The organism is Streptomyces sp. NPDC057010, assembly GCF_042673805.1.
Classification (GTDB): domain Bacteria; phylum Actinomycetota; class Actinomycetes; order Streptomycetales; family Streptomycetaceae; genus Streptomyces.
In genome coordinates this window covers 398,654-456,324 of sequence record NZ_JBHUSC010000001.1, presented here as the reverse complement: position 1 = coordinate 456,324, position 57,671 = coordinate 398,654, and the positions used below count along the sequence as shown (strand labels likewise).

Genomic DNA, 57,671 nt, shown 5'->3' with positions numbered 1-57,671 from the left:
CCGCGCGGAGGCGGATGCCGATGCCGACGCCGGCTCCGCCGCCGGCAAGGACCGGCCGGCTGCGGCAGCCGCCCCGGCCGCGAGCTGATCCCCGCCGGTAACCTGTCCCTCGGCAAGAGTCGGGTTCAGCGGCAGGGTCAGGAGACGGGGAGGCCTTCGGTGCACGCACTCCTCGTCGAGGACGACGACCGCATGGCCCAGGCGCTCGGCACGGCCCTCGCGCAGCGGGGGCACACCGTCCGCCGGGTCGCCCGGGCCCTGGACGCCCTGCGGCACGTCCGCGAGGCCGAGTTCGTCCTGCTCGACCTGGGGCTGCCGGACCTGGACGGCATCGAGCTGCTGCGGCGGCTGCGCACGGTCTGCGACGCGCCGCTGATCGTGGTGACCGCGCGCTGCGAGGAACGCGACATCGTGCAGGGCCTGCGGGCGGGCGCCGACGACTACGTCGTCAAGCCGTTCCGGATGGCCGAGTTGATGGCCCGCATCGACACCGTACGCCGCCGGACGCAGACCCCGTCCGGCCGCTCCGGCGGCGCCGTCCCGGAGCCCGGCCGGCGGGCGCCCGTACGCGCCGGGGACGTCGAGGTCGACCTCGCGGGCCGTACGGTCACCGTGGCGGGGGACGAGGTCCGGCTGACGCGGCGGGAGTTCGACGTGCTCGCCTTCCTGGCCGCCCGCCCGGACGAGGTGCACTCCCGCGAGGAGATCCTGGACCGGATCTGGGGTGACGCCTTCCTCGCCGCCTCCCGCTCGCTGGACGTCCACGTGGCGGGCATCCGCGCCAAGACCGGCCGTTCCGGGCTGGTGCGCACCGTCCGCGGGTTCGGCTACCAGCTCGGCCTCCCCGCCGCGCCCGGCGAACGGCACGGGACCCCGTGAGACGCAGGCTCCTCGCCGTGCTGATGGTGCTCATGGGGGCGGCGGCGCTGCTGCTCTGCCTCCCGCTCGCCGACGCGTACGCACGGGGGCGCACCGAGCACCTGCTCCTCCAGCGGCGTTCGGAGGCCGTACGGTTCGCCGATCTCGCCGACCGGATGCGCACCGACGCGGACCGGTCGGAGCTGTCCGCCGAGATCGGCCGCTACGCCCAGCTGTACGGGGCCGGGGTGGTCGTGGTCGACACGACGGGCGCGACGGTCGCACGGGCCGGCACGGGCCCCGACCCCCGCCCCGGGTCGAAGGCCGGCTCCGAAGCGGCGGACTCGCTGCGCCGGGCCCTCACCGGCCGCTCCACCGACCGGCTCCCCACCGTCCGCCCCTGGGGCCCGGCCACCGTCCTCCTCGCGGAGCCGGTGGGCCGCGACGAGCGGGTCAGCGGGGCGGTCCTGATGGCCGTCCCGACCGGCGCCGCCCGCCGGGACGTGACGGTCCGCTGGTCGCTGATCGCCGCCGGGGCGCTCGCCGCGTTCGCGGCGGCGGCCCTGGTCGCGGCGGGGATCTCGCGCTGGCTGATGCGCCCGCTCCTCGACCTGGACCGGGCGGTGGAGGGGCTGACCGCCGGCAGCCTCCAGGCGCGGGCCGTCTCCGCCACCGGGCCGCCGGAGCTGCGCCATCTGCGACAGCACTTCAACGCCATGGCGGAGGCCGTGTCCGACTCCATCGGCCGCCAGCGGGACTTCGTCGCCGACGCCTCCCACCAGCTGCGCAATCCGCTGGCCACCCTGGTGCTCCAGCTGGAGAACGTCGAACCGTACGTCACGCCGGGACCGGGCCGTGCCGAGCACGCCCGCGCCCTGGACGAGGCGGAGCGCCTGGAGGAGCTGCTCGACGGACTGCTGGCCCTGGCCCGGGTGGAGTCCGGCGCGGCAGAGCCTCGGGACCAGGACGTGTCGCGGGCGGTACGCGAACGGGTGAAGGCCTGGACCCCGGTCTTCCGCGACGCCGGACTGGAACTGACACCGGCGGCGACCGGCGGCGGCCCTGCGCAGGACATGCTGCCGGCCCGCGCGCTGCCCGACGCGGCGGGCCGGATCCTGGACGCGCTCCTCGACAACGCCGTCAAGTTCGTGCCGCGCGGCGGCCACGTCGAGGTCAGCGCCACCCGCAGCGCCGACGGGTGGGCGGTCATACGGGTCGCCGACGACGGGCCTGGCGTCCGCGAGGACCAACTGGGCCTGCTGCTACGGCGTTTCGCACGCTCCCCCGAACACCAGAACGTGCGCGGCAGCGGGCTGGGGCTGGCCATCGCCGACGAGATCGCCCGCATCAGCGGCGGCCTGCTCGACGTCGCCGCCAACACCCCGCACGGCCTGGTCGTCGAGCTGCGGCTGCCTCTCTCCCCCGGTCGGGCTCAGCCGTACACCGACCGGTAGTACGCGGCCGCGCCCGGGTGGAGCGGCACCTTCCCCGTCGAGATGGCGAAGCGCGGCTCCAGGCGCGCGCCGGCCGTCACCCCCCGCAGCAGGTCGCGCCAGCGGTCGAACACCACCTGGAGCAGCGTGCGTACGGCGGCGGACGGTACGTCGTCACGGGCCAGGAGGTAGTTGCCGACCCCGATGGTCCCCACCGGCTCGGTGAGCCCGTACACGCCGGCCGGGAGGGTGACCGTCGTGTAGACGGGGCCGTGGCGTTCCCGCAGCGGGCCGACGTAGCCGTCCAGCGGCAGGAACCGCAGCGGCAGCTCGTCCGCCAGCGCGGACAGCGCCGGTGTGGGCACGCCGCCCGACCAGAACAGTGCGTCGACGGCGCCCTCGCGCAGGGCCGCCACCGAGGCGGCGAGGCCCAGCTGGCGTTCGTCCGCCGGCGCGGGGCCGGTGCTGAGCCCGGCCGCCCGCAGCACCCGTCCCGCGACCACCTGGACACCGGAGCCGGCCGCGCCGGCCGCGACCGGACGGCCGGCGAGATCGCCCGTCGACCGGACCGGGCCGGCCGCCGGGACGAGGAGGTGCGTGTAGTTCACGTAGACCCGGGCCAGCGCCGTCACGGCGGCCGGCCGGGAGAACGACTCGCGGCCCAGCACCGCGTCCTCGGCGACGTCCGCCATGGCCAGTGCCAGCTCGACGGAGCCGTCGTCGAGCTTGCGCAGGTTGTTGACGCTGGCGGCGGTGGCCACCGGAACGATCTCCAGCCGGTGGCCGCTCGCGGCGGCGGCCCGCGCCAGGGCCTGCCCGAAGGCGTTGTACGGACCGCCCTCCGGCCCGGTCGCGAGCCGCAGGCGCCGTACCGGGCCGGAGTCGGCCGAGCATCCGGACAGCGCCGCGGCGGCCGCTCCGACCGCGCCGAGGCCGGTGGTGATCGCCCGTCGGCGGCTGATCCACGCGCCGGGCACGGTCACTCGTAGCGGTGGAGCAGCGACTCGCGTTCCTGCTCTTCGATCTGCTCCAGCGTCAGGCCGGGCAGGTTGAGGTGGGCGAGGGTGACCTCCGCGGAGCTCGGCACGGCGTCCTCGGCGAGCCACAGCTCCGGCTTCCAGGCGTTGCCGCGCAGGAAGGCCTTCGGGCAGTGCTGGTAGGCCTCCTCGACCTCCACGACGATGGCGCTGCGCGGCGGCTTGCCCACCGGCTGGAGCTGTTCCAGCAGGCGCGCGTCGCTGGAGATGCAGGCCTTGCCGTTCACACGCAGGGTGGTGGCCCGGCCGGGGATGACGAAGATCAGGCCGGCGCGGCCCGTCTCGACGATGTTGTGGGAGCTGTCCAGCCGCTTGTTGCCGGTGGCGTCGGGGATGGCGAGGGTGAACTCGTCCAGGACGGAGACGAATCCGGCGGGGCCGCCGCGGGGGGTCACGTCGCAGCTGCCGTCCGCCCCTGCGGTGGCGACGAAGACCAGCGAGGAGCGTGCGATGACGGCGCTGGCGACGTCGTGGATGCGGTCCACGGCCTTGCGGCGGACCAGCTCGCTGGGGTTCTCGTAGAGTGCGCGCAGCTCGGCCGTGGTCTGGACGGCGGTGGACCGCAGGGCTTCGAATATGCCGCCGTTCGGCAGCGGAGTGGCTGTCACGTGCATGCAATCTATACGACGACGAGCGGCTTTCGGCTTCGGCAAGGGGGGGTTACGGCCGGACGCGCGGGCGCTTCGCGGCGCCGGCGGGCCGTCGGGCCGCGGTCCCGGTCCCCTCGGTGGTGAGGAACCGGCGGAGATCGGTGATCTCGTAGCCGGCGGACCGGGCGGCGTCGATGATCCGGGGCAGGGCTTCGGCGTCGGTGACGACGCCGTCGCCGTCGCTGCCCACGTGCATCTGGATGATCGCGCCGGGGGCGAAGGCGTCGACGGCCCGCCGTACGGCGTCGTCCGCCGTCACGCCGCCGTCGGGGCCGAGGTAGCCGTTGGTGTCGGTGGTGAACTCGATGACCGCGTAGCCGAGTTCGTTGACGTCGGCGATGGAGTCCTCGCTGGTGGCGCTGTAGGGGAAGCGGAAGAACGGCAGGGGTTCGGCCCCGGAGGCCGTGCGGATCGCCGCGTCGGCGCGGCGTACCTCTTCCGCCCGTTCCCCGGTGTCGAGGTCGTCGAAGTACGGGTGGCTGTGGGAGTGGTTGCCGAGGCCGTGTTCGGCGGCGATGGTGCGCAGGGCCGCGGGGTGGGCCTCGGCGAACTCGCCGGTCGGGAAGAACGTGGCGGGCACCTTGCGGCGCCGCAGTTCGGCGAGGACCGTGTCGATCCCGCTCTCGTCCCATGCGGCGTTGAAGGTGAGCGCGATGACCTTGGCCGTCGTGGGCAGCCGGCGGATCTCGGTCCCGAGGAGCGATGCGGGCGGGCGCGGGCCGTCGTCCGGCCGGGATGCGGCGGGGCGGCCGGCGGGGCGCCGCGCCGCTGCCGCGGCGCCGGAGCAGGGGGTGAGTCCCAGGGCCACCAGCCCCGCCAGCAGTGTGCGCCGTCCGACATCCGCCACCGTCACTCCCTCCGCCACGGCGCCGCCGGTCACGGGCCCGACCCGAGTGTGCGCGTACGGGCGGGACGGCACCCCGCAGCCCGCGCCGTGCAGTCGGGTGACGCCCCGCGGCGCGCCCTCGCTCAGCGGTCCGCGAGCACCTCCCGGATCACGTGCCGGGCGTTGCGCGCCATCGCCGGGTTCGTCTTCCGGTAGTGGGGCAGGGCGATCAGCGCCTGCGACAGGGTGCGGCCGCGGCCGCGGGTCCAGGTCGCGTCGTCGACGTCGAGCGCCTCGCGGAAGACCTTGCGCGCATCCGCGGGCAGCAGGTTCCACGCGGGGAACAGGTCGCAGGCCGGATCGCCGACGCCCGTGCACCCGAAGTCGATGACCGAGGTCAGCCTGCCGCCCTGCACCAGCAGGTTGCCCGGCATCAGGTCGGCGTGCAGCCACACCGGCGGCCCGTCCCAGGCCGGGGCGCGCAGCGCGTCCTCCCATACGGCGGTGGCGGCGTCGCAGTCGACGCCTTCCTCCGGGATCCCGCGCAGGGCCTGGATCGCCGACCGGGTCGAGGCGTCGAGCGAGGCGGGCGGCCCGCCACGGTAGGCCGGCGGCGCCCCGGGCAGGGTGATGCCCCGCATGGCCGCCACGAACCGGGCCAGGTCCCCGGCCAGCAGTACGGGCTCGCTCAGCGCGCCCGCCTCGGGGTTCTCCCCCGGCAGCCACCGGTACACCGACCACGGCCAGGGGTACCCGCCGGCGGGCGCGCCCGCCCCGAGGACCTCGGGGACCGGCGTCGGCAGGCGGGCCGCGAGGCGGGGCAGCCACTCCTGCTCCAGCAGCACGTCGGTCGCCCCGCCCGCCACCAGCGGCAGCCGTACGACCATGCCGTCGCCCAGCCGGTAGATGTCGTTGACGGTGCCGCCGGAGGGGAACCGCTCCACGGCCAGCCCCGCCCACCGGGGGAACTGCGCGGCGACGAGCCGCCGTACGAGGCCCGCGTCCACGGGGTGCGCGCCGGGGTGCGTCCGTCCTGTGCTCATGGGCTGCCATCCGACCGCCGCACCCCGGCGGTCGTCAAACGCTTTTGCGGGCTCTGCGCCCTACGGCGTCCGGGCCGCGGGCGGGCGGGTGGTGCCGGGGAGGCACTTCACCGCGGGGTTGAAGGTCTCGAACTCGCCCCGCGGGTTCTTCTTCCAGAGCCACAGGTGCAGGGCGTAGTGGATCGGCTGGCCGCGGAAGTTGCCGGGGCGCGGGCCCGTGAAGGGCACGCCGAGCAGGGCGGGCCGGTCGTCGTCCGTCGCGAGGTTCTGGTCGCGGTCGTAGACCAGCCACTGGACCCCGACGAGGCGTTTGCCGCCGTGCCCGTCGTCCTCGTAGAACAGCGCGGCCGGCTTGGCCGGGTCGAGGGAGTTGTCGTACGCGTGGTTGAAGTGCGGGTAGCCGAGCGCGCCCGATCCGGCCCGGTCGGCGACGCAGTACTTGTCCGGTACGTAGCCGTCCCGCACGGCGTTGTCGTGCTGCTGGTACCGGGCGGTGGCCCGGTAGGTGAGGGCGCGGTCGGCGGCGGCCCGGCCGGGGTCGTCGTGGGAGGCGGGGGTGGCGGCGGGGGCCAGGGCGAGCGAGGCGGCTGTCGTGAGGACCAGGGCGAGACTACGGACCATGCGCTGACTCCTTGCGGCGTGGGCGGCGGCACCAGCAGCCTGTCCCGCCGCTCCACGGGCCCGCCACACGGCCGGACCGGACGGCGGACCGGGCTCACTCGATCGAGCCAGGGGTGGTTTCGCCGTCCGCTCCGCCAGGGAACCGGTGTGTCCGCAAGACCGCGAGTGTCACGGAGGGTGCGGAAGATGACGCAGGAGAAGGCGGCACCGAACGGCGGCCCGGCGCTGCACGAGATCGTGGCGGCGGTGGCGGCCGGCGCGCCGGAGTACCGGACGTGCCCGCACCCCGTCTACGCCGCACTGCGCGAGCAGGCCCCGGTGTGCCCGCTGACGCCCCGGCACGGGGTCGACACCTACCTCATCACCCGCTACGACGACGCCCGTGACGCCCTGTCGGACCCCCGCTTCAGCAAGAACATGCGCGGCGCCCTCGACACGTACCACGCGGTCTACGGCAGCTTCTTCGACGCGCTCGACGACAACGTGCTGTTCTCGGACCCGCCCCGGCACACGCGCCTGCGCCGCACCCTGCGCAGCGCCTTCACGCCCCGCCGGGTGGAGGCGATGCGGCCGCGCGTCACGGAGATCGCCGAGGGCCTGCTGCGGGAATGCGCGAAGAGCAACGCGGTGGACCTGATGTCCTCGTTCGCCTTCCCGCTGCCCATCGCGGTCCTGTGCGAACTCATGTCCATCCCGGAGGAGGACCGCCCCGAGATCCTTGGGCAGTTCTCGGTGGTGACGCGCGCCAGGTTCGATCCGCGGATGCGGGAGGAACTGCAGGCGGCGCAGGAATGGCTCCAGGGCCGGCTGGCGCGGCTCATCGCGCACACCCGCGAGCATCCGTCGGACTGCTTCCTCAGCGACCTCATCCGGGCGGACGAGGCCCTGGACGACGCGGACCTGGTCTCGTCGCTGTGGGTCCTGTTCTTCGCCGGGCACAAGACGACCGCGTACCAGATCGGCAATTCCGTCCTCGATCTGCTCCTGCACCCGCGGCAGTTGGACTTGGTCCGGCGGGACCCGCTGCTCATTCCGCGGGCCGTGGAGGAACTCGTCCGGTTCGAGGGCTCGGTGGAGACGTCGACCTTCCGGTACGCGGCCGAGGACGCCGAGATCCGCGGGACGCCGATCCCCAAGGGGTCCCTGGTGCAGATCGCCATCTCCTCGGCGAACCGGGACCCGGAGAGGTTCGACTCCCCCGACGTCCTGGACGTGACGCGCGAGGGCCTCCACGGGATGCACCTGGGCTTCGGACACGGGACGCACTACTGCCTGGGGGCGCCGCTCGCGCGGCTCGAACTCGAGATCGCGCTCTCCTGTCTCCTGAGGGAATTCCCCCAGATGGAGCTGGCGGACGCGGAGAAGAGCAAGGGCGCCTGGCTGAAGGGGCCGGTGGCCGCGTTCCGCGGGCTCGAAGAGCTCCGGCTCGTGCTGGACCCGTCGCGGCCGGACGGGGATCTCGCGCCGATGGCCTCCGTGGCAACCTGACAGCAAACCAGACCCGACGGGCGGTGGATTCGGCATGCCGGACGCTTCGCATACCTCCAGACTGAGCCTCCTCGGAACACCGGAGGACGAGCCTCGGCTCTCCTTGGCGCGGGAGGACTCCGCTCCACAACCGGTCGAACGGCACGCGGCACAGTCGAAGATCGACATGCACCACCACTTCTGTGCCCCGGAATGGCGCGAGTGGGCCGAACGGCACGAACTGATCACACCGCGGCAACTGCCGCCGTGGGCCCGGCTCGACGTCGAGACCTCGCTCCGCTTCATGGACCGGGCCGGCATCTCGACGGCGGTCCTCAAGCCCATGCTGCCGGCGCGCTACCGCTCCTCGGCGCAGCTGCGCGAAGCCATCAACATCACGCTGCAGTCGATGATCGAGGTGGCGACCTCGCACCCGGGGCGGTTCGCGTTCTACGTTCCGCTGTTCCTGGACGACCCGGACGCGTCGTCCTGGGCCGTGCGGCGCGGGCTCGGGCAGCTCGGCGCCGTCGGCGTGAACGTGACGGCCAACCACGGGGGCGTGTACCTCGGGGATCCCTCATACGACCGGGTGTTCCACGAGCTGGACGAGCTGTCCGCCGTGGTCGACACGCATCCGCACAACCTCCCCGGCGGACCTCCCGGGGCGGCGACGGTGCCGGGCATTCCGAACTTCCTGTGCGACTTCCTGCTGGACACCACGCGGGCCGCCGTGAACATGATCAGCAAGGGGACGCTGGACCGCTTCCCGAACATCTCGGTGATCCTGCCGCACGCGGGCGGGTTCCTGCCGTACATCGCTCCGCGCATCGAGGCCCTGGGGCGGTTCTGCGAACCGCCGATCGACCCGGCCGCGCTCCGCGACCACCTGCCCCGCTTCTACTACGACACGGCCGGCCCGATGGCGGCCGCGGCGACCCTCCTCACCCATGTGCCCGCCGACCACATCCTCTTCGGCACCGACTGGCCCGCGGCCCCCGCCGACACCGTCATGGAGCTGGCGCTCCCGGCCCTCGACCGGGACCCTGCCTTCACGGCGGAGCAGCTCCAGGGGATCTACCACGACAACGCCCTGCGCCTGATCCCGCAGTTGGCGACCGTCTGACGTCTGACCCGCGACCGCCCGCGCGGCCCCGTCCGACCCCCCCCCGCGGGGGGGGGGGGGGCGGGGGGTGGCGCCCGGGACCCCGGGAGGGGGGGGGGCGCCCGCCCGCCCGCGCGGCCCCGCCCCCCCCGCCCGGGGGGGGCGGGGCGGACGGGGGTGACGCTCCGGCTACCGCGTCAGGAGTGCGGCCGCGACCGCCTGCGGTACCGCCGCGAGGGGTGCCGGGCGGGTGGTGAAGGTGCCGCGGCCCTGGGTGCGGCCGCGCAACCGGGACGCGTAGCCGAAGAGTTCGGCCAGCGGCACGGACGCGGTGACCACCGTGGTTCCGGACTCGGTCGTGGAGCCCGAGACCCGGCCGCGGCGGGCCGCGAGGTCGCCGAGGACTCCCCCGACGCCGTCCTCGGGGACGGTCACCGTGACCTCCACCACCGGTTCCAGCAGCTCCACCGTGCTCGCACGCAGCGCCTCGCGCAGCGCGAACCGGCCCGCCGCGCGGAACGCCATCTCCGAGGAGTCCTTGGAGTGGGTCGCCCCGTCGGTGAGCGTGACCCGCAGCCCCGTCACCGGGAACCCGGCCAGCGGCCCCTCGGCGAGGGCGTCGCGGCAGCCCGCCTCGACGGCACGCGCGTACTCCTGGGGCACGCGGCCGCCGACGACCGTGGAGCGGAACTCGAAGCCCACCTCCTCCAGTGGCTCGACATCGATGACGACGTGCGCGAACTGCCCCGCGCCGCCGTCCTGTTTGACGTGCCGGTAGACCAGACCGGTCACGCCGCGCACGACGGTCTCCCGGTACGAGACCTGCGGCCGGCCGACGACGACCTCCACCCCGTGGCCCCGGCGGATCTTCTCCACCGCGACCTCCAGATGGAGTTCGCCCATCCCCGACAGCACGGTCTGCCCGGTCTCCGCGTCGGAGCGCACCGCCAGCGAGGGATCCTCCTCGGCGAGCCGCGCCAGCGCGGACGAGAGCCGGCCCGTGTCGGTGCTCCGGCGGGCCTCGACCGCCACCGACACGACCGGTTCGGCCACGGACGGCGGTTCGAGGACCAGCGGCGCACCCGGCGCGCACAGGGTCGTGCCCGCCCGGGCGGCCTTGAGGCCGATCACGGCGACGATGTCACCGGCGACCGCCTCCTCCCGTTCCTCGTGCCGGTCGGCCTGGACCCGCAGGATCCTGCCGACCCGCTCCGTGCGTCCCGTAACGGCGTCGACCACGGACGCGCCCTTGCGGAGGGTGCCCGCGTACACGCGCAGGTAGGTGAGCCGTCCGGTCGGCGTCGCCGTCACCTTGAAGGCCAGGCCGGTGAACGGCTGCGCCGGATCGGGGGCTCGTTCCTGCTCCGCGCCGTCGACGGTCCCCCGTACGGGAGGCATGTCGGCGGGCGACGGCAGGTAGGCGAGGACCGCGTCCAGCAGCGGCTCGATACCGCGGTTGCGGTAGGCGGAGCCGCACAGCACCACCACGCCGTGCCCGGCGAGGGTCAGCTCCCGCAGGGCCCGGGCCAGGGTCGGCCCGGTCAGTGCGGAGGTCGCGCAGAACTCCTCCAGTGCGTCGGCGTGCAGCTCTGCCACCGTCTCCTCCAGGAGCCGGCGCCGGCGGTCCGCCTCCTCCCGCAGTTCCTCGGGGACCGGCCCCGTCTCGTAGGTGTCGGAGCCGGGGTGCCAGAGCAGCGCGCGCATCCGCAGCAGGTCGACGACGCCGGTGAAGCCGTCCTCCCGTCCGATGGGCAGCTGGACCACCAGCGGGACGACACCGAGCCGCTCCCGGATGGAGGCGACCGCCGTGACCAGGTCGGCGCCGGCGCGGTCGAGCTTGTTGACGAACGCGATGCGCGGGACGCCGTGCCGGTCGGCCTGCCGCCACACCGATTCGCTCTGCGGTTCCACGCCGGCGACGGCGTCGAACACCGCGACCGCCCCGTCGAGCACCCGCAGGGACCGCTCGACCTCGTCGGAGAAGTCGACGTGCCCCGGGGTGTCGATGAGGTTGACGCGGTGTCCGCCCCAGGTGCAGCTGACGGCCGCGGCGAAGATGGTGATGCCGCGGTCGCGTTCCTGGGCGTCGAAGTCGGTGACGGTCGTGCCGTCGTGGACCTCGCCGCGTTTGTGGATGGCACCGGTGGCGAAGAGGACGCGTTCGGTGATGGTCGTCTTTCCGGCGTCCACGTGGGCGAGGATGCCCAGGTTGCGGACGGCGGTGAGGGAAGTGGTGGCGAGCGGTCGCTCGTTGGTGCGCATGGCCCGAGGCCTTTCGAATGCCGGGTGAAGGGGGCGGCGCGATTCCCTGACGGCAGGCCCGCCCGTCTCACCGGCCCGGCGACGCGGCGCGGCCCCGGCCCGGAGAAGTGCCCGGGCGGGCGGCGGCGTACGCGGGGATGCGGGAGGGACGGAAACGGGCCCCGGAGGTGCGTCAGGGGCAGATGCGGTGACGGCCGCGCAGCCGGCACCGCCCGCCGCGAGACACCGGGATCACGTCGTACCGGGACGGGGGAACCAGGGCGATGGTGCGGTCGGTGCGCATGGCCTGGTTCCCCTTCTCTCCGTCAACTCCGCATGAGGTACGCGGTGCCCGGTCGGCAGCGCGTGTGGCGAGTGTAGGGAGCGCGGGCGGCCGGCGGCACGGGATTTATTCCGGCGGGTCGCGTGTGACACGGGTGGCGCGGGTGGAGGGGGCGCACCGCGGGGTCCGATCCCGTAGGCTCGGCGGATGGCGAAGTACTTCGATGTGCATCCTGACAACCCCCAGCCCCGCACCATCGGCAACGTGACGGACAGCATCCGCTCCGGCGGGCTGATCGCGTACCCGACGGACTCCTGCTTCGCCCTGGGGTGCCAGGTGGGCAATCGCGAGGGGATGAGCCGGATCCGGGCGATCCGCGAGCTCGACGACCGGCACCACTTCACCCTCGTGTGCCAGAACTTCGCGCAGCTGGGCCAGTTCGTGCACGTCGACAACGACGTGTTCCGCGCGATCAAGGCGGCGACGCCGGGCCCCTACACCTTCATCCTGCGGGCCACGGCGGAGGTGCCGCGCCAGCTCCAGCACCCGAAGAAGAAGACGGTCGGCGTCCGGATCCCCGACCACGTCGTCACCCAGGCGCTGCTCGCCAAGCTCGGTGAGCCGCTGCTGTCCAGCACCCTGCTGCTGCCGGACGAGGAGGAGCCGATGACCCAGGGGTGGGAGATCAAGGAACGGCTCGAACACCTCGTGGACGTCGTGCTCGACTCGGGTGACTGCGGTACCCGGCCGACCACCGTCATCGACTTCTCCGGCGGCGAGGCCGAGATCGTCCGCCGGGGCGCCGGCGACACCGCCCGGTTCGAGTAGTCGCGTACCCCGGTCGGACCCCGGTGCCGCGTGGTGCGGCGCGGGATCGGCGCCCATGGGGCACGTTGGTACGACGTGACACGGGCGGCAGGAGGCATGTGGTGGGCGAAGACGACGAGGACCGCTACGAGCTGGTGTTCGAGGGCGGTGAACTCGGGGCGCAGACCGCGGACGTCGTGGTCGTCGCCCGCACCGACCGGTCGGGCCCGGGCGGCCATCCCGTCTACGCCGACGAGACCGGCATCATCCTGGCCGAGATCAGCGACCAGGGCGAGGTGCGGATACTGGCCTCGGGAGCCCATCAGGCCCTGCCCCGGCCCGTTCGGGCGCGCCGCCCCGCCGGCTGACTAGACGGGGTGGCCGGCGCCGTCGGTGTGGTCGGCCTGGCTGGAGAACTTGTTGAGGAAGACGTCGTACCAGCCGTCGGGGCGCCGGGTGAGCGTGGCACCGTCCTGCCAGACGCCGTTGTCGTCCCACCACTGGCTGCCGTACGGATCGCCCTGGTTCTGGTGGATGTTGTGCATGCCGAGGCCTTCGTCGAAGGGCTCGCCGAAGACCATGATCGGCCGGCCGGGCAGCAGGATGGTCTCCAGGGCCTGGGCGGCCTCGATGTTGGATCCGGAGACCCACGGCCGGGGCGGGTGCAGCCGGTTGAGGAGGTTCACCAGCCAGGCCGGCGGGCGGCGCACGGACAGGCAGCCGGGGCGGTCCACGAGGGCCGGGTGCCGAAGGTAGTCGATGGCGCCCGAACCCGAGGACATCGAGAGGTCGTGGTAGCCGGGCGGCAGCGTGGAGGCCGGTTCGAGCACGGAGGCGGCCAGCGTGAACACCTTCCACTGGACGCCGGTGGCGGACTGCTTGCTGTCCACGTCGACGGCGCACCGGTACCGTCCGGCGGGCGCGTCGACTTCGAGGTTGACGTGGAACCAGCGCCCCTGGGAGTCGGGCTGGTCGCGGAAGTGGCGGTGCAGCGTCCCTGACAGCACGCCGTAGGCTTCGAGCGGCATGCCGTCCAGTCAACCACCGGATGCGGGCGCAGGTCCGTGACTCGCCGGAAGCTCCGCCCCGGCCCGGTGGGCGAGGGGCGGATGGTCGGTGTGGACGGTGGCGGCGGTCAGCCGCGGGACGGCGTGGATCAGTGCGTGTTCGGCCGCCACGGCCAGCTCGTGCGCCTGTACGACCGTCAGGTGCGCGGCGACGACGATGTCCGCTTCGGCGCGCAGGGCGTGGCCGATCCACCGCATGCGCACCTGTCCGGTGCCCAGTACGCCGTCGACGGCGCGCAGCGCGGATTCCGCGGTGTCGACGAGGGCCGGGTCCACGGAGTCCATCAGACGGCGGCAGACCTCGCGGGCGGCGTCCTTGAGGACGAGCAGGATGGCGAGGGTGATCAGCAGGCCGACGACCGGGTCGGCGGCCCGCCAGCCGAGCGCCGCGCCACCGGCGCCCAGCAGGACGGCCAGGGAGGTGTAGCCGTCGGTGCGGGCGTGCAGTCCGTCGGCGACGAGCGCGGCGGAGCCGATGCGGCGGCCGGTGCGGATGCGGTAGCGCGCGACCCACTCGTTGCCGGCGAAACCGATCAGGGCCGCCGCGCAGACCGCCCACAGGTGGGTGACCTCGCGGGGGTGCAGCAGCCGGTCCACGGCCACGTAGGCGGCAGCTGCGGCCGAGGCCGCGATGGTCGCCACGATGACGATGCCGGCCAGGTCCTCGGAGCGGCCGTAGCCGTACGTGTAGCGGCGGTTGGCCGCGCGCCGGCCGAGGACGAACGCGATCCCGAGCGGGACGGCGGTCAGGGCGTCGGCCGCGTTGTGGACCGTGTCGCCGAGCAGCGCCACCGATCCCGACAGGCCGACGGTCACGGCCTGGAGGAGGGCGGTCACGGCCAGGACAGCCAGGGAGATCCAGAGCGTGCGCATGCCCTCGCGGGAGGTCTCCATGGCCGCGTCGACCTTGTCGGCGGCGACGTGGCTGTGGGGCACGGCCGCGTGGCGGTGGCCGTGCGTGTGGGCGTGGGCGTGGGCGTGGGTGTGGGCGTTCGCCTCCATGCGGTCCACCGTGGCATACGGATCCCCTTGCGGCTACGACCGTCGTACACGCTGTGGCCAGGTGCGATGCGCTCGCAAGTGCGCGGCGGCGCGATAGGCTTCGCGCCGCGCGGCACAGAGGCGAACAGGCAGGGAGAACAGTGTTTGAGTCGGTGCAGGACAATCCGTACCCCGACAGCCACGTCCTCGGCGAGGGACCGGAGCCGCATCCGCTGCTCGCGCCGGTGCTGCCGCTGCTGGGGCGCTGGCACGGCCGCGGGCAGGGCCAGTACCCGACCCTGGAGCGGGACTTCCGGTACGAGCAGGAGGTCACCTTCAGCCACGACGGCCGGCCCTTCCTGCGGTACGAGGCCCGCGCGTGGCTGATCGACGAGTCCGGGGCACCCGTGCGGCCGGCGGGGCGTGAGGCCGGGTGGTGGCGGGTGACGCCCGACGCGTCCCTGGAGGTGGTGCTGGCGCACCCGACCGGCATCGTGGAGACGTACGTGGGACGGGTGTCCGGCACGGAGTTCGAGATCGAGACCAAGGACGTGGCGCTGACGCCCCTGGCCAAGGAGGTCACCGCCACCCGGCGCCATTACGCCCTGCGCGACGGCGAGATGACGGTCACGCACGACATGGCCGCCGTCGGACAGCCCCTGCAGCACCACCTCACGACGCACCTGCGCCGGCGCACCGCGTGACGTGACATGCTGACGCCGTGCGCGTACTGATCGTGACGGCGGGTTCCTGGGGCGACGTCGCCCCGTACACCGGGCTGGGGGCGCGGCTGCGTTCCGCGGGCCACGAGGTGGCGATCGCCACGCACACCCGCTTCGAGGATGCGGTGAAGGCCCACGGGCTCGGTTTCCGCCCCCTGCCCGTCGACCCGCGTGAGCAGCTGGCTTCCGCGGCCGGGCAGGGGCTGGCCAGGGCGGTCAGCCCGCCCGTGGCCATGGCCCGGGTCATCCGCATGGCGCGGGAGTTCATGCCCCGGCTCACGCGGGGCGTCGTGGACGCCGTACGGCAGGGCGCGGACGTGCTGCTGAGCTCCACCCTCACCGACCCGATGTGCTCGGCGCTCGGCGAGGCGCTGGCACTGCCCGCCCTCGGCGTCTACCTCCAGCCGATCGAGCCGACGACCGCCTTCCCGCCGCTGGTCAGCGGGGTCCGGTCGTTCGGGCCGTACGGCAACCGGGTGGCGGCGCAAGCCCTGTGGGCCGTCACCGACCGGATCTTCGCGCCCGCGGTGGGCGCGCTGCGCAGCGAACTGGGGCTGGCGCCGCGCCGGTTCGGCGGTCCGCTCGGCCTGCCGCGCGGGCGCGTCGTCCTCCACGGGTTCAGCCCGCGGGTCGTCAGCCGCCCGGCGGACTGGCCGGCGGGCCACGAGGTCTGCGGGTACTGGTGGCCGCAGACCGCCCCCGGCTGGCGGCCCGATCCACGGCTGCTGGACTTCCTCGGCGCAGGGCCGCCGCCGGTGTTCGTCGGCTTCGGCAGCTTCGTCGCCGCCGACGCGGAGCGGCTGAGCGCCCTGGTCGCCGCGGCCCTGCGCCGGGCGGGGGTCCGCGGCATCGTCCAGTCGGGCTGGTCCGGCCTGCACGCCGAGGGCGACGACCTGCTGACCGTACGGGAGGTCCCGCACGACTGGCTGTTCCCGCGCACGGCCGCCGTGGTCCACCACGCGGGCGCCGGCACCACCGCGGCCGGTCTGCGCGCCGGGGTCCCGGCCGTCCCCGTCCCGGTCCAGCTCGACCAGCACTTCTGGGCCGCCCGGCTCACCGCCCTGGGCGTGGCCGGCCCCCCGCTGCGCTACCAGCGCCTGACGGCACCCCGCCTGGCAGCCGCGATCACCACGGCCACCGCCACCCCCGCCCGCACCACCCGCGCCCGCGCCCTGGCGGCCGCCCTCGCCGGGGAGGACGGCGCGGGCCGCGTCCTGACGGCCCTGGAACGGCTCGGCCAGGGGTAGGCCCCGGTGGCCGAAATCGGGGGCTCGTGGGGTGGGGCGCGGCGGGTCATGATGGCTTGATGGACCGAGGGGTGGACTTGCGAACGGCACCGTACACAGCGCCGACAGGGGCCCGTTCGGGCGGTGGAGTGCGGCGGGAGCGGGGTGAGGCGTATGGCGTGTCGGCCGAGTTCTACGACCTGTTGCACGCCCGGGCGTACCACCGGCACGCGCTCGCCCTGGCCGGGGCGGCGGGAGCGGCGCGGGTCGGGATCGTCGAGGTGGGGGCGGGGACGGGGCTGGTCACCGGTGTGCTGATCGGCGCTTCCTGTGTGCCGGTGCATGCCGTGGAGCCCGCGGCGGCGATGCGGGCCGTGCTGCTGTCCCGGCTGCACCCGCCGGTCGGGGGTTCCGCCGGGGACCGGGTGACCGTACACGCCTGTTCCGCGCTCGAACTGTCGCTCGACGGCCAGGCCGATCTGGCGGTGTGCCTGCGCATGGCAGCCGGCCTGCCTCCCGAGGAGCGGCGGGCGCTGTGGCGGGCGCTGGCCGATGTGCTGGTGCCCGGCGGGCTGCTCTTCCTGGACCGCCCGCCGGCGCGGCTTCCGGCCCGGCCCGTCCGGCGGTCGCTGGGCGAGGTGCACCTGGGCCTGGACACCTACGGCGGGCACGTCGTCGCCTCCGCCGAGGACGGCCGGATCCGCTGCGACTACACCTACCTGGTGTACCGGCAGGGCCGGGTGCTGCGCCGGGCGCAGGAGTCCTTCCTGCTCTGGCCGCTGACCCGGGAGGCGCTGGGCGAGGAGCTCGCGGAGGCGGGCCTCGCCCTCGACGGCGACCTGCCGCCGGACCTGCTGCGCGTATGGCGGCCCCTGCCATAGGACGGCCCCGGACTGTGGTGTCCGTACACGTGGGCCGGCGGGCCGGACGTCTCTTACGTTCCGGCCATGACGAGTGAACTTCACACGGATCCCGCCGCGCCGGTCGACCTGTCCGGACGCACCGCGCTGGTGACGGGGGGCGGCAGCGGCATCGGGCGGGCCTGCGCGCGGGCGCTGGCGGGGGCCGGGGCCCTCGTGCACGTGGCCGACATCGACGGCGCCGCGGCCGAGGAGGTCGCGAAGGCCGTCGGCGGACGCGCGCACGTCGTGGACCTGGCCGATGCCGAGGCCGTCCGTGCGCTGCCCGTCGACGTGGACGTCCTGGTCAACAGTGCCGGGCTGCAGCACGTGGCGGCGATCGAGGACTTCCCGCCGGCCCGGTTCGAGCTGATCCAGCGGGTGATGGTCACCGCGCCGTTCCTGCTGCTCCGGCAGTGCCTGCCGCACATGTACGCGGGCGGCTGGGGACGGGTGGTGAACATCTCCAGCGTGCACGGACTGCGGGCCAGCGCCTTCAAGTCGGCGTACGTGGCGGCCAAGCACGGGCTGGAGGGCCTGAGCAAGGTCGCGGCCGTCGAGGGCGCCGCGCACGGGGTGACCAGCAACTGCGTCAACCCGGGCTACGTGCGCACGCCGCTGGTCGAGCGCCAGATCGGCTCGCAGGCCGAGGCCCACGGGCTCGCTCCCGAGGACGTCGTGAACGAGGTGCTGCTCAAGCGCTCCGCGATCAAGCGGCTGATCGAGCCGGAGGAGGTGGCGGCGGTCGCGGTGTGGCTCTGCGGCCCGCACACCACCTACCTCACCGGCGCGTCCATTCCCCTCGACGGCGGGTGGGGCGCCCACTGAAGGCCACCGGTCAGGTGATCTGCCACAGCTGGTACGCCGAACCGGCGGCCGGCTGCTGCGTGACCGGGGCTCCGTCGGCGGCGGAGACGGTGGTCAGCAGGAGGGCGCTCCTCTTGTTGGCCACCTGGTAGCCGCCGGAGCCGGCTGCGGTCAGCTTCCAGCGCTGGCTGTCGCCGCCGGTGCACGTCGCCTGGACCACCGCCGCGCCCGCGGCGGTCGAGCCGCCGGCGACGTCCGCGCACAGCCCGGAGGAGCCGTTGGCCAGGGTGTGGGTGCCGTCGGTGTTGAGGGTCAGCCGCCACTGCTGGTTGGGCCCGCCGTGCGGGGTCCAGGTGATCAGCTGGGTGCCGGAGGTGCTGGAGCTCGCCGGGTCGTCGAGGGCCTTGCCTGCCGCGGTCAGGGTGCGGGTGCCGCTCAACTGGCCTCCGTACACCTCGAATTCGTACAGCGAGTACCCGTACAGGGTGCCCCGCTGGGTGCCGAGGACGCGGATGTGGCGGCCCTGCCCGCTCAGCCCGGTGAGGTCCTGGACCCCGCCCGTGCCGGTGGTGGTGGAGTAGACGGTGCGCCAGGTGGCCGCGTCGTCGGAGAGCTGGATCTGGAAGGACTTTCCGTACGCCGCCTCCCAGCGCAGCACCACGCGGTTGACGCTCTGGGTGGAGCCGAGGTCGACCTGGAGCCACTGCGGGTCGGTGTAGGCGCTGGACCAGCGGGTCGCCGGGTCGCCGTCGGTGGCCGCGGCCGGCGGGAAGTTCGCGGTCTCGGTGCTGGAGGCGGTGGTCGGGCGGCCCTTGGCCAGGTTGCCCGGCTGGGCGAGGCCGGGCCAGGCGGGGTTGTGCCCGATGGCCGCGGCGATCGGGGTGAAGCCCGCGTACGTCGGGGTCAACTTGGGCGATCCCCAGGTCTGTTGGGCCAGCGCGCGCAGCGGGTACATGATGCCGGCCGCGATCTGGCCCTCGGTCTCTGCGGTGGGGTTGTCGCACCAGACGTGGATCACCGAGCCGGGGTTCTTCGCGGGGTCGGAGAGGGTGTTGCCGCCCTCGAAGCGGTCCGGGGTCCAGGTCTCGTACATCCACTTCGTGTCGGGCTTGGCGCCGCCGAGCACGTAATAGGTGGGCGTCCAGGACTCGTTGGCGACGACGTGACCGGCGTCGGCCAGCTGCTGGGGCGTGAGGCCGTAGGTGTACCAGTACTCGACGATGATCCCGGGGTGGGGGCGCAGGGTCCCGTCGCCGGCCTTGATGCCGTCGTTCCACATCCGGGTGGTCTTGCCGCCCGCCCGCACCAGGTCGTCCGCCCAGTTGACGAAGCCGTAGTAGGTGTCCTTGGCGGTGGCGCCCGCGCCGTAGTGGGCGCGGGCGTAGCTGAGCAGCTGCGGGTACTTGGCGTAGTCGGTGACGTATTCGTCGGCGCCGATGTGCCAGTACGGGGCCGGGAACAGCGGCAGGTACTCGTTGACCAGGTCCTTGATCAGCGCGTAGGAGGCGGGCAGCGAGAGGTCGATGAAGTCGGGGCTGACCGCGCCCGAGCTGCTCCTGAGCTTGAGTTCGGGGTGGGCGGCCAGGACGGCGTTCATGTGCCCGGGGGTGTCGATCTCCGGGACGATGGTGACGTGGTACTTGCGGCCGAGCTCGACCAGGTCGGCGATGTCCTGCTTGGAGTAGTGGTCGGCGGAGACGATCTCCGGGTGGGTGGAGCTCTCCAGGCGGAAGCCGAAGGTGTCCGACAGGTGGAAGTGGAAGTAGTTGAGCTTGAGGTAGGCGAGCTCCTTGATGTGCTGCTTGAGCCAGTCCACGGTGAAGAACTTGCGGCCCTGGTCCACCATGAGTCCGCGCTCGGCCTTGGCGGGCCAGTCCACCGCCGTCCCGGCCGGCACCGAGGCGGACTGGTGCAGGAGCTGGAGGACGGTGCGGGTGCCGTGGAAGGCGCCGGTGTCGGTCCCGGCCCGGAGGGTGAGGGATCCGGCGACGGTCATCCGGTAGCCCTCGGCGGGCAGCGTGGTGTCGCCGAGGGTGAGGCCGATGTCGCCGGCGGCGGGGGTCCCGGTGACGACGGCCACGGTGCGCCCGGCCAGATCACCCACGTCCTGGGCGAACGTGGCGGCCTCGTCGGCGAGCTGGGCGCCGTAGGCGGGGTCGACGACGACGCGGGTGGCCGCGGTGAAGGTGTACGTGCCGGTGCCGGCCGTCCATTGGCGCAGTGCCGGGACGGTCTGGGGCGGGCCTGCTGCCGCCTGGGCGGGGCCGGCGGTGACGCCGGGCCATGCCAGTGCGAACACCGCGCATGCGGTGGCGATCAGCGTTCTGAGCAGACGCATGGCTGCCTCCAGCCGGGTGTGGCCGAGCGGGCGTGTGGGGGGCACCAGTGCAGCGCAGCGCCGACTTCATGTCAATAGATGCTCGGAACAGGCGCCTCGCATGCAGGAACGCGCATGATTCGGGGGCCGATCGGCGGGCGGGTACGGCCTGGCACCGGCCCACCTGCGGCGGGTCCCGGCGCATGGGGCAGGATGGCAGCCCGATTCGGAGGCGTACGTACGTTCGCCCGAACGGGGCTCCGCACAGCACGATCTGACAGGTGACAAGGTGACGACACAGCACATACGGCGGCCGGCGAGGCCCCTCGCCGGATTCCCGGCCCTCCACGGCGCGGAGGGGATCCTGTGAGCCGGGACCTCGTCCTGCACGACTGGGTGGTGGCGGCCATCGCGCTCGCCGCGGGCCTGGTGGCCGGGCTGCTGCTGCGGGCGCTCCTGCGCTGGCTGGGCAAGCACGCGAGCCGCACCGCGTGGACCGGGGACGACGCCATCGTCGACGCGCTGCGCACCCTCGCACCCTGGGGAGCCGTCATCGGGGGCGCCGCCGCGGCGGCCTCGGCGCTGCCGCTCACCGAGCGGGTGACCGCGGTCGTGAACCACTCCCTGACCGCGCTGCTCGTCCTCATCGCCACGTTCACCGCGGCCCGGGTCATCGCCGGGCTCGTGCAGTCCCTGGCGCAGGCCCGTACGGGTGTGGCCGGATCGGCCACCATCTTCGTCAACATCACGCGGATCGTCGTGCTCACCATGGGCGTGCTCGTCGCGCTCGAGACCGTGGGCGTGTCCATCGCCCCGCTGCTCACCGCCCTCGGGGTGGGCGGTCTCGCGGTGGCCCTGGCACTCCAGGACACCCTGGCGAACCTCTTCGCGGGCGTGCACATCCTCGCCTCGAAGACGGTGCAGCCCGGGGACTACATCCGGCTCAGCGGCGGCGAGGAGGGGTACGTCGTCGACATCAACTGGCGCAATACCGTCGTACGCAACCTGTCGAACAACCTGGTGATCATCCCCAACGGGCGGCTCGCGCGGACGAACATGACCAACTTCACCCAGCCGGAGCAGCAGCTGTCGATCCTGGTCCAGGTGGGCGTCGGCTACGAGAGCGACCTGGAACACGTCGAGCGGGTGACCCTCGACGTCGTCGACAGCGTGATGGCCGACGTCACGGGCGGGGTCGCCGACCATCAGGCCGCCGTCCGCTTCCACACGTTCGCGGACTCCAGGATCAACTTCACCGTGATCCTGGGCGTGGGCGAGTTCAGCGACCAGTACCGGATCAAGCACGAGTTCATCAAGCGTCTGCACCAGCGCTACCGGGACGAGGGCATCTCCATCCCGGCCCCCACCCGGACGGTCTCGGTCCAGCCGTCGGCCGGCGCACCGGTCCCGCACCAGCGCGACGGGGCGCACGGGGGGATCCTGGAAGCAGCCGGCAACAGAGGTACCGGGGCGTGAGGAGGCGCGCGATGACACACGCCGAGGAGTGGACGGTGGGCGTCCACCTGACCGAGGAGGACGGCACGACCAGGGCCCGAGCGGTGCTCGACACCGGAAAGACCACGCTGGTCGGCCAGGGCAAGGCGCGCTGCAACCCCCAGGACGTGGAGATACCCGCGATCGGTGACGAGCTGGCGGCGAGCCGGGCGATGCGGGACCTGGCGGGGCAGCTGATGCGGGCCGCCGACCGGGACCTGGCGGCGGTGGGCGCCGTACCGGAGCCGCCGCGCACCGGTTACGGCTGGCCGGAGGACCTGGGGCCGGTGAAGTAGGCCGCAAGAGGGAACGGTCACGGAGGGCGCCCGGCCGAGCACACAGTGCGGCCGCCGGCGCCTTCCGGCATGCGGGAGGGGCGCGTGCCCGCGGGGCGGGATTTCGCCATGCCGACAGGATTGGTCCAGACCTATTGACGGCGGGTGATCCGGAGCAATAGGTTCCCGGCCAAAGAGCGGTCACGGCATCAACTTCCCCTCACCCTCGCGGAATTCGGGATACGGCGGAGCCGCCGGGCGGCGTCGTCCACGCACGCCCGCCCAGGCGCATCCCGTCGCCCGCGAGGTCACCGAGCCGCGGTCCGCGCTGCCTTCCTCTCCCCACGGAGGTACTCCCTTGCGTACCCGCACCCCTGCCCGTACCCGCCTGGCCTGCGGACTCGGCGCCGCCGTCCTCGGCGCGGCGGCCGTGCTGACCTCTCCCGGCGCGGCGTTCGGCGCCAACCTCCTCGCCAACGGCGACTTCGAGACGGGCACGCTGTCCGGCTGGTCCTGTACGGGAGGCCTGGGCTCGGTCGTGAGCTCGCCCGTGCACGGCGGCGGCAAGGCGCTGGCCGGCGCGGCGAGTTCCGGCGACAACGCCAAGTGCACCCAGACGGTCGCGGTGCAGCCGAACACCACCTACACGCTGTCGAGCTGGGTCCGCGGCACCTACGTGTACCTCGGCGTCACGGGCGGCGCCTCCACCTGGACCCCGTCCGCTGCCGGCTATTCCAAGCTCACGGTGTCCTTCACCACCGGCGCCTCCCAGACCAGTGCCGAGATCTACCTCAACGGCTGGTACGGGCAGGGCACCTACTACGCCGACGACGTCAGCCTGGACGGCCCCGGCGGGGGCACCGACACCACCGCCCCGACCGCGCCCGGCAGCCTCACCTCCACCGGCAGGACCTCCTCCAGCGTCTCGCTCTCCTGGGCGGCCTCCACCGACAACGTCGGCGTCAGCGGCTACGACGTCTACCAGGGCGGCAGCAAGGTGGCCACGTCCACCACCACCGGAGCAACGGTCACCGGCCTCACCGCCAACACCCCGTACACCTTCACCGTCCGCGCCCGCGACCTGGCGGGCAACTCCTCCGCCGCCTCCAACTCCGTCACGGTCACCACGGACACCACGACCACGCCCCCGGGCGGCTTCAAGCAGGCCGCGCCCTACCTCTACCTCGGCTGGGGCAACCCGCCGAGCGCGACGACGGTGATGAACGCGACCGGCGCGAAGTGGTTCACCATGGCGTTCATCCTCTCCTCCGGCGGCTGCAACCCGGCCTGGGACGGCCAGCGCGCGCTGACCGGCGGCATCGACCAGAGCACCGTCAACTCGATCCGGGCGGCGGGCGGCGACATCGTCCCGTCCATCGGCGGCTGGCAGGGCAACAAGCTGGGCCCGAACTGCACCAGCCCCGAGGCCCTCGCAGGCGCCTACCAGAAGGTGATCGACGCCTACGGGCTCAAGGCCATCGACGTGGACATCGAGAACACGGACGAGTTCGAGAACGCCGTCGTCCAGGACCGGATCCTCGGCGCCCTCAAGATCGTCAAGCAGAACAACCCCGGCCTGCGGACGATCCTCACCTTCGGCACCGCCACCACGGGGCCGACCTCGTGGGGCAACCGGCTCATCGAGCAGGCGAGGGCGCTGAACGCCGACATCGACGTCTTCACCATCATGCCGTTCGACTTCGGCAACGCGTCCACCGACATGTACGCGAGCACCGTCAGTGCCACCGAGGGCCTCAAGTCCAAGCTCAAGTCCACCTTCGGCTGGGACGACGCCACCGCATACGCCCACATCGGCATCTCCGGGATGAACGGCATCAGCGACACCCAGGAGACCACCACCGTCCAGAACTGGACCGACATCCGCAACTGGGCCAACTCCCACCACATCGCGCGCCTCGCGTTCTGGTCCGTCAACCGCGACCGCGGCTGCCCGGGCGGCGGCCTCCAGGAATCCTGCTCCGGCATCGCCCAGAGCGACTGGCAGTTCACCTCCATCACGGCCGGTTTCACCGGCTGAACCGGGCCGGGCGGTTCCTCCGTGATCAAGCCTCTACTCTTGAGCCCTCCACGTGGTGGGTCGACGAGTGGTTCTGGAACGGAGCGTGCGGTGCCAGCGGGTGAAGCGAACGACGGCGAGCTGACCGGCAAGACACTCGGGGGGCGTTACCGGGTGACCACGGTGGTCGGCCGCGGCGGCATGGGCGTCGTCGCCCGGGCCGTGGACGAACTCCTGGGCCGCGAGGTCGCCGTCAAGATCCTGCGCGCCTACACCGACGCCTCCGCGCCCGAACTGGCCGACCTGCGGACCCGGATGCAGCGTGAGGCGCAGGCCGCCGCCCGCATCCGGCACGGCGGCGTGGTCACCGTCCACGACGTGACCGAGGAGGAGGGGCTGCCGGTCATCGTCATGGAACTCGTCGACGGGCCCTCCCTCGACGACGTACTGGCGCAGCGCGGCCCCCTGGAGCCGCGCGAGGCCGCGGCGATCGGCGCCAGGCTGATGGACGCGCTCGACGCCGCGCACCGGGCGGGTGTCCTGCACCGGGACGTGAAGCCGGGCAACGTGCTGCTGGAGCGGGGCGGCCGGGTCGTGCTCACCGACTTCGGTATCGCCACCATGGACGCCTCCGGCGACGAGGCCATGGCCAAGCTGACCCGCAGCGGCGAAATCATAGGCTCGATGGACTACTTGCCGCCGGAGCGGGCGCAGGGGCAGGAGCCCGGTCCCGCCTCCGACATCTGGTCGCTCGGCATGACGCTGTACGCCGCGGTGGAGGGCACTTCACCGTTCCGCCGCACCTCCGTGTGGTCCACGCTGTCCGCGATCGTCACCGAGCCGCTGCCCGAACCGCGGCGGGCGGGGCCGCTCGCCCCCGTGCTGTTGGCGCTGATGGCGAAGGATCCGCAGCTGCGGCCCACCGCCGAGCAGGCACGGGCGATGCTGGAGCAGGTGGCCGCGGGCAGCACCCCTCACCCCGCGCCGCAGACCGCGGTCCCCGGGCCGGCGCCCGCGCCCGCGCCCGCCGTGCCGACCCCCACGGCGCCGTCCGTCGTCCCGCCGGCGCCCGCCGCCGCTTCCTTCACACCGCCGGCGCCCGGCGGCCCGGGGTTCGGGCCGCCGACTGCGGCCGGTTCGGGTGCGGGTGCGGTGCCGTACCAGCAGCCGTACGCCCCGCCTCCGCACGTCGGATACCCGCCTGCGGGCCCGCCGACCCGTGCGGAGCACCACGCGCCCGGCCCGTCCGCGGCGCGGCGGCGGAGCCGTGCCCTCATCGCCGGGGCCGCCGCGGGGGTCGTGCTCGCCGTGGGCGGCGTCGCGTACGCCCTGTCCGGCGAGGACGGCGGGAGCCGCAACGACGGGGCTCGGGCCTCGACGCCCGCGCCGGGCTCCCCGGCGGCCGGCGGTGATCCCGCCGGTCCCCCGAACACCTCCCCTTCCTCCTCCCCGTCCGCGACGGCCCAGGGGAAGCCGTCCGCCACCCCCTCCCGGAAGCCGGGCGCCACGGCGTCGCCGAGCGTCTCCGCCTCGGCGGCCAAGCCCAGCCCGGTGTCCACGAGTTGCACCGGCTGGTCCCACCGCGATCCGGCCCCGGGCAGCTACGGCTACATGTCCGGGGACTACCACCTGGAGACCGGGCCGTACCAGACGTGCCCCGCCGTGTCCCTGGCCAAGGCCGGCACGAAGCTCTGGTACCACTGCTACGTCGTCAACGCGTACGGGAACAAGTGGACTTACGTGCGCGTGGAAGGCACGAGCACCGCCGGGTGGATGTCCAACGACAACCTCACGCGCGAGAAGGGCCCGGCAACCCCCTGCGCCGCTCCCTGAGCGCGGGGGCTGCGGGGCCGGCCACGGCGGCGCGTCAGAGGACCTTCGACAGGAAGGCGCGGGTCCGGGCGTGCTGCGGCGCGTCCAGGACGGCCGCGGGCGGGCCCTGCTCCACCACGACCCCGCCGTCCATGAACACGACGGTGTCCGCGACCTCGCGGGCGAAGCCGATCTCGTGCGTCACCACGATCATGGTGGTGCCGGCGCGGGCCAGGTCCTTGATGACGTCCAGGACCTCACCGACCAGCTCCGGGTCGAGCGCCGAGGTGGGCTCGTCGAAGAGCAGCACCTTCGGTTCCAGGGCGAGCGCACGGGCGATCGCCACGCGCTGCTGTTGTCCGCCCGACAGCTGCCGCGGGTAGGCGTCGGCCTTGTCGGAGAGCCCGACACGGTCCAGGAGCCGGCGCGCCGTCGCCTCCGCCTCCGCGCGCGGGCGGCGCAGCGCCGAGACCGGGGCTTCGACGAGGTTGTCCAGCACGGTGAGGTGGGGGAAGAGGTTGAAGTTCTGGAAGACGAACCCGATGCGGGTGCGCTGCTTCAGCACCTCCCTGTCCTTGAGCTCGTACAGCCTGCCGCGGGACCGGCGGTAGCCGATGATCTCGCCGTCGATGCCGACCCAGCCCCGGTTGACCTTCTCCAGGTGGTTGATGGTGCGCAGGAGCGTGGACTTCCCCGAGCCGGAGGGGCCGAGGATCACGGTGACCTCGCCGGCGCGGACCTTCAGGTCCACGCCGCGCAGCACTTCCAGCGGTCCGAAGCTCTTGTGGACGCCGCGGACGTCGACCATGACGTCGGCCGTGATCTCTTTCACGGTGTCCCCGCTCACGTGTGCTCGGCCGGGTTGATCTGCGACGCGTCGATCGCGGAGGCGGTGGTGCCCCACTTCTTGAGGATCCGCGCGTAAGTGCCGTTCTTGATCAGTTCGTTGACGGCGGCCTGGAAGGCGGGGGTGAGGGGGGAGCCCTTCTTGAAGGCGAAGCCGACGTCGAGGCGGTGGTATTCGCCGAGGAACGTGGTGTGCGCGGCGGGCTGGGCGGCCTGGTGGCGCAGGCCGTTGATCGTCGACATGACGACGTCGATCCGGCCCTGCTGCAGGGCGGTGGTGACGGCGCCGGGCTCGGCGAAGACCTTGACCTCGTACGGCTTCCTGCCGGCCGCCGCGCACACGTCCTTCTTAGCGGTCAGGGTCTTCTCGAAGGTGGTGCCGGCCCCGGTGCCGATGGTCAGTCCGCACAGCTGGGTGAGGTCGGAGACCTGTGTGGTCAGGGTGGTGCTGCCCGTCTTGACGGCGAATCCCTGGCCGTCGTTGATGTAGGTGACGAAGTCGATGGTCTTCAGGCGTTCGGTGGTGACGCCGAAGTTTCCGGTGCCGAGGTCGTACTTGCCGCTGCCGAGGGCGGGCAGGATCGTCTCGAAGGAGGCGTCCTGGCGCTCCAGCTTCACGCCGAGGACCTTGGCCACCGCTTCGGCGATGTCGATGTCCTGGCCGGCGGGCGGCTTGTCCTGGCCGTTCGGGTAGTACGCGGAAGGCGGGGACCCTACGGAACTGCCGACCCGTACGGTGCCCGACTGGCGGACGTCGGCGGGGAGCAGGGCGGCGATCGAGTCGACGGTCCGTACGCCGGAGACCGGGTCGTCGGCGGGTGCGGATGCGGCCTGGGCGCCCGCCGACGCCGGGGCTCCGTCCGCGGAGCCGCAGCCCGTCAGGGCGAGGAGGGGCAGGAGGGCGAGGGCGGCGACGGTGCGCAGGCGGGTGCGTATCCCGTTTCCGGGGAGGTTCACGGCGGGCGGGCCTTTCGGTGGCGGGGCAGGGCGAAGCGGCGTGACGACGCGGGATGTTGGGGGAAGCAGGTGGCGGCAGCGCACGTCCGGGCTCGCGGCACCGTGTCCTCGCGCGGGCGGGTGCCCGTACGGAGGAAGGGTGGTGCGAAGGGAGCTCTCGGCCCGCGACGGGGTCACCGAGGGAGGGAAGGGCCGGTCAGACAGCCCGCTGCCGGGTCAGGCGCAACACGCCGCGGACCACACGCGACCGAAGTCGATGTAGTCGCGCGAGACCAAGCGCTGCCGGGCATTCATGCGACTACTTGAGCAGTACATGCTGCTCTGCGTCAAGCAACGGCCCGGATGGCGGACCGGACCGGGGCGCGAACCGGCGCCGGACCGGGCACGGTTGACACGACCGTGCCGGGGGCGCATACGATCGGGAACGGATCGGCTCCGCCCCGCGCGGAGGCCGCTCCGGCCGCGTTGAGGGACGCGGCGAGCGTGACGACACGGTGACCCGGTCCCGGCAGCACCACATCCATGGCGATGTGCTCGTGCCGCCGGGCGGTCATCCACGCCCGCGATCCCTTCCCTTGGAGAGCCTCCTCATGGCCACCCCTTCCGACGTCGCCGATGCCCTCGCTCCTGCGGCCGTGCCGGCCGCCGCCGCCGTGACGCAGCATGCGGGGCAGTCGCCCGGCGGCTCCGACCCCGATGCGCCGCGGATCGTGCCGCGCCGGCGGATCGGGCGCCTGCTGTCCGCCGTCGCCGCGCTGCTGGTGTTCGCGATGGTGCTCGGTTCCGTCGTGCGCAACGACGCCTTCCAATGGGACGTGGTGGGCCGGTACTTCACCACCACCGCCGTGCTCGACGGGCTGCTGCTGACCCTGTGGCTCACGGGCGCCGTGATGGTGCTCGGCTTCCTCTTCGGCACCGTGCTGGCGGTGATGCGTCTTTCGGCCAATCCGGTTCTGCGGACGCTGAGTTGGGGCTACGTGTGGATCTTCCGGTCCACTCCCCTGCTGGTGCAGCTGCTGTTCTGGTTCAACATCGGCGCCCTGTACCCCACGCTCGGCCTGGGCATCCCGTACGGCCCCGAGTTCTTCAGCATCAAGACGGTGAACCTGCTCGGCCCCACCCTCACCGCCGTCATCGGCCTGACGCTGCACGAGACCGCGTACGCCGCCGAGGTGGTGCGCGGCGGCATCCTCTCCGTGGACCCCGGCCAGACCGAGGCCGCGCAGGCGCTCGGTCTGAGCCGGCGCCGCACGCTGCGCCGGATCGTCGTTCCGCAGGCGATGCGCTCGATCGTGCCGACCGCCGGGAACATGCTGATCGGCACGCTCAAGGGAACGAGCATCGTCAGCGTGCTGGCCGTGCACGACCTCCTCTACTCGGTGCAGCTGGTCTACAACCAGAACTACCAGGTCATTCCCCTGCTGATGGTCGCCACCCTCTGGTACATCGCCGTCACCACCGTGCTGGGCGCGGGCCAGTACCACGTCGAGCGGTACTACGCGCGCGGCACCTCGCGCGGCCTGCCGCCCACACCGCTCCAGCGGCTGCGGGTCCGGCTGGCCGCGCTGCGCGCCCGGCTGCACACGGTGACCGGCTCCGGCGGCCGGTAGCTACTTCAGGTACGGTCCGGCGACCCCGATCTGCCCAGGCCCGTCCAGGACGTACACGCGCAGGTTGCCCTTGCCGGGCGCGGGGACGCTCAGGGTGCCGTTGGCCACGGTCTTCACGTCACCGGTGACGGCGTCGCGGTAGGTCCCGTTGGGGATGCCGGTGTACGTCGCCCCGTTGGTCACCGCGACCAGCGCGAAGCTGTCGGTGCCGCTCGCGGTGTCGGTGTAGCGGCGTTTGAAGGCCATGTCCCCGGAGATGCCCTCGGTGGAGTACTGGCCCATCTGGAGTGCGGGGACGGCGCGGCGGATCTGGTTGAGCCGCTGGACGTGCCGGGCCAGGGGCTGGGCCAGGGTGGTGGCGACCGCTCCGGTCGCGCTGGAGACCGTGCCGAAGCCGGAGGCGGTGACGGTGCCTTCGAGCGCGGCTCCGTAGTAGGCGCGGCCGGTGGTGGCGAGCGGGCAGGTCGGGCCGCAGTCGATCGGCCTGCCGGCCTGGAACTCGGTCTCGGAGCCGTAGTACAGCGTCGGGATCCCGCGGAAGGTCCACATCAGCGACATGTTCTCGGCCCAGGCGTCGGTGCCGCCCGCGTAGCGGGTGCTCGACTTGTTCGGGCCGTAGTCGTGGCTGTCGACGTAGACGACGTTGTACGTGGCGTCGTTGGTGGAGTCGTCGGAGTCGCGGCCGTTGTTGTAGGCGTTGGAGGCGTCACCGAAGTTCATGTGCATGCGCATGTCGATGATGTTCATGCCCGAGAACCGGCTGTGGTCGGGGGTGTGGTAGCTGTTGCCGCGCAGGAAGGCGTTGTCCGAGGTCGGCTGGGCGCCGGTGCCGAGCTGCTCTTCGTAGGTGTACTGCTCCAGGGCGGCCGCGGCGTCGTCCGCGCTGTACTCCTTGCGTTCCTTCCAGGTGTAGAACTGTGCGGAGTGGTTGACCGAGCCGCGGTTCCACTTGTCGTTGACGAAGGCCGCGACCTCGCCGAAGACGAAGAAGTCCCGGGCCTTGTCCGCGCCGAACCGCGCCGTCACCTCTTGTTGGATCGCGGGCAGGAAGCGGCGGTTCCACGTGCTGCGCGGAATGTGCACGGCGGTGTCGACGCGGAAGCCGTCGACGCCCATGTCGATGTACTTGTCGTAGGCGCCGATGAGGTAGCTCTGCACGGGCGCCGACTCGGTGTTGAAGTCGGCCAGGTCCTCGTGCAGCCAGCAGGAGCGGGAGTCCTCGCCCTCCCAGTTGCCGATCCAGCACTGGTGGTAGTAGGTCTTCGGGAACATGCCGGACGTGGGGCTCGGCCACTGGCAGTTGTAGACGGTGTAGCCCTCGGCGCTCTTCCCGCCGGTCGGTACGCCCCAGTTGACGCAGGTGTTGCCGCTCGGGGCGGCCGTGGACCACAGGTCGCCGTTGTAGTACGACTTGCCGGAGACCGGGTCGACGGTCAGGCCGTCGTACTCGAAGCCCTCCTGCCGCTGGTCGTAGTACCAGCTCCACTGGGAGTCGCGGACCCCGTAGGCGGTGGGTGTGAACAGGCCCTTGGCGCCCCAGCGGGAGCTGTGGTTGTAGACGACGTCCTGGTAGATCTTCATGCCCTTGGCGTGGGCCGCGTTGATCAGGTCCTGGTAGGAGGCTCCGGCGGACTCCAGGCGCGGGTCGACCCTGTAGAAGTCGTAGCCGTGGTAGCCGTGGTAGTCGTAGTCGGAGCGGTTCAGGACCACCGGGGTGATCCACAGGGCGGAGAAGCCGAGGCCCTTGACGTAGTCGAGCTTCTCGACGAGGCCCTTGAAGTCGCCGCGGAACATGGGGTCGTGGTTGGCGGCGTTGCCGGACTTCACGTCCTGGCTGCCGCCCCGGTTGTTGCTGCTGTCGCCGTCGTAGAAGCGGGCGGTGAGGACGAAGTAGACGGGGTCCTTGCGGGGGTCTCCGCCCAGCGGCCGGCCGTTCTCGACGGCGGGTTTGTCACCGGTGGTGGCGGTGACCGCGGCGCTCGCCCCGGAGACGTTCCCGGCCGCGTCGCGGGCGCGGACGACGTAGGTGTAGGCCGTACGGGCGTCGAGGCCGGTGTCGGTGCGGACCGTGGAGGCGGTGTCGGTGACGACGGTGCCCTGGGTGCCGCCGGTGCGGGTGACCTGGTAGCCGGTGACGGCGGTGTTGTCGGTGGCTGCGTTCCAGGACAGCACGACGGAGGTGTCGGTGACGCTCGCCGTGACTCCGGCGGGCGTGGCCGGCGCCTCGGTGTCGGGGACGGCGGTGGCGCACGGATCGGCGGCCGCCGCGGTGACCGCCTTGTCGCGGACCGTGGAAAGACCGGTCTTCAACTGGTAGTTGGCGCCGTTGTTGTTGTCCCAGATGCCGTTGCCGTTGTTGAAGGTGGCCTGCCAGGTGGTGGCCGTCCCCAGGTCGACGGTCTTCTTCACCCAGTCCGTACAGGCCGGTTCCGTCCCGACGCCCGGCACGGTCGTCCACGAGCCGCCGGCGGGGGCGTAGTGCAGGTTGTACGTGGACCAGCCCATGCTCCGGGTGTAGTAGTACACGGTCGCCGAGTTGCCGTTGCCGCCGGTGTTCGCACACGGGTCGCTGTGGGTGACCGTCCCGTCCTTGACGGCGATGTTCCCGCTCCCCAGGGCGTAGTTGGCGCCGCCGTTGTTGTCCCAGGTCCCCGTGCCGTTGTTGAAGGTGGCCTGGAGCCCGGCCGCGGAACCCAGGTCGACGGTCTTCTTCACCCAGTCGGTACAGGCCCGTTCCATCGCCACACCGGGCACGGCCGTCCACGAGCCGCCGGTGGGGGCGTAGTGCAGGTTGTACGTGGACCAGGCCTTGGTCTTCGTGTAGTAGAAGACCGTCGCGGTGTTGGAGACCGCGGCCGCCGGCGCCGTGCGGCCGGCGCCGGGCTTCGGCAGCGCCGCGACCAGGGCGAGAAGCACGAGTGCCGCCGCGAGGCGCCGGTAAGGGAGTGGTCTCCGTCTGCGTGGGGGTATGCGTCTCATGTGCGGCTCCAGGTGTGGGGGAAGTGCCGCCACACGAGGGGGGGACGGGCGGCACGTTCTGCAAGAACTGCCGGGAAATTCCTGCAAGTTCTTGCATCGCGCAAGCTACCGGCGCGTGTCAGCGGCGTAAAGACCTGTGACACCGACGGCGAATGAGCCAACCGGTCGGCGCGCGTTCGACGGCGGCCGCGGACGGGCAACCTCAGAACAGGGCCGCGCGAGGCGGTTCCGGCGCGCGCCACGCAAGGCATCACCCACATGGAGTAAGGGTCAACTCCCGTACAGGAAGCCGCAGTCCGGCTTTCTCTACGGCACCCGGGACCCCTACGATTCTCCTGCCCCATGGAGCGGAAGGCCCCGGGGCGGTAGACGCGCGCCAGGAGGGGGGAAGCCAGTGGCGACATCCAATCGCGTACTGCCGTGGCGACTGCCGGAATCCGTTCCCGGCATCGTGGCCGGCGCAGTGGGCACGCTGATCCTCGGCGTGGCCGCCGGCCTGGCAGTCGATCCCTCGGAACTGGTCGGCACCGGCGGCTACGTCTTCGGCGCGGGCCTGCTGCTCGCGATCGGGCTGTTCGGAAGCACGTACGCAATCGACCTCGAAGCGCTGCGAGAGGACCTGTCCGGCGTGTTGGCGGCCGTGACCCTCGGCGTCGTCCTCAAGGCCTCGCTGATCGCGGGCGTGATGGTGGTGGCGTTCGGGCGGCCCGAGTACGTGGTGCTCGGTATCGCGGTGGCCCAGATCGATCCGCTGTCCGTCGCCGCGCTCGGCAGGGACGGACGGATGTCCCCGCGCGCCAGGTCCCTGCTGTCCGCCTGGGCGTCGTTCGACGACCCGATGACGGTACTGCTGACGCTGTACGTGGCCGGCTACGCCTATACGGCGGCGGGTTACGAGGGCGCGCCGGCGGTCGCGGGGGGCGGCGCAGGCGGCTACGGAACCGGTCTCGGCCTGAACGCGGCGCTGGCGGCAGGTGTGTTGCTGCTGTGGTGGGCCGGTCGGAAGGCCGCGATCCGGCTGCCGTCCTCGCCGTCGGCACGGCGCACCGGGGCGATACTGGCGGGTCTGCTGGTCGTGGCGATGCTGGTGGTCGCCGCGGCGAACATGCTCATGCTCGCGGTCGCGGTCGCGGGCCTCTTCCTTCGTACGGCGGCGTTCGACAAGGCACTCGACCGTGCCGTCGGCGGCGCCTTCCTGGCCGCGTTCCTCGCGCTCGGCCTGTTCCTGGCGCAGGGCGTGGACCTGTTGCCGGGGTTCGTCCTGGGCGTGGCGGCGTTCGGCGCTCAGGCCGTGGTGGCCCTGGGGGTCATGCCGCTGTTCGTGCGCGGCCTGGACCGGCGGGACCGGATCGCCCTCGGACTCGGCCAGCAGAACGGCATCACGGCCGTCCTCATCGCCCTCAGCCTGGAACGCGACTTCCCCGGCACCGTCGCCACGGTCGGGCCCGCCGTGATCACGGTCAACCTGCTGCACGGCACCGCGCAGGTGCTGCAGGCACATCCGCCGCGCCCCTGGCGGGGGCGGCGCGGCGAGGAGGAGCCCGATACCGGCGAGGAACCCGACCCCGGCCAGGAGCGTCCTCTCCCTGGCGAAGAACCGCGGGCGCAGAAGCCCTTGAGAGCGGGGGTGTTGGCGGGGGACGGGGCGGCGTCGGAACCGTTGCCGCACGGCCGCTCCCCGGCGTGACACTCGGATCGGGCTTGTGCCGAAGAGGAACCGCACGGGGCGGTGGGCAGGACGGGGAGGGTGCGCATGAGGCAGGGGTGGGGGCTCGGTCCACTGGGGTCGCCGCGCAGCGGGCACCCGCGGCGCGGTGCGCCCTGCGGCCCGGCGGGCCGCGGGGGGCGCGGGGGGCGCGCTGTCGGCGCGGGGCACCGTCCCGGCAGGGCCGCCGCCGCGGTGCTCGTCCTGCTGACGGCCGCGGCCGCCGCCACCGGTACCCCCGCCCACGCCGGGACGGCGCCCGGCGGGTCGAAGGAGCGTGACGCCCAGCTCGTGTACTGCCTCGACTCCGAACGCCGCGGAGACCTCGTCACCGCCGCGACACGCCTCGGCCTCCTCCGGCCGGGCCCGACCTTCGACGGCACCGTCCGGCCCGTCGTGGCCGACATCGGCAGCCTGACACCGGAGCTGTGGGCCGAGCGCCGCAAGAGGGATTTCGGGCGGGCCTGTTCCGCACTCATGGCCGCCGCGTCCGACTCCCCGGGCGCCGCGTCCGCCGAGGCGAAGCCGGAGGAGGGCTGGTTCCAGACGTTCGTCAAGTCCCTGCCCCTGCTGGCGGCCGGCGCGCTGTTGACCCTCGGCGGGCAGTTCTCCGAGCGCGTGTCGTCCGAGCGGCGCCGGCTCAGCCGGCAGTTGGTGAGCTGCGAGGCGATCTACCGGTCCGCGGTGCGCGAGTACCTGGCGGCCTACGAGAGCGACCCCCGGGCGGACCACGCCGCGGTGGCCACGGCCCGCGAGGCGCTGCGGGGCGTCCTCACCCAGGTGTCCGGGCCCGCGTCCCGGCGCGCGGCGGCCCGGCGGCTCGCCGAAGGACTTCCCCTGATCCGTCCACTGCCGGCCGCCCGGGGCGGCGGAGTCCTCGGCACGGAGGATCGCACCCGGCTCGGCCAGGAGGTGTGGCAGTCGGTGGAGACACAACCGCGCGCCGTGATGCAGATCAACCGGCGTGCGCCGTACTGGAGATGGCGTGCGCTGCGCGAGCGCTCGGCCGCCACCCCACCGGAGGTGACCGCGTGACCCTGCCGATCCACCGCAACCCGTACGCCGTGCACGTACCGGTCACCAAGCGAGGCCTCCCGAAGCCCCCGCCGCGGGACGACCACCCCCTGATCCCGTGGGAGGACGAGGACCACGCGCACCAGTGGGTCGACGTCGACCACGCGGAGGAGCAGCTACGGCGGTTCGACGAGGTCCTGAGCAGGCTCACCGACGTCATCAACCCCGGTGTGGACCAGGGCAGTCTGGTGGTCGTGACCGGCCCCCGGGGCATGGGCAAGACCACCCTCATACACCACTGCATCTACCTGGCGAAGCAACACATCGCACGGATGTGCCGTGACGCCGAGGAGGCCGGGAACCCGCTCCCGATCGCGCAGCACATCGTGGCGATGACCGCCGGGTACCGCAACAACGGCCGCCCCATCAGCAGGGACGAGAACGGCGAGATCGCGTCCGCAGCGGTGATCAACTCCAACATCCGGGAGAAGGTCTTCGCCACGCTGCGCACCCATTTCCCGGCCTTCGGGCTCGACCCCTCGATCTCCGAGGAGCGGCCGTTCAAGGCGTTCAGCAGGATCAGCACCGTGCTGGCCGAGCACGACTCGCTGCTGTTCGTGGTCGTTCCGCACATCGACTGGACCGACCAGGGCGGCCTGCGGACCCAGTTCCTCGACACCTGTCTGAGCGCCGCGCAGAGCCGGATCGTCCTCTTCGTCGAGATCTCCCACGAGACGACCGCGACGGCGGGCGAGGTGATCGAGGCGCTGATGCCCAACGAGGCCGTCACCCACCTCATGCTCGGCGGGCTCGAGGCGGGGGACACCGCGAAGTTCAGCCAGGATGCCCGCGCGGCTCATCCCGACCCGGACGACCCGCCCCTGCCCGTCTGGCAGCCCGCCGACGTACGGGAGTTGCGGCAGGCCTGCCACGCGGTGGCCGACGGCCAGCTACGCGACGGCAGACCCGTCCGCGTCACCACCCACGAACTGGACCGGCACGCGGCCGGCCGCAGCCCGCTGGACCTCCCGGGCCTGCGGCGCGAGGCCCTGCGCGCGCACCCCGACCCCGGTCCCGCCCCGGGCGCTCCACCCCGTCCACCCCGTCAGGCCGGCCCCGCTCCCGACTCCTGATCCCCTTCCTGTACTGAGCCCCGTCCCCCGCCCCGTCCCCGCCCGGATCGACCGCAATCGGAAAACACGAGGAGTGCCGCCGTGGCCCCAGACAGTGGAGACATCTGGCACAACAATCCCTTTCCCCTGATCCCCGTCGCGCGCCTCGGCCCCGCCGCCGACCTCGGGGACGCACCGGTCGAAGCGGCGGACTCGGGCAACGCGACCATCGGGACGCCGATCCTCGACGAGCTCTCGCACCTGGTCGTCGACTATCTCGCCGAACGGCCGGCCGGCGGCCGCAGGGGACGGGCGATCGCCCTGGTGGGCCGGTTCGGTCTGGGCAAGAGCCATGCCCTGCGCGAGGTGTACGCCACGCTCACCGGGCAGCCGGACGCCCCCGCGATGTGGATCGCCGACGAGCCGGCCCAGGACATGGGGCGGATGTACCGGGACCGGCTGCGCGGCCCCGGCGACACGCCGGAGGGGCGGCGCGCGTTCGAGGAACTGGTCCGGGACTACTACGCGTACGTGACCGCGAACCGCGTCGACGCGCAGGGCAGCGATCCCCGTCTCGGGCCGCTCGACGAGGTCTCGGCAGGACTGCGGGACCGCACCCTCGACCCGGGCAAGGTGGTCTCGGCACTGCGCTACGACCCCACCCTCATCCACACCCATCTGCTCGGCACGCTCGGCGAGGTCACCGAGCACCGCCGGTTCGCGATCGCCCTCGCCCTCCTCCAGGAGCCGCCTTTCACCCGGATGGTCTGGGAATGGCTGAGGGGCGGCGAGCCGGCCGAGCCGCTGCGCGAGCGGGGCATCACCGAGGCCATCGGCCCTTCGGCAGGACCCGGCGGACCGGAACAGGCGGCGGCCGGCATCCACCGGGTCTTCGACGCGCTGGCCGTGCAGGGCTTCCTCCACGGCCGGGTGGGCCGCCCGTACGCGCTCCTCATGGACTCCCTGGAGAAGGTGCTCGACTGGCCGGACGAGATCCGGCGCGCCTTCGTGGACGCCTTCGAACGGCTCGTCGACATCTACACGAGCCGGGGCGGTCTGCTGGTGTTCTGCGTCTCGCCGCGGGGACTGCGTGAGCTGCGGCCGAGCGTGCACGAGCGCGTGGTCCAGCTGTGGCCGTCCGGCCTCGACGAACAGGACACCGGACGGCTGGTCGCGGCCTACGTCGCGGCGGGCGGCGGCTCCGGCACGACGGCCGACCGGCCCGCGGGACCGTTCGGCCCGGAGGCGCTGCGCCTGCTGTACGAGCTGACCGAGGGGGTGCCCCGCGAGGTCCTCAAGACGTGCCGCCAGGCCTGGCAGCTCAGCGAGGAGGGCGAGGACCGGGCGGTGCGGGAGGTGACCGCCGCGAAGGTGCTGTCGGCGGTGCGCGAACTGCACGAGAGGGTCTCCCGCCTTCAGGTCGCGCGGGACGTGCACGCCGCCCTGGACCTCGGGCAGTGGCGCATCGCGACGCACGACCCGGTCCCCGCGCACCGCTCGTCCCCTCCGGCCACCCCGGAGGAGGTGCTGTACTGGCTCTCCCCCGCTCCGGACGCCTACCTCTCGGTGATCCTCACCGACTCCGTCCTCGTCGCCGGCGACGTGGAGCGGGTGGTCGCCCACGTGCACGGTCTGCGCAACGCGGTGCGCCCGGCACGGTTCGAGGCCCTCCTCGTGGTCAGGGGCTACGTCACGAGCCCCATGCAGGACCGGCTCGGGCGCGCGATCGGCTCCCGGCCCCTGGTCTACCGGCAGGACGACTTCCCGCAGAGCGTGGACACGGCGCTGCAGCAACTCGACAGGCGGCTGACGGACGTACGGCAGGAACAGGGCCTGGTCCGGCTGGGCGAGCGCGTGAGGCGCGGCCTGGAGGAGCAGTCCGCCCAACTGGCCGAACTGCGCCGCGAGGTGGCCTCGATGGGCGTGCGGCCCCGCTCGGGGGCCGTGGCGCCGTACGAGGAGACGGTGGCACAGCCGGTGGGCGCACGGCCTCCCGCTCCGCCCGCGCCGGATCCGGCGGCCGCCGACCTGCCGGCACCCGTACGGAGCCACTTCCAGGAGGCCCTCACGGTCCTGGACGTCATCACCCGGAACACGATCGAACGCCGCGTGGCCAAGGGGGCCTCGGAGCAGCCGGCCGCCGGAACACCCAAGGAGCTCGGCGCCCTCGGCTGCGCCACCCTCGTACGGGCGCTGACGGAGAAGTTCCGGGGATCCGTCTCCGTCTGGCTCCGCACCGCCGTGTCGGGGGCGACGGTCGAGGACCGGCTGGGTGAACTGCGGCGGATCTGCCGGGAGTACGAGTACGCGGTCGAGGTGTTACCCGTGCACCTGCTGGGCAGCGCGGGGCCCCCGCACCCCCGTACGGCGGCCCGGACGGTCGAGGCCCTCGCGGAGGAGGTGTGGGGCACGCTCAGCGCGACGGCTGCCGCGTCGTGATCTCGCCCAGTGCGCGGGCCAGTCGGTTCAGGTTGATGTCGGCGTTGCCGACCTGCGGCTGGTCCAGGGTGACGCCGACGACGAACTCACTGGGCGAGGTCCAGGTGACGTACACCGCCCCCTCCTGGACGTCGAGCACCAGCCGGTCGACGGGCGGGCCGCCTGGCTCCGGCGGGGCGACCAGGTGCAGGGCGTCGGTGAGGCGGCTCAGGTGCCCGCTCAGGCGCTGGGAGAGGTCCCGGTAGGCACTGCGCCGGCTGCGCACACTGACGTTCAGGAAACGCGGGCCGAGTTCCGGGGCGTCGAAGACGTCGCCGACGCACACGAGGGTCCAGTCCCGGTAGTAGGCGGCGTACTGGAGGTCGGTCGTGTTCAGGTGGCCCTGCAGGAGGTGGCGGAGCCGCTCCTCGTCGCCGGACCCCGGCCGGGTGGCCGTTCCGAAGTCGACGCGCGGGCTCACCTGTTCGGTGGAGTGCCCGGGCGCGGCCGTCAGGCTCCCTCCGGGCAGCTCGTCGGGCAGCCGGTGCACCTCCGTACGGAGCCGGGTGACGAGCGTGTTCATCGTGGCGTCCATGGCCTCGACGCTCGCGGCTTCCTCGGTGAGCCCCGCGAGGAACTCACCGGGCTTGACCCGTCCGCCCCAGAGCCCGCCGCCCGCGTTGGCGACGACGGTGCGCATCAGGTCTCCGGTGCCCAGCGGGCGCAGGATCCCGCCCAGGTCCTGGGTGCACAGCAGCAGCCGGCTGCCGGGCAGCGACTCGTCCTGCAGGTCGTCACCGGCATCGGCGACCATGCTGCTGAGGGGGCCGCGGTCGGTGTGGCAGACCACGAAGTCGAGGATGCCGTTGCTGTAGTGCGACAGCGAGCGGATCCCGGAGCCCGCCGAGGCGACCGCCTCTTGACACAACTCCGTTATCCGGCCGTGCCGTTGCGGGGTCCAGTGGGATTCCTTCAGGATCTCGGTGCGCTGCTGTGCGGGGGCTGCCACGTGCGCTCGCCTTTCGCTCGACGACTGCCTGACCAATGCCTGACGACTGACGGGACGGCTGACGGGACGACGGCCTGAGAAGCGACCTCGCAGCCCTCCGTACGTCTTCTTACAGCTCCGGCAGCTCCAGGTCGATGTCGAAGCCCGAAGCCGGAACCGGGCGGGCGCTCTCGGATCCGGTGAGCCACGCGTGGTGCGCCCGCACCCGCCGGCCGTCCGGCCGGTGGGCGACCCCCAGGTCGCGCAGCCGGGCCAGGGCGCCGTCGGCGAGGGCGACCGCTTCCTCGCCGCGGCCGGCCGCGGCGAGGGTGGCGGCGAGGGAGTTCTCCGCCGCGGCGATCCACGGATGGGCCAGACCGAGCTTGTGGGTGAGCCGGTCGAGAGCGGCACGGCCCGTCGACTCGGCCTGCTCCAGGTCGCCCGTTGCCCGCAGGTAGACACCGTGCCGGACGTCGCTCAGCGCCGTACACGGGTGGCCCACGCCGAACCGGTCCGCGAGCGCCTCCCCGCACGCGCGCGCCTGCAGTTCGGCGTCCTCCGCCTTGCCGAGGGCGTGCAGGTCGGCGGCCAGGCTGAACCGGCAGCGCAGGGTGTCGTAGCGGTCGGCCCCGAAGCGGCGGACGTACTTCTCCAGAGCCCGCTGGTCCCGCTCGTAGGCCATCTCGAAGCCGTAGCGGGGGTCCTTGGCGGCGGGGAACCCGTCGGCGAGCCGGCGCTCGCTGACCGCGAGGCCCACCTCCGTCACCAGGCGTGCCTGGTCCCAGGTGTCGCCGTGCCGGCGCAGGCGCTGTCGCAGCAGGTCCTGGGACTCTCCGTCACGCCCCGTCGCCCGGTACAGGTAGGCGAGGAGGTCGGCCGAGAGCCAGGCGTCCGGGTCGTCCTTGCCGCCGACGGCCTGCCGGTAGCGGAAGTGCTCCAGCATCCGTCCGAGGGCCGCGGCGATCCGCCCGGTGAGCGCCTCGGTGAGGGCGAGGTTGTGCTCGACCTGGACCGTGGCGGGGTGCTGCGGGCCGAGCAGCAGGGTGAGGCCCTCCACGGTCGGCCTGGACTGCATCAGGGCGTCGTCGAAGCGGCCGAGCGTCCGCAGCGTCGCGGCGTACGAGTCGGCCGAGAGGAGCGTGCGCGGGTGCATGAGACCCAGGAGCCTGCGGTGCCCGCGCAGGGCTTCCTGCGACATCTCGCGGGACTTCCCGTACGAGCCGCGCAGGCGGTGGGCGCGGGCGATGAAGTTGAGCAGGCGCAGGTACTCGGGGGTGTGCTCGTCGCCCTCCTGCTGCCAGCAGGCGCGGGCCCGGTCGGCGATGTCGAGCAGACGGGCGAGGTCGGCGGCCTCGCCGCGCGAGGCGAGCGCCTGGAGGTGGCGCAGCAGTGAGCGGCGCACCCGGGGCCGGGTGTCCTCCCACAGGCGCAGTGAGTACACCTCGCGCGCCCAGTCGGGGGGCAGGTTCTCGTCCTGGCGTCCGTGCTCGGCGAGCACGCCGCGCAGCACCGACTCGACGTGCGCCCGCTCGGCGGGGTCCATGGCGTCCCGGATCACGTCGCGCAGCGCGTGGTGCTGTGCGAGGGGCTGTTCCCTGTTGTCGAAGTCGACGTCGAGCAGGCCGACCTGGGCCAGTGCCCACAGGGCGACGCTCACCATGTGCTCGTCGGGCAGCTGCACTTCGTCGGGGTGCGGGGGGCGCGGGGCGCCGGCCGGTGGCCGGTCCGGTCCGGCCAGGTCGTCGCGGGCCAGCTCGGACAGGATGCGGCGGGAGCGGAGCAGATCGAGTCCCATGCCGCGGCCGGTGAGCAGGGAGGCGGCGCTCAGGAGCCAGCCCAGGGCGTCCCGTTCGGCGCTCTCGCCCCGCCAGGCCGCGGCGCCCGGGGTGCCTTCCGCGATCCTGCGGGCGACGCGCACCACGACGGCCACGGGGGATACGGCATCGGTGTCGGCGAGGAGTTCGGTCTTGGCGGTGCGGTAGGCGGCGCAGAAGTCCGCGACGGCCGCGCGGACCGACGCTTCCTGGCTCATGTGGTCGTCGAGGCGGTGGGCGACGGCCCTCTCGGCGAGGCAGCGGGCGGCCACCCGCAGGGCGAGCGGGACGAAGTCCACGACGCTGCCGACCTGTTGGACCTGCTCGGCGGTGAGGTCCGCGACGCGTTCGCTCAGCAGGGCGTGGGCCTCGGCGGCCGTCAGGGGGCTCATCGGGAAGGCCGTCAGGTGGGGCGGGCGGTCGTCCCGCCGGCGCTCGGCCGGGCGGCTCCTGCTGGTGATCAGCAGGTGACCCCGCTCGTGCGGTACGGGGAACAGGCCCTGCAGTTCGGCGGGGTCCGCCACGCCGTCGAAGACGATCAGCCAGCTGAGCGAGTCCGGGCCGGGGCGCGAGAGGCGGGTCAGGAGGCGGGAGACGCCGTCGTCCTCGGACACCGTGCCGTGCCGGTCCCCCTGCGCACCGAGGAGGGCGGACAGCCGGGTGAGTCCCCGGTGGGCGCGCTCCGGGTCCCAGGAACGGACCCACCACACCACGTCGTAGCCGGGGCCGTAGCGGTGACACAGCTCGCGGGCGGCCTCGCTCTTGCCCCAGCCGCTGGGTCCGTGCAGCACCAGTCCGGCGCCCTCGTGGCCGGCCTGCCGCAGCTCCTCCTCCAGCGTGGTGAGCAGGTCGTCGCGGTCCGCGAAACTCCCGTTCCGGGGAGCGACGTTGGTGGCCGCGGGCAGACGCGGGAAGCGCGCACCCGCGGCGCCCTCGCCGGGCCGGGCGGGGCCGAGGCCGAGGCCCGCGTAGAGGACCCGCAGCGCCTCGCTCTCGGAGGCCTCGCGCAGGTCGATCCGCTCGTGGTGCGCCGCCTCGGCGTTCGGGAACGGTTCGTCGACGAGCACGATCCGTACGTCGGTGTGGTTGAGCGCACCGATCTGGGCGAGCAGGGTGTCGTCCGCGTCGCCCGGGGCGAGGAAGAGCAGGGCCCGGCCGGGCTCGGGGCTCTCGCCGGTGTAGACGTCTCCTCTGCGCAGCTCGGTCCGGACGCCCTGCTGGCCGAGACGCTCCCGCAGCCAGGCCGCCCAGGGGGCGTGCCGCGGGAAGTGGACGATGGTGGCGTCGGTGAGCCGTGCCGTGCGGCGCGCCAGCAGCCAGTCGGCGAGCTGCTCGTAGGACGGGCGCAGTCCGGTGACGGTGCCGGCGTCCTCGGTCTGGACGGCGAGGCTGCGGCTGTCCCGGTACAGGGGGTTGTACGGAATCTCCAGGAAGGGGAACCCGCTCTCACCGCGGGCCCGGGCGAGGGGCGAGAACTTGCGCCGCACCCGTTCGCGTCCCTCGCGCAGCCGGTCGCGGACCGCGGGGTCGCTTTTGAGACCGAGGGTGAGCAGCCGTACGGGCCTGCCGGCGCGGCGGCGGCCGGAGAGGTCCTCGGCGAGGGCGGCGGCGCCGTCGATGGACCAGGCGGTCAGCGCGAAGCAGACCACGACCGCGTCGGCGAAGTCCACCAGCGGGCCCGGCTCCACCGCGCCGCGGGCGTCCGGCACGGGCGCCTCGATCAGGATGTGGTCGTAGCGGGCGGCGACGGGGTCTTCGCCGAGCGCGGTGAACTCCTGCGGACCGGTGCGCGCGACGACGGCGACCTGCCCGGGCGCCGGCTCCGGCACGGGCTGGGCGGCGCCGCCCAGGGCGCGGGGGCGGCCGTCCACCAGCAGCACGCTGCGGTTGCCCTCGGCGAGGATGTCCGCCGTGTTGCGCAGGGTGGTGCTCAGCCCGAGGTTCTCCGAGGTTGCGAGGAAGACGGTGCACGAACCCTGGCGGTCCTGGAGGTGGGAGTCTGGCATGACCTCTCCGCTCGGCGGGGTGGCAGCAACTGAAGGGGGACATAGCAGACATGCAGGGGCGTCAGTATAGGGCTCGGTGCCTGATCTCCGGGGCAGGTGCGCGCCGCGTCCGCAGTGTCCGGCGGGCGCCGCCGACCGGACGGGGCGCGCCCTCTCACTGGCTCTCCCGGTGCCCGGTGACGAACGGGTCGCCGGCCGCACAGCTGTCGTGTATCCGGCGCAGCAGGGCGCCGAGCACGGAGTCGGGAAGGGCGGCCACGTCCTCCAGGTCCAGCCCTGCGATGTCCACGACGACGGACTCCGCGTCGGCCGTGTCGGTGTCGGCGAGCGCGCCGGGCGCACCCTCCTCGGCAACTGTCATGGGGTCCAATGGGGTCCACCCTCCGGCGCGTCCGGGGAAACCGGTGTCCGCCCCAGGGTAGCGCCGCAGCACGCCCCCGCGGCAGTCGAAAGCGCCCCCGAAGTGCCCCAACTGCGCTTCTGCCAGCTCCTCTTGGCTCAATCGTGATGTTGACGGTCCGCGCACTGCGACCAAATACTGGCCGAACGGAGTGTGCCCCGGTCCCCATGCGCGAGGACCCAGTGCGACGGATCGACGGCGCACGTCTTCGGGGGGAGCGGATGAGTCGACCGCCACTGCGCCATGCCGAGCCGCCCTGGCCGAGGGCCACCGACGTGGCGGAACGGGAAGCGGCCGGCTGGGAGCCGTTTCCGCTCCATTCCTTCGTCCTCAAGGTGCACAGCCGCTGCGACCTCGCCTGCGACTACTGCTACATGTACCGCTCTCACGACCAGAGTTGGCGCAGGCAGCCGCGTGCCATGGCCCCGGCCGTCGTCGACCGTACGGCCGAGCGCATCGCCGAACACCTGTCCGCGCACGGACTGCGTGAGGCCGGTGTCGTCCTGCACGGGGGCGAGCCCCTGCTCGCCGGGGACGCCGCGCTCGCCCGTACGGCCCGGGTGCTGCGCGCGGCCGTCGGCGACGGCGTACGACTGCACCTGTCCCTGCAGACCAACGGGGTGCGCCTCACCAGGGACCGGCTCGACCTGTGCGGTGAGGCGGGCATCAGCGTCGGGGTGAGCACCGACGGCGGGCGCGCCGCCCACGACCGGCACCGGCGCGGGGCCGACGGGCGGGGCAGCCACGCCCGGGTCGAGGAGGCCCTGGCGCTGCTCGCGAGCGCACCCTACCGGCCGCTGTTCGCGGGGCTGCTGTGCACCATCGACCTGCGCAACAACCCCGTGCGCACCTACGAGGCGCTGCTCGCGCACCGCCCGCCCGCCGTCGACTTCCTTCTTCCGCTGGGCAATTGGCACAGCCCGCCGCCGGGGCTCGTCCCCGGGGGAGGGCACACGCCGTACGCGGACTGGCTGTGGGCGGTCTTCGAACGCTGGTACGGGGCCCCGGTGCGCGAGACCGCAGTCCGTCACCTCGACGACGTCTTGTCCCTGCTGCTCGGCGGGACCCCGCGGACGGAGTCCCTCGGTCTCGCTCCGGCGCGCTACGCCGTGGTGGAGAGCGACGGCTCCCTGGCCCAGGACGACTCCCTGCGTACCGCGTACGAGGGGGCGGCGCGCACCGGCCTCGACGTGTGGCGCCATTCCTTCGACAGGCTGCTGCGCCACCCGGGGATCGCGGCCCGCCAGTGGGGAGCCGACGGCCTGTGCGCCGAGTGCCGCGCCTGCCCGCTGCACCGGGTGTGCGGGGGCGGCCACTACGTCACCCGCTACCGCCGCGCCACGGGGTTCGCCAACCCGAGCGTGTACTGCGCGGACCTGGCGTCGCTGATCAGGCGGGTGCGGGGCCGGCTGGTCCAGGACGTGGCGGAGTTGAAGGCCGGCACGGAAGGCACGGCGGCATGACCATGACGCCGCTGCCGCACCGCTTCCCGGGCGGGCTGTTCGACGCGGTCGCCGCGGGCGGCGGCGGCGCCGAGGCCCTGGGCCTGCTCGCCCGGGCCGAGCACAGCAGGCGCCTCGCCGTCGTGCACGCCGTGACCACCGCCGCGCGTGGGGCCGGCGGTACTGTGGCGCAGGAGGCGGAGCTCGCCTGGGAGTTGCTCGTCGAGGCCCGCCGCGTGGCGCCCGGGGCCGCCGACGCCGTACTCACCCACCCGTCGGCGGGCCCGGCGCTCTTCGGCCTGCTCGCCCGGCTGGCGAGGCCCTCCGGGGAGGCTCCGCCGGTGCACTGGTTCACCGCGCTCGCCGCTGCGGCCACGGTCCGGGCCGGGCTGCCCGCCCGCGTACGGTGGCCGGCCGAGGGCCCCTGGGTGGCCCTGCCGTCGCTCGGCCGGGCCCATTTCCCGGGCCTGCGCCCCGGCGGCCACGCCGAGCTGCGCGTGGACGCCGAGGGCCGGGCCACCATCGCCGCCCCGGTGGCGCGTGCCGCCTCCGGCCCGGTGGCGGTACCGGCCGGTCCGTACGGGACGGGCGACCGCTGGCAGGGCGCACACCTGCTGACCACGCTGGACACGGGCGCCGCGCTGGTGCTCGACACCCTGGACCCGCGCTCGTTCCCGAGGGCCGCGGGTCGCCCGGACGGTCCGGGCCCCGACGAGAGGGGCCGCTGGGCGGCGGGGGCCCGGGACGCCTGCCGGATGCTGCGCACCGGCCATCCGGCGGTGTACGAGGAGCTGGCCGCCGGCCCCCGGGTCCTGGTTCCGCTGTCCGGCACGGGCCGGGGGGTGGTCAGCGGCAGCAACGCGGAGACCTTCGGGTGCATGGCGCTCTCGCCGCCCCCGACGACTGCCGTGTTCGCGGTGACGCTGGCGCACGAGATGCAGCACAACAAGTTCGCGGCGATGCTGCACCTCTTCGACCTGTTCGAGGGGGGCGGTGAGGAGCTGTACTACGCGCCGTGGCGCCCCGACCCGCGTCCTCTGCTCGGCCTCTTCCACGGGGCGTACGCCCATCTGGGAGTCGCGCAGTTCTGGGGCCGGCACCGCGGAACGGAGCCGGACCCGGCCCTGCGGGCCACCGCCCACACCCAGTTCGCCCGCTGGCGCTCGGCCGCCCGCGAGGCGACCCTCGCCGTCCTGGGCTCCGGCCGGCTCACCCCCCTCGGCGAACGGTTCGCCGGGCGGATGCTGGAGACCCTCGACGCCCTGTGCCGCGCACCGGTGCCGCCGTCGGCACTGCGCCACGCCGAGTCCGTGGCCCGGGCGCACCGGACGGCCTGGCAGGACGCCGCGCGAAGGGCGCGGGTACTGCCGGTGTGAGCGCGGGATCGTCCCCGCCACGGCCGGAGCACGTGCGGCTGTCATCCGGCGCCTCCCGCCCCGGCCCGCTCGCCGGCGAGGGCCGCCAGGACCCGGTCGGGGGTCAGGGGCAGTTCGCGCAGGCGCCGGCCGGTGGCCTGGCTCAGGGCGTTGCCGATGGCCGCCGCGGCGCCGACGATGCCGATCTCGCCGATGCCCTTGCTGCCCATCGGATTGAGGTGCTTGTCGTGCTCGTCGATCCAGTGGGCCTCGATGGCCGGGACGTCGGCGTTCGCCGGCACGTGGTAGGTGGCCAGGTCGCGCTCCGCGAAATCGCCGAACGCCGGGTCGAGGCTGCCGTGTTCGGTCAGCGCCATGCCCAGCCCCATCACCATTCCCCCGATGAACTGCGACCGTGCCGTGCGGGGGTTGAGGACATGGCCGGCGGCGAAGACGCCCAGCAGCCGGCGGACGCGTACCTCCCCGGTGACGGTGTCGGCCTGGACCTCGGCGAAGTGCGCCCCGAACGCGTGGCGCGCGTACGGTGACTTCTGCTTCGCCGACTGGGTGGTGTCGGCGGACGCGGAGAGCCCCGCCTCGGGCAGCGGCCCCTGGTGCCGGGCCAGCCGGTCGGTCAGGGCGGTGCACGCGTCGTGTACCGCCCAGCCCCAGGACGCCGTCCCGGTGGACCCGCCCGCGACGGGGCCGGCGGGCAGCGCGCTGTTCCCGATGGCCAGCGAGACGTCGTCGAGCGGGACGCGCAGGGCGTCGGCGGCGATCTGGGAAAGGACCGTACGGGCGCCGGTCCCGATGTCGGTGGCGTTGACCTCGACGAGGTAGCTCCCGTCGGGGCGGGCGTGGGCCCGGGCGCCGGCGGGGGCGATGTACACGGGGTAGGTGGCGGCGGCCACGCCGCTGCCGACGAGGAGCGGCCCCTCCCGCAGGGGCGGCCGGCGGCCGGCCCAGCCGAAGCGCCTCGCGCCCTCGCGCAGGCACTCCACGAGGTGACGGCTGCTGAAGGGGCGGCCGCTGTCGGGCTCGGTGGCGGGGTCGTTGCGTACGCGCAGCTCGACGGGGTCCATGCCGAGGGCGTCGGCCAGCTCGTCCATGGCCGACTCCAGGGCGTACATGCCGGGGGTTTCGCCCGGCGCCCGCATCCAGGAAGGGGTGGGGACGTCGAGCGCGGCGACGCGGTGGGTGGTGCGGTTGTCCGGGGCGGCATACATCACCCGGGCGGGTACGGCGGCCTGCTCCACGAACTCGCGCACCTGCGAGGTGTGCGTGGTGACCTCGTGGGTGAGGGAGGTGAGGGTGCCGTCCGGGCGGGCGCCGAGCCGGACGTGGTGCAGGGTGGGGGCGCGGTGGCCGACGGTCGCGGCCATGTGCTGCCGGGGCAGGGCGAGGGTGACGGGGCGTCCGCAGTGCCGGGTGGCCATGACGGCGAGGACGACGTGGGGGCGCGGTGTGCCCTTGGAGCCGAATCCGCCGCCCACGTGCTCGGCCAGGACGGTGACCCGGTCCTCCGGCAGCCGGAACAGTCCGGCCAGGACCGCGCGCACGATCGTGGTGCCCTGGCAGGAGTCGTAGACGGTGAGGTGGCCGCGCCCGGCGTCCCAGTCCGCGGTGGCGGCGTGCGGCTCCATCGCGTGGTTGTGCAGTGGCGGCACCGAGTAGTGGGCGTCGACACGTACGGGGGCGGCGGCGAACGCCGCGTCCGGGTCGCCCTGTTCGCGGTGCGCGGGGTAGCCGCCGTTGACCTCCTCGGGGGTGTACAGGCCGGGGTGTCCCTCGCGCAGGGTGACGTCGTGCGGCTCCGCCTCGTAGGTGACGCGCACCGCGTCGGCGGCGGCCCGGGCCTCCTCCAGGGTGTCGGCGATGGCCAGCGCCACGTACCAGCCGCGGTGGGGCACCCGCAGGTCCTGGAGCAGTTGGAGGGTGGGGTCGTCGGAGGGCCCCAGGCGCGGTGCGTCGTACGGGGTGAGCACGCCCAGTACGCCGGGCAGGGCCAGGGCCACGGCCGTGTCGACGGCGGTGATCCGGCCGCGGGCGACCGTCGCGGGCACGGGCCAGGCGTAGGCCCGTTGCGGCAGGTGCCGTTCGGCGGCGTAGCGGGCGGTGCCGGTCACCTTCTCCCGGCCTTCGCGCCGCGGGACGGGGGCACCGAGCACGGCCTCGGCGGTGGTCGTGTCGAGGGTGGCGGAGGTGGGGCTCATCGTGGTCCTGTTCCGGATCGGTGGCGCCGCTCACGGCGTGGCGGGGGAACCGGCGTGCGCACCGGCCAGCGTGGCGACGGCGTCGCAGGCGAGGTTGCGGGCGAGGGGGATCTTGTACGCGTTGTCGCGCAGGGGCACTGCCCGGGCGAGCTCCGCGTCGACGGCGGCGCGGACGGTGTCGGGGTGCGGTTCGGCGCCGGTCAGCCGCGCCTCGGCGGTGGTGGCCCGCCAGGGCCGGTGGGCGAGGCCGCCGAAGGCGAGGGCGATCCGGCGTACGCGGCCTTCGTCGAGGTCGAGGACGACGGCGACCGACGCGAGGGCGAAGGCGTAGGAGGCACGTTCGCGGGCCTTGCGGTAGAGCGAGCGGGCGCCGGGCGCCGCGGGGGGCAGGAGCACCCCGGTGATGATCTCGCCGGGGCGGATGACGGTGTCCTGCTCGGGGTGGTCACCGGGCAGCCGGTGGAACTCGGTGGCCGCGACGGTGCGGGTGGTGTCCGCTCCGCCGTACAGCTCGACTTCGGCGTCCAGCGCGGCGAGGGCCACGGCCATGTCGGAGGGGTGGGTGGCGATGCAGTGCTCGGAGTGTCCCAGTACCGCGTGGTCGCGGTGGATTCCGTCGCGGGCCCCGCAGCCGCTGCCGGGTTCGCGCTTGTTGCAGGGCTTGGAGGGGTCCTGGAAGTAGGCGCAACGGGTGCGCTGGAGCAGGTTGCCGCCGGTGGTGGCGACGTTGCGGAGCTGACCGGAGGCGCCGGCGAGCAGTGCCTGTGCGAGCAGCGGGTAGCGGGTGCGCACCCGGGGGTCGGCGGCCAGGTCGCTGCCCCGGACCGTGGCGCCGACGCGCAGGCCCCCGTCGGGGAGTTCGGTGATCTCCTCCAGGGGGAGCCGGGAGATGTCGATGAGGGCGGTGGGGGTCTCGACGCCCAGTTTCATCAGGTCCACGAGGTTGGTGCCGCCGCCGAGGTAGCGGGAGCCGGGGTGTGCGGCGTAGGCGTCGGTGGCCTCTCGGAGGCTGGTTGCGCGTACGTAGGCGAAGGGCTTCATGCGATCACTTCCGCGCCGGTCCTGGTGGCCGCGGTGTCCGCGCCCGCTTCGGCGACGGCCCGGACGATCATGGGGTAGGCGCCGCAGCGGCACAGGTTCCCGCTGAGCCGTTCCCTGATCTCCTCGGGGGTCAGCGCGGCGGGCCCGGCCTGGGCAGCGGTGGGGGTGACGTGCGAGGGGTGTCCGGCGGCGGCTTCGCGGAGCGCGCCGACGGCGGAGCAGAGCTGGCCGGGGGTGCAGTAGCCGCACTGGAAGGCGTCGTGCTCGATGAAGGCGCGCTGGAGCGGGTGGAGGGCGCCGTCGGGGGCGGCGAGGCCTTCCACGGTGGTGACCTCGCAGCCGTCGAGGGCGACGGCGAGCAGCAGGCAGCTGTTGGCGCGCCGGCCGTCGACGAGGACGGTGCAGGCGCCACACTGCCCGTGGTCGCATCCCTTCTTGGCGCCGGTCAGGTCCAGGTGCTCGCGCAGGGCGTCGAGGAGCGTGACGCGGTGGTCCACGTCGAGGTCGTGGCCGACGCCGTTGACGCGCAGGGTCACGCGGGAGCGGGAAGCCCCGGCGACCGCGTCGGCCGGTGGGCGCGGACCCGGTCCGGGGTCACCGCCGTGCGCCGGCCGGGGTGCGGGCGGGTCGGTTGCGTGGGCCACGACGAACTCCCTTGTCGTCCGATTGGGGAGGGAACATCCATCCCGCTGCCCAGCCTGGCCCCTCTGATGCCCGCGGGCGTCCCACGCCCCGGCGGCCTCCCCCGTACGGCCGACGATCAGGCCGTGCCGGGTGCCGTCTCCGGCCAGACCAGCAGGACGGGACAGGGGGCGTGGTCGACGACGTACCGGCCGGCGGGGCCCATGCTGCGGGGTCCGGGGTGGGTGCGGTCGCCGTCACGGGCGAGGACGAGCAGGTCGGCGCCTTCGGCGGCGGCCACGACTTCGCGTTCGACGCGGCCCGTGCGTTCTTGTCTGGTGCACGGGCGCCCCAGCCGCTCGGCCGCGCCGGCGAGAAGGTGTTCGCCGGCCGTGGCGGCCAGGTGCTCCATGCGTGTGCCGGGGTCACGGTCGGGGCGTGCGCGCCCCAGCAGCCCCGCGTAGGCGCCGTGTGCGGCGCCCGGTGCCTCGGGGCCGGTGACGTGCAGCAGCACCACCTCGGCCCCCTCGGGCGCGTGGGTGCGCGCCGCGTCCACGCACGCGGGCCAGGTGCCCTCCACGATCCAGACGATGACGGTCACCCGGTTCAGCCTCCGATCGTTTGGAGTGACACCCACAGCGCCGCCACCGAGAGCAGCAGGGCGGTGGGCACGGCGAGCAGGCCGAGCCGGGTGAACTCGCCCAGCTCCACGTCGGTGTCGTGTTCGTGCACGATACGCCGCCACAGGAGCGTGGCCAGGGAGCCGGCGTAGGTGAGGTTGGGACCGATGTTCACGCCGAGGAGCACGGCCAGGACGGCGCCCGGTCCGGTGGGCGCGGTCAGCGGCAGCATCACCAGGACGGCGGGCAGGTTGTTGATGACGTTCGCCAGTACGGCCGCCAGTGCCGCGATGGCGAGGAGGGCCGGCAGGCCGGTGCCGGAGGGCACGAGGTGGCCCAGCGCCTCCGCGAGGCCGTTGTCCACCACCGCCTGGACCACGATGCCCAGCGCCGCCACGAAGACGCAGAACGGCAAGGACGCGGCCCGCACGATCGCCACGGGGGTGGTGCGCCGCTGGGCCAGGGCACGGGCCGCCAGGACGGCCGCGCCCGCGGCCGCCGCCCAGGCGGGGTCGACGCCGAGCGCCGAGGTCAGCACGAAGCCCGCCAGGGTGCCCGCCACCGTGAGCAGTGCGAACAGCGGCAGTTCGGGCGGCTCGGCGGCGGGCGGGGCGTCGGCGCCCGCGTCCAGGTCGAGGGCGAAGAAGCGGCGGATCACCACGTACTGCGCGCCGATGGCGGCCAGCCAGGGAAGCGTCATCAGCGCGGCGAAGCGGGTGAAGGTCAGGCCGCTCGCGGCGAACGCCAGCAGGTTGGTCAGGTTGGAGACCGGCAGCAGCAGCGAGGCCGTGTTCGACAGGTGGGTGCAGGCGTAGACGTGCGGCTTGGCCCGGGCGCCCAGCCGGGCGGCGGTGGCGAAGACCACCGGGGTCAGCAGCACCACCGTCGCGTCCAGGCTGAGCACCGCGGTGATGAGGGAGGCCGTCACGAACACGAGGACCAGCAGGCGGCGCGGGCGGCCGGCCGCCCGACGTGCCATCCAGGCGCCGCACGCGTGGAACAGGCCCTCGTCGTCGCACAGCTGGGCCAGGACGAGGACGGCCGCGAGGAAGCCGATCACCGGGCCCAGCCGGGCGGCCTCGGCCGCCGCGTGCTCGACGGAGATCGCTCCGGTGGCGATGACGACCCCGGCGGCGGGAACGGCCACGACCGCCTCCGGCCAGCCCCACGGCCTGATCACCGCGCAGGCCAGCACCGCCAGGAGCAGGACGACGGACAGTACTTCTGCGTGTGCGGCGTTCAGGGTGGTGCCTTTCCGGACGGAGTCCCGGCGCGGGAGATGAGTTCGTTGTACACCTTCGCGCGTCTTCGCCGGCCGTGTGGTGGTGGCGAACACAGGATGCCGCCCGATTGTGATGTCCCACCACATACACCGCCGACCTGTGGACTTCTACCTTGTGGCGACACCGACCGTCCCCCCAGCCCCCTGGAAGTGGTGCACATGGTCTCGCCCGCAACGGCTCCACCGGCCCGGTCCGACATCAGGAGGATCGTCGCGGCCGGCCTCGTCGGGACCACCGTCGAGTGGTACGACTTCTTCCTGTACGGCTCCGCCGCCGCCCTGGTGTTCAACAAGCTGTTCTTCCCCTCCAGCGACCCCCTCGTGGGCACCCTGCTCGCCTTCCTGACCTACGCCGTCGGCTTCGCCGCCCGCCCGCTGGGCGGGATCGTCTTCGGCCACTACGGCGACAAGGTCGGCCGCAAGAAGCTCCTCGTCCTGAGTCTGGTGATGATGGGCGGCGCGACCTTCGCCATGGGACTGCTGCCCACGCACGCCGCGATCGGCGCCGGCGCCCCGGTCCTGCTGACCGTGCTCCGCCTGGTCCAGGGTTTCGCGCTCGGCGGCGAGTGGGGCGGCGCGGTCCTGCTCGTCTCGGAGCACGGGGGCGAGAAGCACCGCGGATTCTGGGCCGCCTGGCCGCAGGCCGGTGCGCCGGGCGGGAACCTGCTCGCCACCGGCGTGCTGGCGCTGCTCGCCGCCGTGCAGTCCGACGCGGCGTTCCTCGCCTGGGGCTGGCGGATCCCGTTCCTGCTCTCCGGAGTGCTGGTGGTGATCGGCCTGTGGATCCGGCTGTCCGTCTCCGAGTCCCCCGTCTTCCTCGAAGCACAGCGCAAGGCGGCCGACGAGGCGGCGGCGGGGGTCAGGGAGAAGCCGCCCGTCGTCCAGGTGTTCCGCGACGGTTGGCGCCAGGTCCTCACCGCGATCGGCACCCGGCTGGGCGAGAACGTCTCGTACTACGTCCTCACCGCCTTCCTGCTCGTCTACGTCACCTCCCACCTGGGGCTCCCCAAGAGCGACGCGCTGAACGCCGTACTCATCGGCTCGGCCGTCCACTTCGTCACCATCCCGCTGTGGGGCGCCCTCTCGGACCGCATCGGCCGCCGCCCGGTCACCCTGATCGGCGCCGTCGGGATGGCGGGCTGGGCGTTCGCCTTCTTCGCCCTGCTCGACGAGAAGTCCTTCCCCGTCATCGCCCTCGCGGTCACCGTCGGGCTCCTGCTGCACGGGGCGATGTACGGCCCCCAGGCGGCCTTCATCTCCGAGATGTTCGACACCAAGGTCCGCTACTCGGGCGCCTCGATGGGCTCCCAGCTCGCCTCCATCGTCGGCGGGGCCCTCGCGCCGATCATCGCCGTCGAGCTCCTCAAGGACTACGGCTCCTCCGTCCCGGTGTCGGTCTACCTCTGCGTCACGGCTCTCGTCACCGCCCTGACCGTCCTGGTCGCCAGGGAGACCCGCGGGCGCGACCTGGCGCAGGACGGGCCGGTCACCCCCGTGCCGGCGCAGGCCCGTGGGCGGCACGATTCCGTTCCGCTCGGCGGCTGACCGGGCCGACCGCCGTATGCTCCGCACCGTGACAGCCACCGGCAAACCGAACACCCGGCCCGGCGTGCGGCGCCTCCTGGACCTGCTGGCCCAGGGGGCGCCCGCCGAGGAGTTCGCCCGTGCGGCCGCCGAGGCCAAGGAGGCGGGCGCCCCGGCGGACGAGCTGGCCGAGCTCGCCGAGGCCACCGAGGTGGCCCTGCGCATCCGCCGCACCCTCAGCCGGCACCGCCGCCGCGAAGCGCAGCTCACCGCGCTGTTCGACACGGCCAGCGACCTGGCCGGCCTGCGCGATCCGGACGCCGTGCTGCGGGCGATCGTGCACCGGGCCAAGATGCTGCTCGGCACCGGAGTCGCCTACCTGTCCCTCAACGACGAAGCCGCCGGCGACACCTACATGCGGGTCACCGACGGCTCCGTCGCCGCCTCCTTCCAGCGGGTGCGGCTCGGCATGGGCGAAGGGCTCGGCGGGCTCGTCGCCCAGACCGCCCGCCCCTACGCCACCGGCGACTACCAGGCCGACGACCGCTTCCGGCACACCGGCGCCATCGACAGCGCTGTACGGGACGAGGGGCTGCGGGCGATCCTCGGCGTACCCCTGCGCGTGGGCGCCCGGGTCATCGGCGTGCTCTACGCCGCCGACCGCACCCCGCGCGAGTTCACCCCCGACGAGGTCGCGCTGCTCTCCTCGCTGGCCGACCACGCGGCCATCGCCATCGACGGCGCCCGGCTGCTGGAGGAGACCCGGACCGCGCTCGTCGACCTGGGCGCCGCCACCGCGACCATCCGGGCCCAGAGCGAGGCCCTGCGCCGCGCCGAGCACGCCCACGACCAGCTGACCGACCTCGTCCTGCGCGGCGGGGACGCCGCCGGGGTGGCCGGCCGGCTCGCGGACATCCTGGACGGCGGCATCCTGATCCACGACGCCGAGGGCGCCGAACTGGCCCGTACGGGGGCGCGGCCGCTGCCCCCGCCCGACGGCGCGGTCGCCGCCTCGCGGGCCGGCGGCCGGGCCGTGCAACGGGACGGGACGTGGGTGTGCGCCGTGCTGGCCGGACCCGAACTGCTCGGCAGCATCGTGCTGACCGGCCGCCCGGACCTCGCGGACGCCGACCGGCTGCTGTTCGAGCGCGCCGGTGTGGTCACCGCGCTGCTGCTCCTGCTGCGCCGGTCGGTCGCCGAGACCGAGGACCGCGTCCGCGGGGAGCTGCTGAACGACCTGCTGTCCCCGACCGGGGACCCGGGCAGCCTCGCGGCGCGCGCCCGCAGGCTGGGCGTCGATCTGGACCGCCCGTACGGGGTGTTCGTGGCGCACGGCGGGACGGCCGACCGGCAGCGGCTGCTGGCCGCCGCCACCCGCGGTGCCCGGGCGCGCGAGGGCCTGGCGGGGCTCCACCACGGGCAGGTGGTGGTCGTGGCCCCGGTCAGGGACCCGGGTGCGAGCGCCCGCTCCCTGGCCGCCGAGCTCGGGCAGGCGGCGTCCGCCGAGGTCACCGTCGGCGCGGGCGGACCGGTATCGGGCCCGGCCGGCCTTCCCGCGGCGCACGCCGAGGCCCACCGCTGCCTGTCCGCCCTGCGCGCCCTGGGCCAGAGCGGCCGCGGCGGCGCCCTGTCCGAGCTCGGGTTCGTCGGCGTGCTCCTCGGCGACCGGGCCGGGGTGGCCGGTTACGTACGGAGCACGCTCGCTGCCGTACTGGACTACGACGCCGCGCGCGGTACCGACCTGACGCGCACGCTGGAGGCGTACTTCGCGGAGGGCTCCAGCCTGACCAGGACCAAGGAGGTCCTGCACGTCCACGTGAACACGGTCGTACAGCGGCTGGACCGGATCGGCCGCCTGCTCGGCCCGGACTGGAACGCGCCCGGCAGAGCGCTCGAACTCCAACTAGCGCTGCGTCTGCACCGGTTGGCCGCGGACCGCTGAAATTCCGCCAGTTCCACAAAATGTTGACGCACCTCTATCGGAAAGCCCTTCGCCTGCCCGACGATCCCGGTATCCTCCCCCGCTTTCATCTGACGACCCGTCGGGGCAGGGAAGGGCGAACCGACCCGTGTTCGTTGGGAGGCACTACGTCATGGAATCCCGCGGAAAGTGTCCCGGCGGCGCCCCACACGCCGCACCCACCCCCGCACCCACCCCCGTTCCCACACCCGTGAACGCACCCGTGAACGCGCCCGTGAACGCGCCCAGCCGGCGCGGTGTTCTGGCAGGCCTGGGCATGGCCGCCGCAGCGCCGTTCGTCCTCGGCGCCGGACGGACCTCGCAGCCGGGCCCGGCGCCGACCGCCCGGAGCACCGTCCTGCGCAACGCCGCGCTCGTCCTGACCATGGACCCGACCCTCGGCGGCGACGGCCCGCTCGGCACCCTCGCGAACGCGGACGTCCTCATGCGGGACGGCGCCGTGGCCGCCGTCGGCAGACGCCTCCCGGTGCCGCAGGGCACGCAGGTGATCGACGCCGCCGGCAAGCTCGTGATGCCGGGCTTCGTCGACGTCCACACCCACCTGTGGCAGTCGTCCATGCGCGGCGGCTGCGCCGACCGCGACCTCTTCGGATGGCTCGCCGACTGCAACTGGACCACCTTCTCCCGCATCCCCGCGGCGGACATGTACCGCTTCGTCCGCCTGGGCGCCCTCGACTCGGTGCAGTCCGGCGTCACCACGCTCGTGGACTGGGTCGACGCCCTCCCCTACGACACCACGGCCCAGTACGTGCGCGCCCTCGCGGACACCGGAGTGCGCTTCACCTACGCGATGTTCCAGGGCGAACGGGAGGCCGCGCTGATCCCCCGGGTGAAGCGGGAGCTCCTCGATCCGGTGCCGCTCGCCTCGGCGCAGGTCGCCACGCACGCGGCGCGGGCCATCCAGGGCCTGAACCGGCTCCACTGGGAGATCGCCCGGGACCTCGGCGTGATGCTCAACAGCCACGTGCTGGAACGCTCCGAACAGCGCGCGGACGACCCGATCGGCGTCCTGACGGACATCGGCGCGCTGGGCCCCCGACTGCTGATGAACCACGCGATCCACCTGTCCGACGACGAGATCGCCGCCATCGCCGCGCACGACGTGCGGGTCTCGCACTGCCCGCTGAGCAACATGCGGCTCGCGTCGGGGATCATGCGGCTGCCGGACCTCGCCCGGCACGGCGTCAAGGCCGGCCTGGGCCAGGACGGGGGAACCAACGACACCTCGGACTTCTTCGCCCTCATGAAGACGGCCATCGGCCTCCAGCGGGCCCGTTCACTGGACGCCTCGGTGTTCCCGCAGGTCCACGACGTGCTGCGGATCGCCACGCTCGGCGGCGCCGAGGCGATCGGCATGGCCGACCGGGTCGGTTCGCTGACCCCCGGCAAACTCGCCGACGTCATCGTGATCGACCCCGCCGCGCTCAACTTCGCGCCGCGCTTCGACTGGGTCGGCCAGCTCGTCTTCAACGCCCGCCCCGAGAACGTGCAGGCGGTCTTCGTGAACGGCCGGCCCCTCAAACTCGACGGCCGCCTCGTCAACGTCGAGCCCGACCGCGTCGTGCGGGAGGCGGAAGCCGCCGCCGGGCGCCTGCGGGCAGCCTCCTGACGGGGCCCGGCGTCAACGGGTCAGTACGGTCGCCAGCTCCGGATAGTCGAGGACCAGGCCCTCCTCGTCGAACTCGACGTCGCTGCTGAAGTCACCCGACTCGTAGCGGATGCGCGCCCCGTGCTCGGCGCGGGCCAGGTGCGTGTACG

The 57,671-nt window shown here is 73.5% G+C and carries 46 protein-coding genes (2 of these 46 running past the window's edge); 25 read left to right on the top strand and 21 right to left on the bottom strand.

Annotated features, from left to right (window positions below):
* From ACFTXQ_RS02055 to ACFTXQ_RS02045, 3 genes are all read left to right on the top strand, one after another.
* Positions 1 to 88: the 3' portion of an MFS transporter gene (locus ACFTXQ_RS02055; protein ID WP_382634935.1), read on the top strand. 1,313 nt of this gene lie to the left of the window's left edge; only the last 88 of its 1,401 coding nucleotides appear in the window; the start codon falls outside the window, past its left edge; it ends in the stop codon at positions 86 to 88.
* Positions 89 to 159: 71 nt separating this feature from the next.
* Positions 160 to 879, top strand: coding sequence for a response regulator transcription factor (locus ACFTXQ_RS02050; protein WP_382634933.1), 720 nt, complete (start codon positions 160 to 162; stop codon positions 877 to 879).
* Positions 876 to 2,312, top strand: coding sequence for an ATP-binding protein (locus ACFTXQ_RS02045; protein WP_382634932.1), 1,437 nt, complete (start codon positions 876 to 878; stop codon positions 2,310 to 2,312). Before ACFTXQ_RS02050 ends, ACFTXQ_RS02045 begins: the two co-directional genes overlap by 4 nt.
* Here the strand turns inward: ACFTXQ_RS02045 and ACFTXQ_RS02040 are convergent.
* The 5 genes from ACFTXQ_RS02040 to ACFTXQ_RS02020 form a co-directional block, all read right to left on the bottom strand.
* Positions 2,291 to 3,274 (bottom strand): TAXI family TRAP transporter solute-binding subunit, encoded by a 984-nt coding sequence (locus tag ACFTXQ_RS02040; RefSeq protein ID WP_382634930.1) that lies wholly within the window; start codon positions 3,272 to 3,274, stop codon positions 2,291 to 2,293. The two genes, ACFTXQ_RS02045 and ACFTXQ_RS02040, sit on opposite strands and share 22 nt — an antisense overlap.
* Complete coding sequence (locus tag ACFTXQ_RS02035) at positions 3,271 to 3,936, bottom strand: MSMEG_1061 family FMN-dependent PPOX-type flavoprotein (RefSeq protein WP_382634929.1); 666 nt, start codon at positions 3,934 to 3,936, stop codon at positions 3,271 to 3,273. The genes ACFTXQ_RS02040 and ACFTXQ_RS02035 overlap by 4 nt, the downstream gene beginning before the upstream one ends.
* 52 nt (positions 3,937 to 3,988) lie before the next feature.
* Positions 3,989 to 4,825, bottom strand: coding sequence for a polysaccharide deacetylase family protein (locus ACFTXQ_RS02030; protein ID WP_382634927.1), 837 nt, complete (start codon positions 4,823 to 4,825; stop codon positions 3,989 to 3,991).
* A gap of 122 nt (positions 4,826 to 4,947) precedes the next feature.
* Positions 4,948 to 5,847 carry an aminoglycoside phosphotransferase family protein gene (locus tag ACFTXQ_RS02025; protein WP_382634925.1) on the bottom strand — a complete coding sequence of 300 codons (900 nt, stop codon included), beginning with the start codon at positions 5,845 to 5,847 and terminating at the stop codon, positions 4,948 to 4,950.
* Positions 5,848 to 5,907: 60 nt separating this feature from the next.
* Positions 5,908 to 6,468 carry a hypothetical protein gene (locus tag ACFTXQ_RS02020; protein ID WP_382634923.1) on the bottom strand — a complete coding sequence of 187 codons (561 nt, stop codon included), beginning with the start codon at positions 6,466 to 6,468 and terminating at the stop codon, positions 5,908 to 5,910.
* Positions 6,469 to 6,654: 186 nt separating this feature from the next.
* On the opposite strand from ACFTXQ_RS02020, the gene ACFTXQ_RS02015 reads away from it, so the two are divergent.
* Both ACFTXQ_RS02015 and ACFTXQ_RS02010 read left to right on the top strand, forming a co-directional pair.
* Positions 6,655 to 7,956 (top strand): cytochrome P450, encoded by a 1,302-nt coding sequence (locus tag ACFTXQ_RS02015; protein ID WP_382634921.1) that lies wholly within the window; start codon positions 6,655 to 6,657, stop codon positions 7,954 to 7,956.
* Between the two features lie 34 nt (positions 7,957 to 7,990).
* Positions 7,991 to 9,058: an amidohydrolase family protein gene (locus ACFTXQ_RS02010; RefSeq protein WP_382634920.1), complete on the top strand. Its 1,068-nt coding sequence runs from the start codon at positions 7,991 to 7,993 to the stop codon at positions 9,056 to 9,058.
* 168 nt (positions 9,059 to 9,226) lie between these two features.
* On the opposite strand, the gene fusA is transcribed toward ACFTXQ_RS02010, so the two are convergent.
* Positions 9,227 to 11,299, bottom strand: a complete 2,073-nt coding sequence (fusA, locus tag ACFTXQ_RS02005; protein ID WP_382634918.1) for an elongation factor G — start codon at positions 11,297 to 11,299, stop codon at positions 9,227 to 9,229.
* A gap of 469 nt (positions 11,300 to 11,768) precedes the next feature.
* Here fusA and ACFTXQ_RS02000 point away from each other — a divergent pair, with 469 nt between their 5' ends.
* Complete coding sequence (locus ACFTXQ_RS02000) at positions 11,769 to 12,389, top strand: L-threonylcarbamoyladenylate synthase (RefSeq protein ID WP_382634916.1); 621 nt, start codon at positions 11,769 to 11,771, stop codon at positions 12,387 to 12,389.
* 101 nt (positions 12,390 to 12,490) lie between these two features.
* A complete protein-coding gene (locus ACFTXQ_RS01995) occupies positions 12,491 to 12,736 on the top strand; it encodes a DUF6296 family protein (RefSeq protein WP_382634914.1) in 246 nt (81 codons plus the stop codon).
* Here ACFTXQ_RS01995 and ACFTXQ_RS01990 read toward each other — a convergent pair whose 3' ends face one another.
* Positions 12,737 to 13,396, bottom strand: a complete 660-nt coding sequence (locus ACFTXQ_RS01990; RefSeq protein WP_382634912.1) for a DUF2278 family protein — start codon at positions 13,394 to 13,396, stop codon at positions 12,737 to 12,739. It lies immediately after the preceding gene.
* A gap of 9 nt (positions 13,397 to 13,405) precedes the next feature.
* Positions 13,406 to 14,437, bottom strand: coding sequence for a cation diffusion facilitator family transporter (locus tag ACFTXQ_RS01985; RefSeq protein WP_382634910.1), 1,032 nt, complete (start codon positions 14,435 to 14,437; stop codon positions 13,406 to 13,408).
* 140 nt (positions 14,438 to 14,577) lie between these two features.
* Between ACFTXQ_RS01985 and ACFTXQ_RS01980 the strand changes: the two genes are divergently transcribed.
* From ACFTXQ_RS01980 to ACFTXQ_RS01965, 4 genes are all read left to right on the top strand, one after another.
* Complete coding sequence (locus ACFTXQ_RS01980; protein ID WP_382634909.1) at positions 14,578 to 15,120, top strand: FABP family protein; 543 nt, start codon at positions 14,578 to 14,580, stop codon at positions 15,118 to 15,120.
* A gap of 17 nt (positions 15,121 to 15,137) precedes the next feature.
* On the top strand, positions 15,138 to 16,385 hold the full coding sequence (locus ACFTXQ_RS01975; RefSeq protein WP_382634907.1) for a glycosyltransferase: 1,248 nt from the start codon (positions 15,138 to 15,140) through the stop codon (positions 16,383 to 16,385).
* Between the two features lie 158 nt (positions 16,386 to 16,543).
* Positions 16,544 to 17,245: a class I SAM-dependent methyltransferase gene (locus ACFTXQ_RS01970; RefSeq protein WP_382634905.1), complete on the top strand. Its 702-nt coding sequence runs from the start codon at positions 16,544 to 16,546 to the stop codon at positions 17,243 to 17,245.
* Between the two features lie 66 nt (positions 17,246 to 17,311).
* Positions 17,312 to 18,091 (top strand): 3-hydroxybutyrate dehydrogenase, encoded by a 780-nt coding sequence (locus tag ACFTXQ_RS01965; protein WP_382634903.1) that lies wholly within the window; start codon positions 17,312 to 17,314, stop codon positions 18,089 to 18,091.
* Between the two features lie 10 nt (positions 18,092 to 18,101).
* Here the strand turns inward: ACFTXQ_RS01965 and ACFTXQ_RS01960 are convergent, their stop codons facing one another.
* Positions 18,102 to 20,408 carry a family 20 glycosylhydrolase gene (locus ACFTXQ_RS01960; protein ID WP_382634901.1) on the bottom strand — a complete coding sequence of 769 codons (2,307 nt, stop codon included), beginning with the start codon at positions 20,406 to 20,408 and terminating at the stop codon, positions 18,102 to 18,104.
* Between the two features lie 345 nt (positions 20,409 to 20,753).
* On the opposite strand from ACFTXQ_RS01960, the gene ACFTXQ_RS01955 reads away from it, so the two are divergent.
* From ACFTXQ_RS01955 to ACFTXQ_RS01940, 4 genes are all read left to right on the top strand, one after another.
* Positions 20,754 to 21,863 (top strand): mechanosensitive ion channel family protein, encoded by a 1,110-nt coding sequence (locus ACFTXQ_RS01955; protein ID WP_382634899.1) that lies wholly within the window; start codon positions 20,754 to 20,756, stop codon positions 21,861 to 21,863.
* Between the two features lie 11 nt (positions 21,864 to 21,874).
* Positions 21,875 to 22,177 carry a DUF1876 domain-containing protein gene (locus tag ACFTXQ_RS01950; RefSeq protein ID WP_382634897.1) on the top strand — a complete coding sequence of 101 codons (303 nt, stop codon included), beginning with the start codon at positions 21,875 to 21,877 and terminating at the stop codon, positions 22,175 to 22,177.
* A gap of 337 nt (positions 22,178 to 22,514) precedes the next feature.
* The gene (locus ACFTXQ_RS01945) at positions 22,515 to 24,194 is read left to right on the top strand and encodes a carbohydrate binding domain-containing protein (protein WP_382634895.1); all 1,680 of its coding nucleotides are present in this window, start codon (positions 22,515 to 22,517) and stop codon (positions 24,192 to 24,194) included.
* 90 nt (positions 24,195 to 24,284) lie between these two features.
* Complete coding sequence (locus ACFTXQ_RS01940; protein WP_382634892.1) at positions 24,285 to 26,006, top strand: serine/threonine-protein kinase; 1,722 nt, start codon at positions 24,285 to 24,287, stop codon at positions 26,004 to 26,006.
* 34 nt (positions 26,007 to 26,040) lie between these two features.
* Here the strand turns inward: ACFTXQ_RS01940 and ACFTXQ_RS01935 are convergent, their stop codons facing one another.
* A complete protein-coding gene (locus ACFTXQ_RS01935; RefSeq protein ID WP_382635110.1) occupies positions 26,041 to 26,793 on the bottom strand; it encodes an amino acid ABC transporter ATP-binding protein in 753 nt (250 codons plus the stop codon).
* Between the two features lie 35 nt (positions 26,794 to 26,828).
* Positions 26,829 to 27,788: an ABC transporter substrate-binding protein gene (locus ACFTXQ_RS01930; RefSeq protein ID WP_382634889.1), complete on the bottom strand. Its 960-nt coding sequence runs from the start codon at positions 27,786 to 27,788 to the stop codon at positions 26,829 to 26,831.
* Positions 27,789 to 28,378: 590 nt separating this feature from the next.
* Here ACFTXQ_RS01930 and ACFTXQ_RS01925 point away from each other — a divergent pair.
* The gene (locus ACFTXQ_RS01925) at positions 28,379 to 29,398 is read left to right on the top strand and encodes an amino acid ABC transporter permease (RefSeq protein ID WP_382634886.1); all 1,020 of its coding nucleotides are present in this window, start codon (positions 28,379 to 28,381) and stop codon (positions 29,396 to 29,398) included.
* On the opposite strand, the gene ACFTXQ_RS01920 is transcribed toward ACFTXQ_RS01925, so the two are convergent.
* Positions 29,399 to 32,377, bottom strand: coding sequence for a carbohydrate binding domain-containing protein (locus ACFTXQ_RS01920; protein ID WP_382634883.1), 2,979 nt, complete (start codon positions 32,375 to 32,377; stop codon positions 29,399 to 29,401).
* A gap of 394 nt (positions 32,378 to 32,771) precedes the next feature.
* Here ACFTXQ_RS01920 and ACFTXQ_RS01915 point away from each other — a divergent pair, with 394 nt between their 5' ends.
* The 4 genes from ACFTXQ_RS01915 (at position 32,772) to ACFTXQ_RS01900 (ending at position 38,647) form a co-directional block, all read left to right on the top strand.
* Positions 32,772 to 34,064, top strand: a complete 1,293-nt coding sequence (locus ACFTXQ_RS01915) for a hypothetical protein (protein ID WP_382634881.1) — start codon at positions 32,772 to 32,774, stop codon at positions 34,062 to 34,064.
* A 213-nt stretch (positions 34,065 to 34,277) separates the two neighbouring features.
* A complete protein-coding gene (locus tag ACFTXQ_RS01910; protein WP_382634878.1) occupies positions 34,278 to 35,117 on the top strand; it encodes a hypothetical protein in 840 nt (279 codons plus the stop codon).
* Positions 35,114 to 36,229, top strand: a complete 1,116-nt coding sequence (locus ACFTXQ_RS01905; protein ID WP_382634876.1) for an ATP-binding protein — start codon at positions 35,114 to 35,116, stop codon at positions 36,227 to 36,229. The genes ACFTXQ_RS01910 and ACFTXQ_RS01905 overlap by 4 nt, the downstream gene beginning before the upstream one ends.
* Positions 36,230 to 36,310: 81 nt before the next feature.
* On the top strand, positions 36,311 to 38,647 hold the full coding sequence (locus ACFTXQ_RS01900; protein WP_382634873.1) for a hypothetical protein: 2,337 nt from the start codon (positions 36,311 to 36,313) through the stop codon (positions 38,645 to 38,647).
* On the opposite strand, the gene ACFTXQ_RS01895 is transcribed toward ACFTXQ_RS01900, so the two are convergent.
* The 3 genes from ACFTXQ_RS01895 to fxsA form a co-directional block, all read right to left on the bottom strand.
* Complete coding sequence (locus tag ACFTXQ_RS01895; protein WP_382634870.1) at positions 38,622 to 39,635, bottom strand: hypothetical protein; 1,014 nt, start codon at positions 39,633 to 39,635, stop codon at positions 38,622 to 38,624. The genes ACFTXQ_RS01900 and ACFTXQ_RS01895 overlap by 26 nt on opposite strands.
* A gap of 109 nt (positions 39,636 to 39,744) precedes the next feature.
* Positions 39,745 to 43,434: an FxSxx-COOH system tetratricopeptide repeat protein gene (gene fxsT, locus ACFTXQ_RS01890; protein WP_382634868.1), complete on the bottom strand. Its 3,690-nt coding sequence runs from the start codon at positions 43,432 to 43,434 to the stop codon at positions 39,745 to 39,747.
* Between the two features lie 154 nt (positions 43,435 to 43,588).
* Complete coding sequence (gene fxsA / locus ACFTXQ_RS01885; protein ID WP_382634865.1) at positions 43,589 to 43,795, bottom strand: FxSxx-COOH cyclophane-containing RiPP peptide; 207 nt, start codon at positions 43,793 to 43,795, stop codon at positions 43,589 to 43,591.
* A gap of 260 nt (positions 43,796 to 44,055) precedes the next feature.
* On the opposite strand from fxsA, the gene ACFTXQ_RS01880 reads away from it, so the two are divergent.
* Positions 44,056 to 45,297: an FxsB family cyclophane-forming radical SAM/SPASM peptide maturase gene (locus tag ACFTXQ_RS01880; protein ID WP_382634862.1), complete on the top strand. Its 1,242-nt coding sequence runs from the start codon at positions 44,056 to 44,058 to the stop codon at positions 45,295 to 45,297.
* Complete coding sequence (locus ACFTXQ_RS01875; protein ID WP_382634859.1) at positions 45,294 to 46,652, top strand: aKG-HExxH-type peptide beta-hydroxylase; 1,359 nt, start codon at positions 45,294 to 45,296, stop codon at positions 46,650 to 46,652. The genes ACFTXQ_RS01880 and ACFTXQ_RS01875 overlap by 4 nt, the downstream gene beginning before the upstream one ends.
* 41 nt (positions 46,653 to 46,693) lie before the next feature.
* Here the strand turns inward: ACFTXQ_RS01875 and ACFTXQ_RS01870 are convergent, their stop codons facing one another.
* From ACFTXQ_RS01870 to ACFTXQ_RS01850, 5 genes are all read right to left on the bottom strand, one after another.
* Positions 46,694 to 48,844, bottom strand: a complete 2,151-nt coding sequence (locus tag ACFTXQ_RS01870; RefSeq protein WP_382634856.1) for a xanthine dehydrogenase family protein molybdopterin-binding subunit — start codon at positions 48,842 to 48,844, stop codon at positions 46,694 to 46,696.
* A gap of 30 nt (positions 48,845 to 48,874) precedes the next feature.
* Positions 48,875 to 49,885 (bottom strand): FAD binding domain-containing protein, encoded by a 1,011-nt coding sequence (locus ACFTXQ_RS01865; protein WP_382634855.1) that lies wholly within the window; start codon positions 49,883 to 49,885, stop codon positions 48,875 to 48,877.
* Positions 49,882 to 50,529, bottom strand: a complete 648-nt coding sequence (locus tag ACFTXQ_RS01860; RefSeq protein ID WP_382634852.1) for a 2Fe-2S iron-sulfur cluster-binding protein — start codon at positions 50,527 to 50,529, stop codon at positions 49,882 to 49,884. Before ACFTXQ_RS01860 ends, ACFTXQ_RS01865 begins: the two co-directional genes overlap by 4 nt.
* 116 nt (positions 50,530 to 50,645) lie before the next feature.
* Positions 50,646 to 51,107 carry a universal stress protein gene (locus tag ACFTXQ_RS01855; protein WP_382634849.1) on the bottom strand — a complete coding sequence of 154 codons (462 nt, stop codon included), beginning with the start codon at positions 51,105 to 51,107 and terminating at the stop codon, positions 50,646 to 50,648.
* A gap of 5 nt (positions 51,108 to 51,112) precedes the next feature.
* Positions 51,113 to 52,369 carry an SLC13 family permease gene (locus ACFTXQ_RS01850; protein WP_382635108.1) on the bottom strand — a complete coding sequence of 419 codons (1,257 nt, stop codon included), beginning with the start codon at positions 52,367 to 52,369 and terminating at the stop codon, positions 51,113 to 51,115.
* A gap of 198 nt (positions 52,370 to 52,567) precedes the next feature.
* Between ACFTXQ_RS01850 and ACFTXQ_RS01845 the strand changes: the two genes are divergently transcribed.
* From ACFTXQ_RS01845 to ACFTXQ_RS01835, 3 genes are all read left to right on the top strand, one after another.
* Positions 52,568 to 53,953 carry an MFS transporter gene (locus tag ACFTXQ_RS01845; RefSeq protein ID WP_382634846.1) on the top strand — a complete coding sequence of 462 codons (1,386 nt, stop codon included), beginning with the start codon at positions 52,568 to 52,570 and terminating at the stop codon, positions 53,951 to 53,953.
* Between the two features lie 16 nt (positions 53,954 to 53,969).
* Positions 53,970 to 55,874 (top strand): helix-turn-helix domain-containing protein, encoded by a 1,905-nt coding sequence (locus tag ACFTXQ_RS01840; protein WP_382634843.1) that lies wholly within the window; start codon positions 53,970 to 53,972, stop codon positions 55,872 to 55,874.
* Positions 55,875 to 56,115: 241 nt separating this feature from the next.
* Positions 56,116 to 57,522, top strand: a complete 1,407-nt coding sequence (locus tag ACFTXQ_RS01835) for an amidohydrolase family protein (protein ID WP_382634842.1) — start codon at positions 56,116 to 56,118, stop codon at positions 57,520 to 57,522.
* A 12-nt stretch (positions 57,523 to 57,534) separates the two neighbouring features.
* Here ACFTXQ_RS01835 and ACFTXQ_RS01830 read toward each other — a convergent pair whose 3' ends face one another.
* A protein-coding gene (locus tag ACFTXQ_RS01830; RefSeq protein WP_382634841.1) for a putative glycolipid-binding domain-containing protein crosses the window boundary here: on the bottom strand, positions 57,535 to 57,671 show its end. The gene runs 436 nt beyond the window's last position; the window shows 137 of its 573 coding nt (coding positions 437–573); the start codon falls outside the window, past its right edge — the gene reads right to left on this strand; the stop codon is at positions 57,535 to 57,537.

Coding starts and splice junctions, on each gene's coding strand:
- ACFTXQ_RS01960 (WP_382634901.1), bottom strand. CDS start 20,408: ATGCGTCTGCTCAGAACGCTGATCGCCACCGCATGCGCGGTGTTCGCA.
- ACFTXQ_RS01925 (WP_382634886.1), top strand. CDS start 28,379: ATGGCCACCCCTTCCGACGTCGCCGATGCCCTCGCTCCTGCGGCCGTG.
- ACFTXQ_RS02020 (WP_382634923.1), bottom strand. CDS start 6,468: ATGGTCCGTAGTCTCGCCCTGGTCCTCACGACAGCCGCCTCGCTCGCC.
- ACFTXQ_RS01845 (WP_382634846.1), top strand. CDS start 52,568: ATGGTCTCGCCCGCAACGGCTCCACCGGCCCGGTCCGACATCAGGAGG.
- ACFTXQ_RS02010 (WP_382634920.1), top strand. CDS start 7,991: ATGCCGGACGCTTCGCATACCTCCAGACTGAGCCTCCTCGGAACACCG.
- ACFTXQ_RS01875 (WP_382634859.1), top strand. CDS start 45,294: ATGACCATGACGCCGCTGCCGCACCGCTTCCCGGGCGGGCTGTTCGAC.
- ACFTXQ_RS01950 (WP_382634897.1), top strand. CDS start 21,875: ATGACACACGCCGAGGAGTGGACGGTGGGCGTCCACCTGACCGAGGAG.
- ACFTXQ_RS01865 (WP_382634855.1), bottom strand. CDS start 49,885: ATGAAGCCCTTCGCCTACGTACGCGCAACCAGCCTCCGAGAGGCCACC.
- ACFTXQ_RS01920 (WP_382634883.1), bottom strand. CDS start 32,377: ATGAGACGCATACCCCCACGCAGACGGAGACCACTCCCTTACCGGCGC.
- ACFTXQ_RS01965 (WP_382634903.1), top strand. CDS start 17,312: ATGACGAGTGAACTTCACACGGATCCCGCCGCGCCGGTCGACCTGTCC.
- ACFTXQ_RS02025 (WP_382634925.1), bottom strand. CDS start 5,847: ATGAGCACAGGACGGACGCACCCCGGCGCGCACCCCGTGGACGCGGGC.
- ACFTXQ_RS01935 (WP_382635110.1), bottom strand. CDS start 26,793: ATGGTCGACGTCCGCGGCGTCCACAAGAGCTTCGGACCGCTGGAAGTG.
- ACFTXQ_RS01870 (WP_382634856.1), bottom strand. CDS start 48,844: ATGAGCCCCACCTCCGCCACCCTCGACACGACCACCGCCGAGGCCGTG.
- ACFTXQ_RS01880 (WP_382634862.1), top strand. CDS start 44,056: ATGAGTCGACCGCCACTGCGCCATGCCGAGCCGCCCTGGCCGAGGGCC.
- fxsT (WP_382634868.1), bottom strand. CDS start 43,434: ATGCCAGACTCCCACCTCCAGGACCGCCAGGGTTCGTGCACCGTCTTC.
- ACFTXQ_RS02000 (WP_382634916.1), top strand. CDS start 11,769: ATGGCGAAGTACTTCGATGTGCATCCTGACAACCCCCAGCCCCGCACC.
- fxsA (WP_382634865.1), bottom strand. CDS start 43,795: ATGACAGTTGCCGAGGAGGGTGCGCCCGGCGCGCTCGCCGACACCGAC.
- ACFTXQ_RS01840 (WP_382634843.1), top strand. CDS start 53,970: ATGCTCCGCACCGTGACAGCCACCGGCAAACCGAACACCCGGCCCGGC.
- ACFTXQ_RS02015 (WP_382634921.1), top strand. CDS start 6,655: ATGACGCAGGAGAAGGCGGCACCGAACGGCGGCCCGGCGCTGCACGAG.
- ACFTXQ_RS01985 (WP_382634910.1), bottom strand. CDS start 14,437: ATGGAGGCGAACGCCCACACCCACGCCCACGCCCACGCCCACACGCAC.
- fusA (WP_382634918.1), bottom strand. CDS start 11,299: ATGCGCACCAACGAGCGACCGCTCGCCACCACTTCCCTCACCGCCGTC.
- ACFTXQ_RS01990 (WP_382634912.1), bottom strand. CDS start 13,396: ATGCCGCTCGAAGCCTACGGCGTGCTGTCAGGGACGCTGCACCGCCAC.